Annotated in this window: 48 protein-coding genes and 1 pseudogene (1 of these 49 only partly in view); 16 read left to right on the top strand and 33 right to left on the bottom strand. The window is 66.2% G+C overall.

From position 1 onward, the window contains the following. The 3 genes from cysS to LQR33_RS09595 form a co-directional block, all read left to right on the top strand. Nucleotides 1-189: the final stretch of a cysteine--tRNA ligase gene (gene cysS / locus LQR33_RS09605; RefSeq protein ID WP_221668658.1), read on the top strand. The gene continues 1,185 nt to the left of window position 1, outside the view; only the last 189 of its 1,374 coding nucleotides appear in the window; its start codon lies off the left edge, out of view; the stop codon is at nt 187-189. A gap of 108 nt (nt 190-297) precedes the next feature. Next, nucleotides 298-513 carry a 50S ribosomal protein L31 gene (rpmE, locus tag LQR33_RS09600; protein ID WP_021478681.1) on the top strand — a complete coding sequence of 72 codons (216 nt, stop codon included), beginning with the start codon at nt 298-300 and terminating at the stop codon, nt 511-513. Between the two features lie 115 nt (nt 514-628). Then, nucleotides 629-2,287: an ArnT family glycosyltransferase gene (locus LQR33_RS09595; RefSeq protein WP_021478682.1), complete on the top strand. Its 1,659-nt coding sequence runs from the start codon at nt 629-631 to the stop codon at nt 2,285-2,287. A gap of 68 nt (nt 2,288-2,355) precedes the next feature. Here the strand turns inward: LQR33_RS09595 and LQR33_RS09590 are convergent, their stop codons facing one another. After that, the gene (locus LQR33_RS09590) at nt 2,356-3,270 is read right to left on the bottom strand and encodes a LysR family transcriptional regulator (protein WP_231468703.1); all 915 of its coding nucleotides are present in this window, start codon (nt 3,268-3,270) and stop codon (nt 2,356-2,358) included. 97 nt (nt 3,271-3,367) lie between these two features. On the opposite strand from LQR33_RS09590, the gene LQR33_RS09585 reads away from it, so the two are divergent. After that, nucleotides 3,368-4,336, top strand: a complete 969-nt coding sequence (locus tag LQR33_RS09585) for an NAD-dependent epimerase/dehydratase family protein (protein ID WP_231468702.1) — start codon at nt 3,368-3,370, stop codon at nt 4,334-4,336. 92 nt (nt 4,337-4,428) lie between these two features. Here the strand turns inward: LQR33_RS09585 and LQR33_RS09580 are convergent, their stop codons facing one another. From LQR33_RS09580 to LQR33_RS09530, 11 genes are all read right to left on the bottom strand, one after another. Continuing rightward, nucleotides 4,429-5,340: an HDOD domain-containing protein gene (locus tag LQR33_RS09580; protein ID WP_221668661.1), complete on the bottom strand. Its 912-nt coding sequence runs from the start codon at nt 5,338-5,340 to the stop codon at nt 4,429-4,431. A gap of 234 nt (nt 5,341-5,574) precedes the next feature. Next, nucleotides 5,575-7,536 carry an acetoacetate--CoA ligase gene (locus LQR33_RS09575; protein ID WP_166438444.1) on the bottom strand — a complete coding sequence of 654 codons (1,962 nt, stop codon included), beginning with the start codon at nt 7,534-7,536 and terminating at the stop codon, nt 5,575-5,577. A gap of 64 nt (nt 7,537-7,600) precedes the next feature. After that, nucleotides 7,601-8,494, bottom strand: a complete 894-nt coding sequence (locus LQR33_RS09570; protein ID WP_166438443.1) for a hydroxymethylglutaryl-CoA lyase — start codon at nt 8,492-8,494, stop codon at nt 7,601-7,603. Between the two features lie 9 nt (nt 8,495-8,503). Further along, entirely contained in the window at nt 8,504-9,013 is a 510-nt protein-coding gene (locus LQR33_RS09565) for a GyrI-like domain-containing protein (RefSeq protein ID WP_166438442.1), read from the bottom strand. A gap of 10 nt (nt 9,014-9,023) precedes the next feature. Further along, a complete protein-coding gene (locus LQR33_RS09560; protein WP_166438441.1) occupies nt 9,024-9,506 on the bottom strand; it encodes a tetratricopeptide repeat protein in 483 nt (160 codons plus the stop codon). A gap of 34 nt (nt 9,507-9,540) precedes the next feature. Beyond that, nucleotides 9,541-11,496, bottom strand: a complete 1,956-nt coding sequence (locus LQR33_RS09555; RefSeq protein ID WP_269326235.1) for an acetyl/propionyl/methylcrotonyl-CoA carboxylase subunit alpha — start codon at nt 11,494-11,496, stop codon at nt 9,541-9,543. 77 nt (nt 11,497-11,573) lie between these two features. Further along, nucleotides 11,574-12,362, bottom strand: coding sequence for an enoyl-CoA hydratase/isomerase family protein (locus tag LQR33_RS09550; protein ID WP_166438439.1), 789 nt, complete (start codon nt 12,360-12,362; stop codon nt 11,574-11,576). A 10-nt stretch (nt 12,363-12,372) separates the two neighbouring features. Beyond that, nucleotides 12,373-13,971, bottom strand: a complete 1,599-nt coding sequence (locus tag LQR33_RS09545; RefSeq protein WP_166438438.1) for a carboxyl transferase domain-containing protein — start codon at nt 13,969-13,971, stop codon at nt 12,373-12,375. Nucleotides 13,972-13,973: 2 nt separating this feature from the next. Further along, nucleotides 13,974-14,240, bottom strand: a complete 267-nt coding sequence (locus LQR33_RS09540; protein WP_076228020.1) for a hypothetical protein — start codon at nt 14,238-14,240, stop codon at nt 13,974-13,976. Between the two features lie 14 nt (nt 14,241-14,254). Next, nucleotides 14,255-14,599 carry a nuclear transport factor 2 family protein gene (locus LQR33_RS09535; protein ID WP_231468700.1) on the bottom strand — a complete coding sequence of 115 codons (345 nt, stop codon included), beginning with the start codon at nt 14,597-14,599 and terminating at the stop codon, nt 14,255-14,257. A 103-nt stretch (nt 14,600-14,702) separates the two neighbouring features. Then, the gene (locus tag LQR33_RS09530) at nt 14,703-15,872 is read right to left on the bottom strand and encodes an isovaleryl-CoA dehydrogenase (protein WP_166438436.1); all 1,170 of its coding nucleotides are present in this window, start codon (nt 15,870-15,872) and stop codon (nt 14,703-14,705) included. Nucleotides 15,873-16,080: 208 nt separating this feature from the next. Between LQR33_RS09530 and LQR33_RS09525 the strand changes: the two genes are divergently transcribed. Next, nucleotides 16,081-16,524 (top strand): YaiI/YqxD family protein, encoded by a 444-nt coding sequence (locus LQR33_RS09525; protein ID WP_166438435.1) that lies wholly within the window; start codon nt 16,081-16,083, stop codon nt 16,522-16,524. A gap of 391 nt (nt 16,525-16,915) precedes the next feature. On the opposite strand, the gene LQR33_RS09520 is transcribed toward LQR33_RS09525, so the two are convergent. The 4 genes from LQR33_RS09520 to LQR33_RS09505 form a co-directional block, all read right to left on the bottom strand. Then, nucleotides 16,916-18,139 carry an L-lactate MFS transporter gene (locus LQR33_RS09520; protein ID WP_231468699.1) on the bottom strand — a complete coding sequence of 408 codons (1,224 nt, stop codon included), beginning with the start codon at nt 18,137-18,139 and terminating at the stop codon, nt 16,916-16,918. Between the two features lie 106 nt (nt 18,140-18,245). Further along, entirely contained in the window at nt 18,246-18,992 is a 747-nt protein-coding gene (locus tag LQR33_RS09515; RefSeq protein ID WP_269326234.1) for a LytR/AlgR family response regulator transcription factor, read from the bottom strand. Further along, on the bottom strand, nt 18,986-20,659 hold the full coding sequence (locus LQR33_RS09510) for a sensor histidine kinase (RefSeq protein WP_231468697.1): 1,674 nt from the start codon (nt 20,657-20,659) through the stop codon (nt 18,986-18,988). Before LQR33_RS09510 ends, LQR33_RS09515 begins: the two co-directional genes overlap by 7 nt. A gap of 155 nt (nt 20,660-20,814) precedes the next feature. Continuing rightward, nucleotides 20,815-21,339, bottom strand: coding sequence for a carboxymuconolactone decarboxylase family protein (locus LQR33_RS09505; protein ID WP_231468695.1), 525 nt, complete (start codon nt 21,337-21,339; stop codon nt 20,815-20,817). A 118-nt stretch (nt 21,340-21,457) separates the two neighbouring features. Here LQR33_RS09505 and LQR33_RS09500 point away from each other — a divergent pair, with 118 nt between their 5' ends. Further along, nucleotides 21,458-22,357, top strand: a complete 900-nt coding sequence (locus LQR33_RS09500) for a LysR family transcriptional regulator (RefSeq protein ID WP_231179140.1) — start codon at nt 21,458-21,460, stop codon at nt 22,355-22,357. On the opposite strand, the gene LQR33_RS09495 is transcribed toward LQR33_RS09500, so the two are convergent. The 3 genes from LQR33_RS09495 to LQR33_RS09485 all read right to left on the bottom strand — a co-directional run bounded on the left by LQR33_RS09495 (nt 22,347) and on the right by LQR33_RS09485 (nt 25,593). Next, nucleotides 22,347-24,335 (bottom strand): pyridoxamine 5'-phosphate oxidase family protein, encoded by a 1,989-nt coding sequence (locus LQR33_RS09495; RefSeq protein ID WP_231468693.1) that lies wholly within the window; start codon nt 24,333-24,335, stop codon nt 22,347-22,349. The two genes, LQR33_RS09500 and LQR33_RS09495, sit on opposite strands and share 11 nt — an antisense overlap. Nucleotides 24,336-24,351: 16 nt before the next feature. After that, the gene (locus LQR33_RS09490) at nt 24,352-24,966 is read right to left on the bottom strand and encodes a glutathione S-transferase family protein (protein WP_166438430.1); all 615 of its coding nucleotides are present in this window, start codon (nt 24,964-24,966) and stop codon (nt 24,352-24,354) included. A gap of 114 nt (nt 24,967-25,080) precedes the next feature. Next, nucleotides 25,081-25,593: a MarR family winged helix-turn-helix transcriptional regulator gene (locus LQR33_RS09485; RefSeq protein ID WP_221664588.1), complete on the bottom strand. Its 513-nt coding sequence runs from the start codon at nt 25,591-25,593 to the stop codon at nt 25,081-25,083. 112 nt (nt 25,594-25,705) lie between these two features. Between LQR33_RS09485 and LQR33_RS09480 the strand changes: the two genes are divergently transcribed. Further along, on the top strand, nt 25,706-26,593 hold the full coding sequence (locus LQR33_RS09480) for an EamA family transporter (RefSeq protein WP_231179143.1): 888 nt from the start codon (nt 25,706-25,708) through the stop codon (nt 26,591-26,593). 3 nt (nt 26,594-26,596) lie between these two features. Here the strand turns inward: LQR33_RS09480 and LQR33_RS09475 are convergent, their stop codons facing one another. Genes LQR33_RS09475 through LQR33_RS09465 form a run of 3 tightly spaced genes read right to left on the bottom strand, consistent with a single transcriptional unit; the run spans nt 26,597 to nt 30,170 of the window. Next, nucleotides 26,597-28,180 carry an aldehyde dehydrogenase (NADP(+)) gene (locus tag LQR33_RS09475; protein ID WP_231468691.1) on the bottom strand — a complete coding sequence of 528 codons (1,584 nt, stop codon included), beginning with the start codon at nt 28,178-28,180 and terminating at the stop codon, nt 26,597-26,599. A gap of 57 nt (nt 28,181-28,237) precedes the next feature. Beyond that, nucleotides 28,238-29,185, bottom strand: a complete 948-nt coding sequence (locus tag LQR33_RS09470; RefSeq protein ID WP_231179769.1) for a dihydrodipicolinate synthase family protein — start codon at nt 29,183-29,185, stop codon at nt 28,238-28,240. Nucleotides 29,186-29,243: 58 nt separating this feature from the next. After that, nucleotides 29,244-30,170, bottom strand: coding sequence for a 4-hydroxyproline epimerase (locus tag LQR33_RS09465; protein WP_331275383.1), 927 nt, complete (start codon nt 30,168-30,170; stop codon nt 29,244-29,246). A gap of 302 nt (nt 30,171-30,472) precedes the next feature. On the opposite strand from LQR33_RS09465, the gene LQR33_RS09460 reads away from it, so the two are divergent. Together LQR33_RS09460 and LQR33_RS09455 are read left to right on the top strand one after the other, a co-directional pair. Then, nucleotides 30,473-31,276 carry an AraC family transcriptional regulator gene (locus tag LQR33_RS09460; RefSeq protein WP_231179775.1) on the top strand — a complete coding sequence of 268 codons (804 nt, stop codon included), beginning with the start codon at nt 30,473-30,475 and terminating at the stop codon, nt 31,274-31,276. A gap of 101 nt (nt 31,277-31,377) precedes the next feature. Then, entirely contained in the window at nt 31,378-31,770 is a 393-nt protein-coding gene (locus LQR33_RS09455; protein ID WP_231468689.1) for a hypothetical protein, read from the top strand. A 126-nt stretch (nt 31,771-31,896) separates the two neighbouring features. Here the strand turns inward: LQR33_RS09455 and LQR33_RS24315 are convergent. After that, nucleotides 31,897-32,025, bottom strand: a pseudogene (locus tag LQR33_RS24315) (hypothetical protein); the annotation flags it as partial. A gap of 299 nt (nt 32,026-32,324) precedes the next feature. Between LQR33_RS24315 and LQR33_RS09450 the strand changes: the two are divergent. Both LQR33_RS09450 and LQR33_RS09445 read left to right on the top strand, forming a co-directional pair. Further along, nucleotides 32,325-33,392 carry an acetylserotonin O-methyltransferase gene (locus tag LQR33_RS09450; protein ID WP_231468687.1) on the top strand — a complete coding sequence of 356 codons (1,068 nt, stop codon included), beginning with the start codon at nt 32,325-32,327 and terminating at the stop codon, nt 33,390-33,392. An 88-nt stretch (nt 33,393-33,480) separates the two neighbouring features. Next, complete coding sequence (locus LQR33_RS09445; protein WP_231468685.1) at nt 33,481-36,261, top strand: non-ribosomal peptide synthetase; 2,781 nt, start codon at nt 33,481-33,483, stop codon at nt 36,259-36,261. Nucleotides 36,262-36,512: 251 nt separating this feature from the next. Here the strand turns inward: LQR33_RS09445 and LQR33_RS09440 are convergent, their stop codons facing one another. Continuing rightward, on the bottom strand, nt 36,513-37,865 hold the full coding sequence (locus LQR33_RS09440) for a DUF3100 domain-containing protein (RefSeq protein WP_231468683.1): 1,353 nt from the start codon (nt 37,863-37,865) through the stop codon (nt 36,513-36,515). Between the two features lie 13 nt (nt 37,866-37,878). Next, on the bottom strand, nt 37,879-39,087 hold the full coding sequence (locus LQR33_RS09435) for a M20 aminoacylase family protein (RefSeq protein ID WP_231468681.1): 1,209 nt from the start codon (nt 39,085-39,087) through the stop codon (nt 37,879-37,881). A gap of 168 nt (nt 39,088-39,255) precedes the next feature. Between LQR33_RS09435 and LQR33_RS09430 the strand changes: the two genes are divergently transcribed. Then, on the top strand, nt 39,256-40,176 hold the full coding sequence (locus tag LQR33_RS09430; RefSeq protein WP_166441439.1) for a LysR family transcriptional regulator: 921 nt from the start codon (nt 39,256-39,258) through the stop codon (nt 40,174-40,176). Here the strand turns inward: LQR33_RS09430 and cynR are convergent. Further along, entirely contained in the window at nt 40,166-41,053 is an 888-nt protein-coding gene (cynR, locus tag LQR33_RS09425) for a transcriptional regulator CynR (RefSeq protein ID WP_231468679.1), read from the bottom strand. The two genes, LQR33_RS09430 and cynR, sit on opposite strands and share 11 nt — an antisense overlap. 109 nt (nt 41,054-41,162) lie before the next feature. On the opposite strand from cynR, the gene LQR33_RS09420 reads away from it, so the two are divergent. Then, on the top strand, nt 41,163-41,822 hold the full coding sequence (locus tag LQR33_RS09420; protein WP_166441437.1) for a carbonic anhydrase: 660 nt from the start codon (nt 41,163-41,165) through the stop codon (nt 41,820-41,822). Between the two features lie 84 nt (nt 41,823-41,906). Further along, on the top strand, nt 41,907-42,374 hold the full coding sequence (gene cynS, locus LQR33_RS09415) for a cyanase (RefSeq protein ID WP_104946800.1): 468 nt from the start codon (nt 41,907-41,909) through the stop codon (nt 42,372-42,374). A 65-nt stretch (nt 42,375-42,439) separates the two neighbouring features. On the opposite strand, the gene LQR33_RS09410 is transcribed toward cynS, so the two are convergent. From LQR33_RS09410 to LQR33_RS09380, 7 genes are all read right to left on the bottom strand, one after another. Continuing rightward, complete coding sequence (locus LQR33_RS09410; RefSeq protein WP_221667474.1) at nt 42,440-43,630, bottom strand: MFS transporter; 1,191 nt, start codon at nt 43,628-43,630, stop codon at nt 42,440-42,442. Between the two features lie 170 nt (nt 43,631-43,800). Continuing rightward, the gene (locus LQR33_RS09405) at nt 43,801-47,037 is read right to left on the bottom strand and encodes a transglycosylase domain-containing protein (RefSeq protein ID WP_166441435.1); all 3,237 of its coding nucleotides are present in this window, start codon (nt 47,035-47,037) and stop codon (nt 43,801-43,803) included. Between the two features lie 212 nt (nt 47,038-47,249). Continuing rightward, nucleotides 47,250-47,576 carry a hypothetical protein gene (locus tag LQR33_RS09400; RefSeq protein WP_221667475.1) on the bottom strand — a complete coding sequence of 109 codons (327 nt, stop codon included), beginning with the start codon at nt 47,574-47,576 and terminating at the stop codon, nt 47,250-47,252. 14 nt (nt 47,577-47,590) lie between these two features. Beyond that, on the bottom strand, nt 47,591-48,463 hold the full coding sequence (locus tag LQR33_RS09395) for a hypothetical protein (protein WP_231468677.1): 873 nt from the start codon (nt 48,461-48,463) through the stop codon (nt 47,591-47,593). 173 nt (nt 48,464-48,636) lie between these two features. After that, nucleotides 48,637-50,334, bottom strand: coding sequence for a putative 2-aminoethylphosphonate ABC transporter permease subunit (locus LQR33_RS09390; protein WP_231468675.1), 1,698 nt, complete (start codon nt 50,332-50,334; stop codon nt 48,637-48,639). Continuing rightward, nucleotides 50,328-51,428, bottom strand: coding sequence for a putative 2-aminoethylphosphonate ABC transporter ATP-binding protein (locus tag LQR33_RS09385; RefSeq protein WP_231468673.1), 1,101 nt, complete (start codon nt 51,426-51,428; stop codon nt 50,328-50,330). The genes LQR33_RS09390 and LQR33_RS09385 overlap by 7 nt, the downstream gene beginning before the upstream one ends. A 75-nt stretch (nt 51,429-51,503) precedes the next feature. Further along, nucleotides 51,504-52,526, bottom strand: coding sequence for a putative 2-aminoethylphosphonate ABC transporter substrate-binding protein (locus LQR33_RS09380; protein WP_231468671.1), 1,023 nt, complete (start codon nt 52,524-52,526; stop codon nt 51,504-51,506). 360 nt (nt 52,527-52,886) lie between these two features. Between LQR33_RS09380 and LQR33_RS09375 the strand changes: the two genes are divergently transcribed. Together LQR33_RS09375 and LQR33_RS09370 are read left to right on the top strand one after the other, a co-directional pair. Continuing rightward, nucleotides 52,887-54,491: a GGDEF domain-containing protein gene (locus tag LQR33_RS09375; RefSeq protein WP_231468669.1), complete on the top strand. Its 1,605-nt coding sequence runs from the start codon at nt 52,887-52,889 to the stop codon at nt 54,489-54,491. 77 nt (nt 54,492-54,568) lie between these two features. After that, nucleotides 54,569-56,203, top strand: a complete 1,635-nt coding sequence (locus LQR33_RS09370) for a methyl-accepting chemotaxis protein (protein WP_231468667.1) — start codon at nt 54,569-54,571, stop codon at nt 56,201-56,203. Nucleotides 56,204-56,328: the final 125 nt, after the last annotated feature.

The following is a 56,328-nucleotide window of genomic DNA, read 5'->3' as shown; positions in this document are numbered from 1 at the left end:
GCCTTCCTGCAAGGCGGCGTAGGCGAGGGCGAGCTGTCGGCGGAACAGGTGGAAGCGCTGATCCAGGCGCGCAAGGACGCGCGAGCCGCCAAGAATTGGGCCGAATCCGACCGCATCCGCGACGAGCTGATCGCCAAGGGCATCGCGCTGGAAGACGGCGCAGGCGGCACCACCTGGCGCCGCGCCTGATCCGGGTTTGGCCGCTGGCGCTTGTCAACGGCGGCCAAACGGCGGATAATGCCATGTTTCGCAAGCAGTACAGGCAAAACCCCTGTACCCGTTATGAAAGGTAGAGAGATGAAAACCGATATTCACCCGAACTACAAAGAACTGTCCGTTACCTGCTCCTGCGGCAGCCAGTTCGTGACCAAGTCCACCATGGGCAAAGACGCTTTCTCGATCGAAGTGTGCTCCAACTGCCACCCGTTCTACACCGGCAAGCAGAAGATCGTGGACACCGCTGGTCGCGTGGACAAGTTCAACCAGAAATTCGGCGGCTTCTTCAAGCGCTAAGCGCGTTGCCGTATCTGGACTTCGAAAAAGGCAGCCTGCGGCTGCCTTTTTTCATGCCTGCGCCGCATGCGTGGGATAATCATCAGATCCTTAGGAACAACAAGGTGGCAACGGGATGCTGACTTATTCCGCTCAGGCCAGCACGCTGGCCAAGCCGACTGAAAAACCCTGGGTGCTGCTGCTGCTGTGTTTCATCTGGCTGTGGCCCGGCATCCTCGGACACGATCCCTGGAAGCCGGACGAACCCTTCGTGCTGGCTATCGCGCAAGGCATGCTGGACAGCGGCAACTGGCTGCTGCCCATGCTCAATGGCGCGCCCTATCTAGACAATCCTCCCTTGTATTACTGGCTGGTCGCCGGCTGCATCAAGCTGTTCTCGCCCTGGCTGCTGCCCGCGCACGACGCCGCCCGGCTGGCGACGCCGCTGCTGATGTCGCTGTCGCTGCTGCTGGCCGGCATGGCGGGCCGCGACCTGATAGGCCGCCGCCACGGCCGCAGCGTGGTGATGATCCTGATAGGCTGCATCGGCCTGGTTGAGTCAGGCCATCAGCTGACCCCCATCGTCGCTAGTTTCGCCGGCCTTACCGCCGCGTTTTACGCGCTGTCGCTGACCCTGCGTTCGCCAGGCCTCGCCGGCGCGCTGTTGGGCGCTGCCAGCGTGATGACCTTTCTGGGCGGCAGCCTGGCGGACTTGTTGCTGATCTGGCTGGTGGCGGTGATGCTGCCGGCCTTCAGCGGCTGGAGACGCAAGAATTACGCGATCACGCTGCTGCTGGGATTGCTGCTGGCCCTGCCCGCCATCTTGGTGTGGCCGATGTTGCTGCAGCGTCTGTACCCGGCGGTGTACGCCGAGTGGTGGGGCAATTACGCGCTGGGCGGCTCCAGCGGTTTCCGCCATGTCAGGCTGTTCCATGACTTCGGCTATTACAGCCTGAACGTCTTGTGGTTCGCGTTCCCCGCGTGGCCGCTGGCGATGTGGACGCTGTACCGCAACCGTCAGCTGCAGTCACCCAAGCTGCAACTGCCGCTGCTGTTCACGCTGATGATCGCGGTGCTGCTGACGCTGTCCGATCGCGCCAGCATCACCGACGCGATGCCGCTGCTGCTGCCGCTGGCCGTGCTGGCCGCGGTGGAGCTGGACAATCTGCGCCGCGGCGCCGCCGCCTTCCTCAACTGGTTCGCGCTGATGACCTTCGGCCTGTTCGGCCTGCTGGTGTGGCTGGGCTGGGCGGCGATGAACTATGGCTGGCCGGAGGGCCTGGCCGGGCGCGCGCAGTATTTCAGCCCCTTTTACCATCCGCACGTGTCCTGGCTGCAGGCGGCCGGCGGCTTGATCGCCACCCTGGTGTGGCTGTGGGCGCTGACCCGACCGCACCTGCGGGGCCGCCAGGCGATCACCAACTGGGCGGCCGGCCTGACGCTGCTGTGGGGCCTGGGGATGACCTTGTGGCTGCCCTGGTTCGACGCCGCCAAGAGTTACCGGCCGGTGGTGGACAGCATGCTGCGCAAGCTGCCGGCCACCGCCACCTGCATCGCCACGGAAAACCGCAACAGCCTGGCCATGATCAGCTGGCGCTACTACGCCGGCATCGATCTGTTGTCCTTCCCCGCCGGGGAGACGCCGCCGTGCGACTACTGGCTGGTGGTGCGCAGCAGCGAGGAGGGCGTGGCCGAGCCTGGCTGGCAGGTGTTGTGGACGGGGAATCGCCCACGCGAGCAGAACATGACCTTCGCGCTGCTGCAGCGCCTGCCGCCGCCGAAATCGCCCAAATAAGCGCTGCCATTGAAATGAAAGCCGCTCCGGACGCATGCCGGGGCGGCTTTTTTCATGGAGGCTGGGCGCTATTCGGATTTTGGCCGATCAGGCGGGCGATGGCCGGCGTAGCGCTGCATGCCCTCCACCAGCGCGTCGAATACGGCCTTGCAGGCGCGATTGTGGCGCAGGTCCTCATGCATGGTGATCCAGGTGTCCAGGCGCAGCGCGTAATGCTCGGGCAGAATGCGCCGCAACCCGTCGCGCCGCGCCAGAGGCAACTGGCAGAAGCCGAGGCCGGCGCCGGCCCGCAACAGCGCCAGCTGGGCCAGGTCGCTGTCGCTGCGCAAGGCGAATCCTTCCCGCGCCATGCCGGGCATCCGCTTGGCGGCCTCCCGCTGGAAGGCGCTGGGTTGGTCGAAACCAATCAGGCTGTGCTTGTTCAGATCATCCACGGAAGCGGGCTCGCCATGCTCGGCCAGATACGCTGGCGCGGCGAACAAGCCAATCTCGATGACGCCCACCTGGCGGGCGATCAACTGCGCCTGTAGCGGCGCCAGCATGCGCACGGCGATGTCCGCCTCTCGTTGCAGCAGGTCCTGCGCGCGGTTGCTCAGCGCTAGTTCTATCGTGACCGCCGGATGGCTGCGGCGCAGCTCGGCCAGCATCGGCGGCAGCACCTCCACGCCCACCACCTCGCTGGAGGTGATCCTCACCACGCCGCGCGGCGCATCCCCCTGACTGGAGGCCATGCGCTCCAGCGCGGCCGCGTGGCTGGCCATCGCCTCCGCATGCGGGCGCAGCGCCCGAGCCGCGTCCGTCGGCAGCAGCCCGCCCTGGGAGCGGGTGAACAGCGGGATGCCCAGCGCGGCCTCCAGCGCGTCGATATGACGGCCGAGGGTGGGCTGGGCCTGGCCCAGCGCGCGCGCCGCCGCGGATAGCGATCCTTCCCGCAGCACGGCGAGGAAGGAGCGGTACAGCTGCCAGTCTATCGTGGTATCCATACGTAAATGTATGGAATGTATGCTGTTTTAGTCAATTCCGTATTGATCCGCGCCGCCATAAGATGACTCCACCAAATACAAACCAAGGAGCAAGATCATGACGACTCGACAAACGGCGCTGGTGGTGGGAGCGGCAGGCGGCATCGGCGGGGAGCTGGCCCGCCAGTTGCGCGACGCGGGGTGGGAAGTGCGCGGCCTGGTGCGCAGCCTGGAGCAGCCGGTCCAGACGCGCGATGGCATCGCCTGGATCCGGGGCGACGCGATGCGGCCGGACGATGTGGCGAAGGCGGCCGAGGGCTGCGCGGTGATCGTCCATGCGGTGAACCCTCCCGGCTATAAGCGCTGGGCCGAGCTGGTGCTGCCGATGCTGGACAGCACCATCGCCGCGGCGAAAAGCGAGGGCGCTACTGTTGTGCTGCCGGGCACGGTGTACAACTACGGGCCAGATGCCTTCCCCATTCTCAGGGAAGACTCGCCGCAACGCCCGCTGACGCGCAAGGGCGCCATCCGGGTGGAGATGGAGGCCCGCCTGCGCGCTTATGCGGCCGGTGGCGGCAGGGTGCTGATCGTGCGCGCCGGCGACTTTTTCGGCCCCAAGGCCGGCAACAACTGGTTCTCGCAAGGCCTGATCCAGCCCGGCAAGACCACCCGCCGCATCCAGAATCCGGCCATGCCCGGCATCGGCCACCAGTGGTCATACCTGCCGGACGTGGCGAGCAATATCGTAGAGCTCTTGGCGCGGCGCGAATCTCTGGAGCCGTTTGCCACTTTCCATCTGGGCGGCTATTGGGACGCGGACGGCACCCAGATAGCGCAGGCCATCCGCCGCGCGCTGCAAAAGCACGGCGTCAACGCCAAGGTGGATGCCTTTCCCTGGTGGCTGATCCAGCTGATCGCGCCGTTCAACGCCACGCTGCGGGAAGTGATGGAAATGCGTTACCTGTGGCGCAAGCCGGTGCGAATGGACAACGGCAAGCTGTTGGGGGCGCTGGGGCGGGAGCGGGTGACGCCGCTGGACGAGGCGGTGGAGGCGACGCTGAAGGGCTTGGGTTGTCTGCCGGATTAAACCGGAAAATAGGGCGGGGATTAATTGACGGGTCGGCGCGCGCTGAGGGGCTTGCGGTGCCATGTATTGGGCAGCGCATTGCCGCCGGCTTTTCATGCTCCTTGCTGGCCAGCGAGAATATGAGTCTTCTGCTCATCGGAAAGCGGCAGGACCGAGATCAGTTTTTCCTTGGCGACGCCTGGTATGTACTGGGAGATATTGTCGATGTCGAAAGGCAGGGCCGGGTTATCCGGATCCTGGGTCAGGTGGCGGGCGCAGTCGATGGCTATTTGCGCGATATGGGTGCGCGGCCGGTCGACGCCCCGGATCAGCTGGCTGATCATCTGCGGCAATTGCCAGATGTCGGCCAGCGCCAGCGTCAATTGCCGGAAGGTGAATCCGGCGGTGTTCAATTGGGCCAAGCCGGTTCGGTTGGCGCGTCCGGATTCGAATTCCGCGATGGCCGCGGTCGGCAATTCCGGCGCGAAATGCCAAAGCAGCAAATCACCAGTTTCGGAAAGCAGCGTGGCTAGGGAGATTTCCTCGGGCGAGGTGTCTGCACGGAAATTCGACCACGCCCGCGCGATGCTGGACGCCATGACGGCGGTGGAAACCGCCGCTTTCCAGCCGGGATGATCCACATTCACGACCGGGCTTCTGGAAATCAACGAATATAATTCATCGCTGCCTAGCTGGAGGATGGTGGCCAATTGGGTGGTGGTTTCCTTGCCAAGCCGCCTGGAGCGGTGCCGCTCGGCCTCTATCAGCAATTTGACGGCCAGATAGGGATCGTCGTGAACCATTTCCACCAGTTCTCGCGGCGAAAATTCAGGCGCCTCTTTCCCCTGGGATTTCAGCGACTGGAAAATATCCCGCGTCGCCGATAAAACGGGAATGTCCTTGTCTTTCAGGTAGGCCGCCCATTGTTCAACACCCCAGCCTTGCTGGTGCCGGCTCAACATTTTTCCGCTCCGTGAATCGTTGCGCTTCGTTTTGCTCGCGCGATCGGCGCATTCCGCCTGCATTCGCGGAATCCATCGCTGCCAGGCAAGCGCTTTAGCCTTCTATTCATAATAATTCAGTTCCAGGCTTCCAGCGCTTGAAAACATCCCGATATTGCCTCCGCCTGGCGCATTTGGCGGATTTTGGAATGAAGCCGTCGCGTTGGATGGATTTTGGCTGGGCCGTTGCGGATGGATCGGCCAAAAAAAAACGAGGGCGGCGGCCCTCGTTTGCTGAATCGCGCGCGGGGTGGGAGTTTATTCGCCCAGTTCGCTCAGGTTTTCGAACAGTTTCAGCGCTTCCGGATTGGCCAGCGCGCTGACATTGCTGACCGGACGGCCGTGGATCACATTCTTGACCGCCAGTTCGACGATCTTGCCGCTGACGGTGCGGGGGATGTCGGCCACCGCGACGATGCGGGCGGGCACGTGGCGGGGGCTGGCGCCGTTCTTGATCTGGGCTTTGATGCGGCCGGCCAGGTCTTCGTCAAGCTGCACGCCCTCGCGCAGCTTGACGAACAGCACCACGCGCTCGTCGTCCTGCCAGGCTTGGCCGACGGCCAGGCTCTCCAGCACTTCCGGGAACGCTTCCACCTGGCGGTAGATTTCGGCGGTGCCGATGCGCACGCCGCCCGGGTTGAGCACCGCGTCGGAACGGCCGTAGATGATCACGCCGTCGTGCTGGGTGACTTCGGCGTAATCGCCGTGGCACCAGATGTTGGGGAAGCGGCCGAAATAGGCCTGGCGGTATTTCTCGCCGTCCGGATCGTTCCAGAAGCCTATCGGCATCGACGGGAACGGCTTCAGGCAGACCAGCTCGCCTTTTTCGCGGTACAGCGGGCGTCCCAGTTCGTCGTAGATGTCCACTGCCATGCCCAGGCCGCGGCACTGCAGCTCGCCGCGGTAGACCGGCAGCGTCGGCGCGCCCAACGCGAAGCAGGAGACAATGTCGGTGCCGCCGGAGACGGAGGCGAGGTTGAGGTCGGACTTGATGTTCTCGTACACCCAGTCGTAGCTTTCCGCCACCAGCGGCGATCCGGTTGAGAGCAGGCTGCGCAATTTGGGCAGCTGCCAGTCGCGGGCGGGGACGAGGGGGGTTTTCCTCAGACTGTCGATGTACTTGGCCGAGGTGCCGAAGTGGGTGAAGCCGTGCTCGGCGGCGTAGTCCCACTGCGCGCGGCCGTCATCGGCGAACGGCGAGCCGTCGTACAGCATCAGCGCCGCGCCGGAGGCGAGGCCGCTCACCAGCCAGTTCCACATCATCCAGCCGCAGGTGGTGAAGTAGAACAGGTGGTCGCCCTGATGGACGTCGGCGTGCAGCTGGTGCTCCTTCAGGTGCTGCAGCAGCGTGCCGCCGGCGCCGTGGACGATGCACTTGGGCTTGCCGGTGGTGCCGCTGGAGTACAGGATGTACAGCGGATGGTTGAACGGCAGGCGCAGGTATTCCACCGGGCGGGCGTCAAAGCCGGACAGGAAGGCGTCCAGCGTCTGCGCGCGCGGCACGGCGGCGGCGAAGTCGGCGCCATCGCCCAGGTAGGGCACCACCACGAAGCGCTCCACGCTGGGCAGCTTCTCCGCCAGGTGGATCATCTTGGCGCGGATGTCCACCGCCTTGCCGTTGTACCAGTAGCCGTCCGGGCAGAACAGGATCCTGGGCTCGGTCTGGCCGAAACGGTCCAGCGCGCCGTCGGTGCCGAAGTCGGGCGAGCCGCTGGTCCACACCGCGCCCAGGCTGCTGGCGGCCAGCATCGCCGCCAGCGCGGCCGGCATATTGGGCATGAAGCCGGCGACGCGGTCGCCCGGCTGGATGCCGGCCGCGCGCATCGCCTGCTGCAGGCGGGAGACCAGCTGGTTCAGCTCATGCCAGCTCAGCTTCTGCTCGATCTTGTCTTCGCCGCGGAACACCACGGCCAGCGTGTCGTCGTCGCGGCGCAGCAGGTTTTCCGCGAAATTGAGCCGAGCCTCAGGGAAGAAGCGGGCAGCCAGCATGTCGTCGCCGTTCTCCAGCGCGACCGAGCCCTTGTCGCCGATCACGCCGCAGTAATCCCATACCAGCGACCAGAAGCGGCCGGGGTCTTCGACGCTGGCGCGCCACAGGCGGTGGTAGTCGGGCAGCTCCTTGCCCCAGACGGTTTCGGCCAGGCGGGCGAAGGCGGTGAGATGGCAGCCGGACAGCCGCTCGGCGGAGGGCGTCCAGATCGGGGTAACGCGTGCTTGCATGGTTTCTCCTGTGGCGGCCCGCCTGTTTCTTTTGCTTTGGGGGAGCGGACCCGCCGGTATGGTTTCAGCCCTGGCGGCCGAGCGCGTGCGCCAGTTTGGAGGCGGGGGGCTTGCCCAGCGCGTCGGCGATGAACCAGGCGACGTCCACCAGTTTAGTGAGATCGATGCCGGTGTGGTAGCCCTCGCCCGCCAGCAGGTAGGCCACGTCTTCTGTGGCGACGTTGCCGGACGCGCCGCGCGCGTACGGGCAGCCGCCCAATCCCGCCACCGAGGCGTCGAACACGCGCAGGCCGATGTCCAGCGCCGCTCGGATGTTGGCGACAGCCATGCCGTAGGTGTCGTGGAAATGGCCGGCCAGCTGCTTGGCCGGCACCGCGTCCAGCACGGCGTCCAGCATCTCGCGCACCGAGGCCGGGGTGCCCACGCCTATGGTGTCGCCCAGCGAGATCTCGTAGCAGCCCAGGTCGGCCAGCGCCCGGGACACCTCGGCCACTTTTTGCGGCGCGATCCGTCCCTCGTACGGACAGCCGACCACGCAGGACACGTAGCCGCGCACCCTGACGCCAGCGTCCAACGCGCGGCGGGCCACGCTTTCGAAGCGTTGCAGGCTTTCGGCGATGCTGGCGTTGATGTTTTTCTGGCTGAAGCTCTCGCTGGCGGCGCCGAACACGGCGATCTCGCGCGCGCCTGCCGCCAGCGCCGCGTCCAGCCCCTTGTCGTTGGGCACCAGCACCGGGTAGGCGATGGGGCCGGACGCGTCCAGCGCGGCCAGCACCTCGGCGCTGCCGGCCATCTGAGGCACCCATTTGGGCGAGACGAAGGCGCCGGCCTCGATCGCGGACAGGCCGGTTTCGGCCAGGCGGCGGATCAGTTCCAGCTTGATTTCGGCGCTCAGCGGCTGTTTCTCGTTCTGCAGCCCGTCGCGCGGGCCCACTTCCACTAGCTTGACGCTTTGCATGGCTTTCCTTCAGCGCTTGGGCTGGATGGGAATGTAGATGTCCATCTGCAGGCTGTCCTGGCCGGGCGCGCAGCGCCCGTCATAGCGTTCGAAGGATTCGCCTGGCGCATGTTCCCACTTGGCGGATGCGGGCAGCCAGGTCTGGTAGATGTGCTGCCAGGTGGCGACGATGGCGTCGCCGAAGCTGGCCGGGTCGGCCGCCGGCGGCGTGGTGAACACCGCGTACTTGGCGGGCCTCACGCTGCGGCGTTCGCTGTCCGGCGGCGGCGCGCCGTCCGCCGGACATTCCATCGCGATCAGGTAGCGGAAGCCGCCGGTTTGCGGATTGAAGTCGCAGGTGACGCCGTATTCCGGCGCGTGGGGCCTGCCCAGCGCGTCCAGCAGCGGCTGGCGCAGCCGCTTGGCGTAATCGTCCCAGAAGGCGGGGATCTGGCGCAGGTTGTCGCCATTCTCCAACTGGGTGGCGATGCTGTAGCCGGCCAGGGACAGGCCGGGATGATTGATGATGACGGGGTCCATGTCGGTCTCGTTACCAGGTGCGGTCAAGGTCTTCCGCGTAGAAGCGGATGGCGCGGCGGTAGGCGCGGATGCCGTGGTCGGCGCTGCCGTCGGCCAATAGCGTCAGCAGGCTTTGCGTGGCTTCCTTGTGCTGGCCGCTGTTGTACAGCGCCATCGCCAGGAAGGCGCGCAGCGCGTGGTGTTCCGGGAACAGCCGCAAGCCTTCCCGCAGCGCGGCTTCGGCTTGGTCGAAGCGGCCCAGCGCGCGATGGCTGCTGCCCAGGCCCAGCCAGGCGTCGGCCGCGGTATCGCCGCTCAGCCCCAGCTCCAGCGCCTGCTGGTAATGGGGGATGGCTTCCTCTTCCAGGCCCAGGCTGTCGTGGATGCAGGCGGCGAGGTAATGCAGGTCGGCATGCTGGGGCTGGTGCCGCAACAGCTCCAGCGCCTGGCTGCGCGCGGCTTCGTGCTCGCCGCGCTGGCGCAGTTGCTGGATGTTCTCCAGGGCGATGTGCATGTCCTTGCCTTTGGTGGTTAGTTAAATGACTTCGTCATTCTGCGGCAAAGTCTACCAGCTCGTCACCATCATTGACCTGCTCGCCGGCTGAGAAATAGAAATCCTGCACCACGCCGTCGCCCGGCGCGGTGATGGTGTGCTCCATCTTCATCGCCTCCAGAATCAGCAATGGCGAGCCCTTGGCCACCTTCTTGCCGATTTCCGCCAGCAACGCCACCACCCGGCCTGGCATCGGCGCCTTCAGATGGGTCTCGCCGTGCACGCCCAGCTCGGTGTAGGCATAGGGGTCGATAAAATCGACGCTGAGCCGCTCGCCGTTGTCGAACAGCGCGCGTTGCGCGCCGCGGCGGACGACGACGGCCTTGATTCTGACGCCGTCGAGCACGGCCTCCAGCTGGTTTCCTGAGAGGCTGGCGCTGGCGGCGAAGCTTTCCGAGCCGACGCGCACCGCGAAGCCGCCATCCTGATGGCGCAACTCCACGCTGTGGCTTTCCTCGCCATGCAGGAAGGCGAAGCGGCGGCTCAGTTGCCCGTTCAGCCGCCAGCCGGCGGGAGCGGGGTAGCAGGCTTGATCCGCCAAGGCTTCGGCCAGCGCCAGCAAGGCCAGTTGTCTGGCGGCGGGCGCGGCGGGGGGCGGCAGCAGTTCGTCGTGATGGCGGGCGATCAGGCCGGTGTCGACCTGGCCGCTGGAGAAGCTGGGATGGTTCACGATGCGGCGCAGGAAAGACACATTGCTGGACAGGCCGACTATCTGATACTGCGCCAGCGCGGCATCCATCTGTCTGAGCGCCGCCTCGCGGGTCTCGCCCCAGACGATCAGCTTGGCGATCATCGGATCGTAGAACGGCGAGATGGCATCGTCCTGCTCGACGCCGGTGTCGATGCGCACGCAGGCGGATTCGGCCGGCGTCGCCAGGTGAACCAGCGTGCCGGTGGACGGCAGGAAGCCTTTGTCCGGATCCTCGGCGTAGATGCGCGCCTCGATGGCGTGGCCGCTTATCTCCAACTGCTCCTGCTGCAGCGGCAGTTCACCGCCGGCGGCTACTGCCAGCTGCCAGGCCACCAGGTCCTGGCCGGTGATCATCTCGGTCACCGGGTGTTCCACTTGCAGCCGGGTGTTCATCTCCATGAAGTAGAACTTGCCCGTGTCCACGTCCATGATGAACTCGACGGTGCCGGCGCCGACATAGCCCACCGCGCGCGCGGCGGCCACGGCGGCTTCGCCCATCGCTTCGCGGGTGGCCTGCGGCAGATGCGGAGCCGGCGCTTCTTCCAGCACTTTCTGGTGGCGGCGCTGCACCGAGCAGTCGCGCTCGAACAGGTAGACGCAGCCGCCCTGCTTGTCGGCGAATACCTGGATTTCTACGTGGCGGGGCTTGGTCAGATATTTCTCGACCAATACCTTGTCGTCGCCGAAGCTGGCGTGCGCTTCGCGCTGGCAGGAGGCGAGGGCGGCGGAAAAGTCGCCGGCCTGCTCGACGATGCGCATGCCCTTGCCGCCGCCGCCGGCGCTGGCCTTGATCAAAACCGGGTAGCCGATGGCGTCGGCCTGTTTTTGCAGCAGCGCCGGGTCTTGCTCGTCGCCGTGGTAGCCGGGCACCAGCGGCACGCCGGCCTTCTCCATCAGCGCCTTGGCGGCGGATTTGCTGCCCATCGCGGCGATGGCCGAAGCCGGCGGGCCGATGAAGGCGATGCCGGCGGCTTCGCAGGCGGCGGCGAAGTCCTCGTTCTCGGACAGGAAGCCGTAGCCGGGGTGCACCGCCTGGGCGCCGCTCTGCAGGGCGATGGCCAGGATCAAATCGGCGCGCAGATAGGATTCGGCGGCCGGCGCCGGGCCGAGGCGGTAGGCCTCGTCGGCCAGCTTGACGAAGCGGGCGTCGGCGTCGGCGTCGGAGTAGACGGCGACGGTGGCGATGCCCAAGGCCTTGGCGGTCTTGATGACGCGGCAGGCGATTTCGCCGCGGTTGGCGATCAGTATCTTATTGAACATGGCAATCTTTCATGGTCTGCCAGTTGGGCGTTGTCTTGTTGCGGATGACCGGGCGGCGAAGCTGCCGTCTGTTCATCTCATTCCTGCCATTGCGGCGCCCGTTTCTCGAAGAACGACGCCAGTCCTTCGCGCGCCTCGTCGCCGGCGCGGATGGAGGCGATGCGGCCGGCGGTGCGCTCCAGCAACTGGTCGTCCCAGGGCGAGCCTTCGCGCAGTTCGGCCAGCAGCAGCTTGGCCTCGCGCAGCGCGCCGGGCGCGCCCTTGGCCAGTTCCTCGGCGATCTCGGCCACCCGTTCGTCCAGCAGCTCCTCGCTGACCAGCTCGTGGATCAGGCCCAGCTTCAGCGCGGTGCCGGCGGTGATGCGCTCGGCGGACAGGAAGTAGCGCCGCGCCTGGCGCGGGCCGATGGCGTCGGCGACATAGGGGCCGATGGTGGCCGGAATCAGGCCCAGCCGCACCTCGGTCAGCGCGAACTTGGCGGCGTCGGTGGCGATGGCGATGTCGCAGACCGCCGCCAGGCCGGTGCCGCCGGCCATCGCCGCGCCGTGGATGCGGGCGATCACCGGCTTGGCGCTGCGGTAGACGCTCTTCAGCATCGCCGCCAGTTTTTGCGCGTCGGCCAGGTTTTCAGCTTCGCTGTAGCCGGCGGCGCGGCGCATCCAGTCCAGGTCCGCGCCGGCGCAGAAGCTTTTGCCGCGGCCGGCCAGAACGATGACGCGCACGTCCTGCTTGCGGTTCAGCTGGCGCATCGCCTCGGTCAGCTCGGCGATCAGCACCTCGTTCAGCGCGTTGTGCAGCTCCGGCCGGTTCAGCCAGACGGTGGCCACCTTGCCGTTCTGTTCGATTTGCAGCGTGGTGTAGCTCATCATCCGCTCCTTACATCCGGAACACGCCGAAGCGCGTGGCTTCGACCGGGGCCGACAGCGCGGCCTCCAGCGCCAGCGCCAGCGCGTCGCGGGTTTGGGCCGGGTCGATCACGCCGTCGTCCCACAAGCGGGCGCTGGCGTAGTAGGGGTGGCCTTGTTCTTCGTACTGCTGGCGCACTGGGGCTTTCAGCGCTTCTTCTTGCTCTGGGGTGAAGGCGTCGCCCAGTTGTTCTTTCTTCACCTGGGCCAGCACGCCGGCGGCCTGTTCGCCGCCCATCACCGAGATGCGGCTGTTCGGCCACATCCACAAAAAGCGCGGCGAGTAGGCGCGGCCGCACATGCCGTAGTTGCCGGCGCCGAAGCTGCCGCCTATCAGCACGGTGAACTTGGGCACCTTGGCGCAAGCCACCGCCGTCACCAGCTTGGCTCCGTCCTTGGCGATGCCGCCGTTTTCGTATTTCTTGCCTACCATGAAGCCGGTGATGTTCTGCAGGAAGATCAGCGGAATGCCGCGTTGGCAGCATAGCTCGACGAAGTGCGCGCCTTTCAGCGCCGACTCGGAGAACAGAATGCCGTTGTTGGCGAGGATGCCGACGCGGTAGCCATTCAAACGGGCGAAGCCCGTCACCAGCGTGGTGCCGTAGTTCTGCTTGAACTCGTCGAAGTCGGAATCGTCTACCAGCCGGGCGATGATCTCGCGCACGTCGAACGGTTTTTTCGGATCGGCCGGGATCACGCCGTAGATTTCTTCTGCGGCGTAGCGCGGCGGCTTGGGCTCGGCGCGGTCCAGTTCACCCTGTTTTTTCCAGTTCAGGTCCGACACGATGCGGCGGGCGATGGACAGCGCGTGGGCATCGTTCTGGGCCAAGTGGTCGGCGACGCCGGAGATTTTTGTGTGTACATCGCCGCCGCCCAATTCTTCGGCGCTGACCACCTCGCCGGTGGCCGCGCGCACCAGCGGCGGGCCGCCGAGGAAGATGGTGCCTTGTTCCTTGACGATGACGGTTTCGTCGCTCATCGCCGGCACATAGGCGCCGCCGGCGGTGCAGCTGCCCATCACCACGGCGATCTGCGGGATGCCGGCGGCGGACAGATTGGCTTGGTTGTAGAAGATGCGGCCGAAGTGCTCCTTGTCCGGGAACACCTCGTCCTGCAGCGGCAGGAAGGCGCCGCCGGAATCCACCAGGTAGACGCAGGGCAGGTGGTTGTCGCGGGCGATTTCCTGCGCGCGCAAATGTTTTTTCACCGTCATCGGGTAATAGGTGCCGCCCTTGACGGTGGCGTCGTTGGCGATGATCAGGCAGTCGATGCCCGAAATGCGGCCGATGCCGGCGATCATCCCCGCGCCAGGCGCGTCGTCGCCATACATGCCGTAGGCGGCCAGCTGGGACAGTTCCAGGAACGGCGCGCCCGGGTCCAGCAGCAGGTCGATGCGCTCGCGCGGCAGCAGCTTGCCGCGCGCGGTGTGCTTGGCGCGGGCTTTCTCGCCGCCGCCCAAGGCCGCCTGGGCGACTTTCTGTTTCAGATCGTCCACCAGCGCGCGCATCTTGTCGGCGTTGGCGACGAAGTCAGCGGCGCGCGGCGACAGCTTGGATTCGAGGATGGGCATGGTTACAGATCCTCAATATCTAGGGATTGACCAATGGATTGAGCCTCGGAGGAGGTCATTTCGTCACTGTTGTAGATGCAATGTACGAAATTGGGCGCTCCCGCCTCGACGGAACGGGCGGTGACGGCTCGCGCTGAGAGGGCTTCTATGACTTCTTGGCCAGCTTGGCGTTGATGCGAGGTATTGGAAACAATGACTGCGATGCCATCGTTTTCCACCTCGTCTGCGAGCGCACTGATATTAAAGGGCGGATGGTGCAATTTTCTCATTGAGTTGTTCCAGTTCAGGCCTCATCCACAAACCACACCGAGGCGATCAATCCATCGGCGTTGACGTCGTAGATGGCGACGGCGCGAAAGCGGGTTTCGCCGTCCAGCGTCACGTCCTCGTGGTCGATGACGCGGCTGCCTTGCACGATGCGGTGCAGCAGCGCGGCGTGCAGCTTGGGCAGATGGAAGCGCTTGCTGGCGTAATGGTCGGCCAGCGCGGCGCGGCCGGATAGGCTCTGCGCCATCGATGGCAGGCGGTAGACCTTGACGTCCTCGGCGTAGCAGGCGGCGAAGGCGTCCAGGTTGCGGGCGTTGTAGGCGTCCAGCTGGGCCTGGACGATGCGTTCGGCGGCGTTCATGTTCTTGTTTCCTGAGCGTTGCCGGAAAGTAGTGTGGGGCGGCAGGAGAAAAGGCCTGAGGCAAGGCTGCGCAACGCGGCATCAGGCATTTTATCCGCCGCGCTCAGCGGGTTTCGGCCATCAATTCGCGGCCGATGAGCCAGCGGCGGATCTCGCTGGTGCCGGCGCCGATTTCGTACAGCTTGGCGTCGCGCAGCAGGCGGCCGGTCGCGTATTCGTTGATGTAGCCATTGCCGCCCAGGCACTGGATGGCGTCCAGCGCCAGCTGGGTGGCGTTCTCGGCGGCGTACAGGATGGCGCCGGCGGCGTCCTTGCGCGTCTGGCGGCCGGTCTCGCCTCGGTCCAGCGCCTGGCCGACGGCGTAGACGTAGGCGCGGCTGGCGGACAGCTTGACGTACATGTCGGCCAGCTTGCCCTGCATCAGCTGGAAGTCGCCTATCGGCTGGCCGAACTGGCTGCGGTCGTTCAGGTAGGGCACCACGATGTCCAGGCTGGCCTGCATGATGCCCAGGGGGCCGGCCGCCAGCACCGAGCGCTCGTAGTCCAGGCCGCTCATCAGCACTTTCACGCCGTTGCCTTCGCCGCCCAACACGTTTTCGTCCGGCACGAAACAGTTGTCGAAGAAGATGGGATAGGTGTTGGAGCCGCGCATGCCCAGCTTGTCCAGCTTGCTGCCGTGGCTGAAGCCGGCGAAGCTTTTTTCAATGATGAAGGCGGTGATGCCCTTGGGGCCGGCGTTGACGTCGGTCTTGGCGTAAACCACCAGCGTGTCGGCGTCGCCGCCGTTGGTGATCCACATCTTGCTGCCGTTGAGCAGATAGCCGCCGTCGGTCTTGTCAGCTTTCAGCTTCATGCTGACCACGTCGGAGCCGGCGTTGGGCTCGGACATCGCCAAGGCGCCTACGTGCTCGCCGGTGATCAGCTTGGGCAGGTAACGGCTGCGCTGGGCGTCGTTGCCGTTCTTGTAGATCTGGTTGACGCACAGATTGGAGTGCGCGCCGTAGGATAGGCCCACCGAGGCGCTGGCGCGGCTGATTTCTTCCATCGCGATCATGTGGGCGAGGTAGCCCATGTCCACGCCGCCGTACTGCTCGCTGACGGTGATGCCGAGCAAGCCCAGCTCGCCGAACTTGCGCCACAGGTCGGCCGGGAACAGATTGTCCTGGTCGATGGCGGCGGCGCGTGGCGCGATTTCGCGTTCGGCGAAGTCGCGCACCGATTCGCGCAGGAGGTCGTAAGTCTCGCCGAAGGCGAAGCGCAGGCTGCTGTACATGGAATTCTCCTCGTTGGCGTGCGGCGCGGCTCGGCGCCTGATGAACACATCATCGCTTACGTTTACGTAAGCGTCAATATGGCGCGATGACAGCGAGCTGAGGAGATGGGCGCTTGTACTCGCAAACGGCGGCTGCCGCGACGCTTTGGATACGGTTGTCGAGATTGACGGGTATCATGGCGGGCTATCGATAGAGAAAGAAACCGCCATGACGATCTGGGTAGACGCCGACGCCTGTCCCAAGGTGATAAGGGAAGTGCTATGCCGCGCGGCGCAGCGCACCGGCGTGGAGCTGGTGTTCGTCGCCAACCAGCTGCTGACGGTGCCGAAGGCGCCGAATATCCGCGCGCTGCAGGTGCCGAAGGGCTTCGATGTGGCCGACAACGAGATCGCCCGCCGCATAGCGCCGACCGACCTGTTGATCACCGGCGACATCCCGCTGGCGGCCGAAGTGTTGGCCAAGGGCGCGCAGGCGCTGAATTGGCGCGGCGACGCGTTTTCCAAGGAGACCATCGCGGCCCAGCTGACGATGCGGGATTTCATGGACAATCTGCGCGCGAGCGGGGTGCAGACCGAGGGGCCGCCGCCCTTGAGCCAGGGGGATCGGCAGGCTTTTGCCCGCCAGCTGGATATCTGGTTGGCGCGGCGGTAGGGCGGAAGTCCGGCTCAGGCCGGGCGTTCCCTTAAGCCATGGCCGCAGGGTGATGATGTCCTGGCACTAATTCCGCCTGGTAGGCGGGTCAGGGGGCTGCGCGGCCAGCCCCCGACACCCCCAGGCCGCCCCTGCAGCCCGTGAAACCCCGGTAAAAAAGCGCCTGGCCAGGAGCCGCCGAAACTAGCCGCGCGCTACCGTCACGCGGCGTCGAACAAGTCGGCGTCTTAAAACCTGGCCAGGCGCTTTTTTACCGGCGCGTGCTGAAGGGGATATGGTCGCATGGATGATCATGCGCCTGAATTGGAAAAGCCAACAAGCTGTCACTATCACATTGCATGAGAAAAGCCCCCGAGTCCGGGGGCTTGGTCTTACCTGGAAGACGAGAGGCTCAGGCCTTGCCCAAATGCGGCTCGGCATCGAAGTCTTCCCGCTTGGCCTGGGCCGCGCCCGGCTGGCGGATGGTCAGCGAGAACAGCAGGGCGACGATCAGCAGCGCCAGGATCAGGTGGAAGGTGGCGAGGAAGCCGCCGAACAGCGAGGCCACGATGGAGCCGACGATGCTGCCGATGCCGAAGCCCAGGTAGATCACGCCGTAGTTCTTGGTCAGGTTGTTCAGGCCGAAGAAATCGCTGACCAGAGATGGGTAGACGGTGATGGTGCCGCCGAAGCTGAAGGCGATGCAGGCGATGGCGGCGAAGAACAGGCCGGCGTTCAGCGGCGCGAACAGCAGGGTCAGCATGCCGGCCAGCGCGGCGATCTGGGCGATGGTGATCACGCGGATGCGCGGCATCTTGTCGGACAGCACGCCCAGCACCAGGCGGCCGGACAGATTGGCCACCGCGATCACAGCCACCGCGTTGGCGGCGGTGGCGGCCGACAGGTGGACGAAGCTCTCGCCGATATCCTTGGCCACGCCGATCACGTACAGGCCGCTCATGCACACGGTCAGGAACATCAGCGCCAGCATCCAGTACTGCGGTTGGCGCATCGCTTCGGCCAGCGAGTAGTCGCGGTTGCCGCCGGTTTGCGCAGCGGCCGGTTGCTTGGGTGCGTCGGTCATCAACAGCGCGCCGGCCACCACCATGGCCATGGCGATCAGGCCCCATAGCTGGAAGGTGGCTTCCAGGCTGAAATGCGACAGCAGCGCCAGGTTGATGAACTTGAAGCCCAGGCTGCCCAGGCCGTAGGCGCCGATGGCGCAGGCGGAGATCAAGCCCTTGCGCTCCGGGAACCATTTCACGCAATTGGACAGCGACATCAGGTAACCGGCGCCATCGGCGAAGCCCACCAGAAGGCCGGCGCACAGGTAGAGCATGATCAGGTTGTTGGCTTGCGAGGTCAGATAGAAGCCCAGGCCCAGCATCAGGCCGGAGGCGATGGCCACTTTGCGCACGCCGAAGCGTTCCTGCAGCTTGCCGGCCATCGACGAAGCCACCGCCAGCGCGAGGCTGAGCAGGCCGAAGGCGAAGGCCACCTGGCTGACCGGCTCGCCCAGCTTATGCGACAGCTGGGCGTTGAACAGGCTCCAGGTGTAGACGGAACCCAGCGCGAACTGGGTGAGGACGGTACCGGCCAGGGTACGGTAGCGGATGGCGTTGCTTGAGGCGGTCATGGCGCTGCTCGCTTAAAGTCATTACTGTTGGCATGACTATAAGCCCGCCCTTATAAAGGCGGCGCAGCCAGGGAATGAAATGCAGGCGGCGCGGAATGAACTGCAATCAGAGATGCATCAACTGCCTGAACGCCTTGATGTTGCTGCGGCTGACCGGGATTTCCGCCTTCAGATCGTACAGCTTGATGATGTAGGTGCTGTTCTGCCACGGCGCGATCTCGCGGATCTTGTGGATGTTGACGCAGAACGAGCGGTGGCAGCGGAAGAAGCTGTCGGCCGGCAGCCGCGACACGAACTCGCTGATGCTCATCGCCATCACATAGCGGTCGTGCGCAGTGTAGACCAGGGTGACCTTTTCATCGGCTTCGACGTAGTAGATGTCGTCGCAGGGCGTGACGATGATGCTGTCGCCCTTGGCTAGGTTGACGGTGCGGTTGGCCGGGGCGGCGTCGGCGGCCGGTGCGCTTACCGCGGTGATGGGCGGCGGGGCCTGCTCCAATGCCTCCAGCTTGCGCAGCAGGCCGATGATGCGGGTCTCGTTGTAAGGCTTGAGAATGTAGTCGAAGGCTTCCAGCTCGAAGGCGTCCACCGCGAACTCCTTGTAGGCGGTGACGAAGACGATGCGCGGCGGCCGCGTGGTCTTGTGCAGATTCTTGGCCAGCAGCAGGCCGTCTATCGACGGGATGTTGATGTCCAGGAACACCACGTCCACGTCGTTTTCCTGCAGGAATTTGAACGCTTCCAGCCCGTCCTCGACGCTGGCGGCGATCTCGATCTTGCTGTGCTCGCGGATCAGATAGGCGAGCTCCTCGCGCGCCAGGTATTCGTCCTCTACGATCAGCGCCTTCAGCATGCGGCGTCCTCCAGTGGCAGTTCGAAACTCACCTCGGTGCCCGGCTCCAGCCGGGTAAGCCGCAGGCCCTCGCCGTACAAGAGCTTGATGCGCTCGTTGACGTTGGACAGGCCGATGCTGCGGCTCTCCACCTTGCCCTCGGCGATGCCGTCCATCACTTCCTGGCTGATGCCGTAGCCGGTGTCGCGCACGGATACCCGGATGCGGTCGTCCAGCTTCTTCACCGCGATGCGCACCTCGCCCGCCTCCTTGCGCGGCTGGATGCCGTGCAATATCGCGTTTTCCACCAAGGGCTGCAGCAGCAGGCTGGGCACGCGGGCGTGGACTTCGTCGACATCGAATGCGACGGACAGCTTGCTGCCGAAGCGCGCCTGTTCGATGGCCACGTAGTCGCGCACCTGTTTCAGCTCCTCTTGGATGTCGATCAGCGTGTCGCCCAGCGACAGGTTGTAGCGCAGGTAGTCGGCCAGTTGGGCGATCAGCTGGCGCGCGTCGGCCGGCCGGATGCGGATCAGCGACGAGATCGCGTTCAGCGCGTTGAACAGGAAGTGCGGGTTGATCTTGCTCTGCAGCGCGGCGAACTCGGCTTTGCGCGCCATCTCCTGCAGCTGCTTGATGCGCGACGCCTCCATCTGGGTGGAGATCAGCTGCGACAGGCCGACGGCCAGTTCGCGCAGCGAGCCGGTGATGCCGCCGCTCTTGCGGAAGAAGATTTTCAGCGTGCCGGTGACGCGGCCGTTTTCGCGCAGCGGGATGATGATCACCGAGTGGAAGTCCGCCACCCGGTACTGGCGCAGGTCGTTCTCGATGATGATCTGGTCCTGTTCCACCGCGCGGCGGGTGATTTCGCCGATGGCGGAATGGGCGGCCGGTTCGTAATAGTCCTTGCCCAGGCCGACGTAGGCCTGCACGTCGCGGGTGTCGGTGATGGCCACCGCGTCGGCGCCGATGTGGTTGCGGATCACGGTGCACACCTCCACCAGCGCATCGCGGTCCACGTTCTGGAAATAGGGCAGGGTGCGGTTGGCGATGGTCAGCGCCAGCTTGGCCTGGCGGGCCGCCAGCAGCTCCTTCTCGTCATCCAGATCCTGCACCAGCTTGATGATCAGACCAATGCAGACCGTGCCGGTGATCATCGGGTAGGCGATGTGGCTGACGATGGCCTGGCCGACGGCCGGCTCGGTGAACCACAGGATCAGCGCCATGGTCAGGCTCTCGCAGGCCACGCCGGCGGCGATGCCGTACAGCCACAGCCGCTGGCGGCCGGCGCGGTAGTGAATGGCGGTGGCGAGCAGCCCGGCGCAGATGCTGGAGATCAGGCAGGGCAGCGAGGTGTAGCCGTGAATGTCTATCAGGTAGCGGTGCAGGCCGGAGACGATGCCGGCCGGTATGCCCACCCAGGGGCCGAACAATATGCCGCCGGCCAGGATGGCGATGGTGCGGACATTGACCAGCGAGCCGTCCACCGGGATGCCGGTATAAGTGCTGAACACGGCGAACAGGCAGAACAGCAGCGATACGCCGGCCAGCTCCGCCGGCGTATGGCGTTGCTGGCGCAGCAAATCCTGGAACGGCCGGACGCGGGTGAGGAAGAACAGCGCCATCAGCATCAGCGCGGCGCGCTCGAACACCGCCAGCAGCAACATATTCGGGTTGTTTTCTATCATCGGAAGCAGAGCCGCGGCGGCGGCTGGGAAATCGGTGAAACCGGAATGGTTGCCGCTATTTTAAGGCATGGGGACGAATGGGGCAGCGTGGCGGCCAATAAAAGACCATGGGCATGGAAGGGCCGGGAGCCCGCAGGCTCCCGGCGATGGCGGGCTTACGCGCGGGCCTGGACCAGCGGAAAGTCTACTGTGGTGGCGGCGGCGTTATTGACGTAGTTGGTCAAAATGTTCAACGCCACCGTCAGCACGATTTCCAGCGTTTCCGCTTCGTCGAAGCCGGCGCCGCGCAGCGCGGCCAGCTCCGCGTCATCCACACGGCCGCGCTGCTCAGCCACTTGCAGCGCGAAGCGCAGCGCGGCGGCCTGGCGAGCGTCGGCGCTGGAAAAATCGCGCGCGGCGGCGATTTCGTCATCGCCAAGCTTGGCCACATGTTTGGCCAGATAGCTGTGGGCGGACAGGCAGTAATCGCAGCCGTTGAATTCGGCCACGGCTAGAGCGATGCGCTCGCGCAGCCCGGCGCTCAGCTTGCCCTTGCCCAGCGCGCCGTTCAGCGACAGATAGCCTTCCAGCGCCGCCGGACTGCGGGCCAGCAGCTTCATCAGATTGGGCACCATGCCCAGTTGTTGCTGCACGGCGGCCAGCAGCGGCTGGCTGGCGGCGGGGATGGCGATGCGGTTCATGGCAAGTCTCCTGAAGTGGGGCGGAACGTTTCCGCCATGGAGAGCACTTTGCCAAATTCTTGATTGTGGAAGAATATCTGTTTTATTTAATTGATTGTTCCGTTAAGAGGAATAGTGAGTGGATCGTTTCCATTTGATGGGCGTTTTCGTCGCCGTGGCCGAGGAAGAGGGTTTCGCCGGCGCGGCGCGCAGGCTGAAGTTGTCGCCGCCGGCGGCGACGCGCGCGGTGGCGGCGCTGGAGGAAAATTTGGGCGTGCGCCTGCTTAACCGGACGACCCGTTACGTCAGGGTGACCGAGGCCGGCGCGCGTTATCTGGACGACGCGCGCCGCATCCTGGCGGCGGTGGCCGAGGCGGAGGAAGCTGCGGCCGGAGGCAACGCCGAGCCGCGCGGCCTGATCCGCCTGACCGCGCCGGTTTTGTTCGGCCGGCTGTACGTGATGCCGGCGGTACTGGACTTTTTGCGCCAGCACCCGCTGGTGGAGGTGTCGGCGCAGCTGCGCGACAACGTGGTGAACCTGATGGAGGAAGGGCTGGACGCGGCTGTGCGCATCGGCCATCTGCCCGATTCGTCGCTGCGGGCGGTCAGGGTGGGCGAGGTGAGGCGGCTGGTGTGCGCTTCGCCGGATTACTTGGCGCGGCATGGCGCGCCGGAAGCGCCGGAAGACTTGCTGCGGCATACGGTGATCGCGTCCACCGCCGCGTCGGCTTCGCTGGAGTGGAAGTTCGGCGCTGACGGAGAACGGCGGGTGAGGGTGCGGCCGCGGCTGACGGTCAGCGGCAACGACGTGGCGATAGACGCGGCGCAGGGCGGCTTCGGCCTGATCCGGGTGATGTCCTACCAGGTGGCGGAGGCGCTGGCGGCGGGCAAGCTGGAGCGGGTGCTGACAGCTTACGAGAGCGCGCCGCTGCCGATACACATCGTCCACGCCGAAAGCCGTTACGGCTCGACGCGGATGCGGCGCTTCATCGACTACCTGGCCGAGCGGCTGCGCGCCGACCCCCGGCTTACAGATTGATTTCCAGCTTGACCGCGCCCGCGGCCGGGTAGGCGCAGCACAGCAGGATCTCGCCGGGCCGGGTTGAATAGTCCGGCGGCTGCAGATAGGTGGCCTGGCCGGCAAGCAGCGCGGCGCGGCAGCTGCCGCAAGTGCCGCCGCGGCAGCTGAAGTCGGGGTTCAGGCCGCAGGATTCGGCTAGTTCCAGCAGGCTCTGGCCGGGCTGCCATTCGGCGTCGACGGCGGACGCGGAAAACCGGACCGGCACCGCGCCGTCGGCCGGCGGCGGCAGCGCATGCGCGGCATGGCCGGTGCGCTGCAGCCCGGCGGGGCCGAAAGCTTCTGCATGGATGCAGACATCCTCCACGCCGGCGGCGATCAGTTGCTCGTACAGCGCCTGCATGAAGCCGGCCGGGCCGCACAGGTAGAAATCGCCGGCCAGGTCCGCGCCGGACCGGAGCAACAGTCCGATGTCGGCGCGGCCGGCGTGCTGGTAGTCGACGCCCAGCCGGCGGCCGGTTTCCGGCTGGCTGGCGGCGGTGACGATGCGCAGCCGGCCGGCGGCCTTGGCCCGCAGGGCTTCCAGCTCCGCGTCGAACGCGCGCTCGGCCACCGCGCGGGTGGCGTAGACCAGCAGCGTCGGCGGCATCGCGGCGGGGTTTTCCGTCAGTTGATGCAGCATGGCGAGCAAGGGGGTGATGCCTATGCCGCCGGCCAGCAGCGTAATCGGGCGGTCGGCGCGCGCGAGCGTGAAGTCGCCGCGCGGCGGCAGCGCTTCGACGATGTCGCCGGGCGCCAGCTGGTGCAGCCGGGCGGACGCCTTGCCCTGGCGTTTGACGCTGATGCGGTAGCCACCGGTCTGCGATAGCGTGTAGTTGCGCATGCGCGCGCCGTCCACGCCCGCCACTTTCAGACTCAGGTGTTGGCCGGGGATAAAGTCCGGCGGCGCGGAGCCATCGGCGGGTTCCAGATAGATGGATCGGACGGTTTCGTTTTCGTCTTCCACATGGCGTACCCGCAACGGCAGCCACTGCCGCTCCGGCGCTTGCTGAGGCCAGGCGCCGGTGGCCAGCGCGAACGGCGAGTACTCGCGCAGCGTCCAGCGCAGGGCCAGCGCGTTGCGCCGGCGGACCACGCGTTCGACGCGGAAGGTCCACAGCCGCTCGGCGCCGGCGAACGGAGGCGGCGCGCCGTCATCCGGCACTTCGGCGCGGCCGGCCAGTTGCAGCGTGTCGCCGGTGGAAAAGTCGATGAACAGCAGGCAGGCGCGCGGCTGAAGCAGCAGATTGCCCAGGGTGTTGAAGTAGCCGTTGCCGGCGAAGTCGGGGATGGTCAGCGTGTCGCCGTCCACTTTGACGAAGCCGGGCTTGCCGCCGCGGTGCGACGCGTCGGCCTGCCAGCGGCCGTCGGCGCCGGCCCAGGCGCTGGCGATGAAGAAGGTGTCGGCGGCAGCGATGGCGGCGCGCGCGTCGTCATCCAGCTCGTGCATCCATTCCACCGAGCCAAGGATGCGCGGGCCCGGTTCGCGCGTGAATTCAAACTCGCGCAGCTGGATGTACTTGGGACAGTTGCCGAAGGAATGGCCGACGGCGACGGTGAAGCCATCGTCGTCCAGCGCCGCCACTTCGCCATTCATCCGGTTGCGGCGGCGGGTGTGCAGCTCTATGCCGAGCAGACCCACCGCCGCGCCGGCGCGCAGGCAATCGCGCAGCGGATCGGCCGGGCTCGGCTGAGTGTTGATCCGCAACAATCGCGGATCGGGCGAGTCGACGAAGCCGGGCCTGCCCTCGACGATGCCCGCCCACGGCCTGCCGGCTTCGTCCACCGCCGCCATCACCATGAAGGGCAGTTGGCGGAAGAAGTCGCGATGCTGTTCCGGCATGTGGTCGCGCACCACGCGCGGACCCGCGGCGGCCATCCTCTGCTGGCTGCCGGCGCGGCGCTGCATTTCCTGTTCGCCAGGGTGCCAGGGCGTGGCGGCGGGGCGGGCGTCGGACATCCGATGTTCCTGTCGCTTAAGCGTTGATGGCTGGCATGGGCAGGAAGCCGGGCAACGCCTCGACGCGGGCCAGCCAGGCGCGGACATGCGGGTAGGGCTCCAGCGGGATCTCGCCTTCCGGCGCGCGCGCGGTGTAGGTATACAGCGCGACGTCGGCGATGGTGGCGGTGTCGCCGGCCAGGAAGGGGCGCTCGGCCAGTTCCTCGTCCATCACCTGGAACAGCGCCTTGGCGCGGCTGGCGGCCAATTCATAGTCCAGCGGCACGCCGCGCCATTTGTGCAGCCGGGCCTGGGCGGCGCCGAACGCCAGCGGGCCGGCGGCGGCGGACAACCAGCGCTGCACACGCGCTTCGCCGAGGGGATCGGCCGGCAGCCAGTCGCCGTGGCCGTAGCGGCGCGCCAGGTAGACCAGGATGGCGTTGGAGTCGGGAATCGTTTCGTCGCCGTCGGCCAGCACCGGAATCTGGCCGAAGCGATTGAGCTTGAGGAAGTCCGGCCGCTTATGCTCGCCTTCGCGCAGATTGACCGGAATGGTTTCGTACTCCAGGCCCAGCAGCGACAGCATCAGCCGGACGCGGTGGCTGTGGCCGGACAGGGCGAAATCGTACAGTTTGAGGGCAGGGCGGGTCATGCGTTTCTCCTAGGGGCGAAAGCGGAATTCAGGCCTTCACTCTGCCTGAGGATGACGAAAACATAAACACCCATCGCAGGCAATGGATTATTCCATGATTCGAAATAAACCGGTTCAGCCGCGCGGCGTTTCCAGCGCCGCCAGCAATTCCGCCAGCCGCTTCTCCAGCGCGTCCACGCTGCGGGCCGGCAGCGCGGACAGTATCGCGTGCTCATTGGCGACGTGTCCTTCCAACGCGCGCTCCAGCAAGGCGAAACCTTCGCCGCTCAAGCGCACCAGCGTGCTGCGCGCGTCTTGATTGCTGGCTTCGCGCACGATCCAGCCTTTGCCCTCCAGCACCTTCAGCCTGTGGGTCATCGTGCCTGAGGTGACCATCAGCGACGAGAATAATTCGGTCGGCGCCAACTGGTAAGGCGCGCCGGCGCGGCGCAGCGTGGCCAGCACGTCGAATTCCCAGCCGCTGAGGCCGTATTCGGCGAACACGCCGTCCAGCCGTTGCGACAACAACGCGGCGCAGCGGCTGAGCCGGCCTATTACGCCCATCGGACTGACGTCCAGGTCCGGGCGCTCGCGCGCCCATTGTTTGAGTATGCGGTCCACCGCGTCGCCGGACATGGCATCGCTCATGCCGTCTCCTTGTCTTGATTTCAAGATTAATTTGCCTTGAATTTGAGATAAATGTTATCTTGAATTCAAGTTAATTGCGTCTGGATTATAAGCTCAATCGGAAGGATTGCCCATGTCTGCGAAAAATGAAACCGGCCACTGGCGCGATGTGTTGCTCACCGCGCTCACGCCGATGATCTGGGGCTCTACCTACATCGTCACCACCCAGCTGCTGCCGCCGGACCGGCCGTTCACCGCCGCCTTGCTGCGGGTGCTGCCGGCGGGTCTGTTATTGCTGTGGATGGGCGGCTGGCGGCCGCGCGGGGAGGAGTGGGGCAGGCTGCTGATTCTGTCCGCGCTCAATATCGGCGCGTTCCAGGCCCTGCTGTTTGTCGCCGCCTACCGCTTGCCGGGCGGCCTGGCGGCGGTGGTCGGCGCCTGCCAGCCCTTGTTGGTGATGGCGTTGGCCTGGCGGTTGGACAGCAGGCGGCCGGCGGCGCTGGCTTTGTGGGCCAGCCTGATCGGCGTGGCCGGCATGGCGGCGCTGCTGCTGTCGCCGGGTTCGCGCTGGGACGGCCTGGGCATGCTGGCGGCTTTCGGCGGCGCGGTATCGATGGCCTGCGGCACGTATCTGACCCGGCGCTGGCAGCTGCCCGCCCCGGTGACGGCGCTGACCGGATGGCAGTTGACCTTGGGCGGCCTGATGCTGCTGCCGCTGGCGATGGCCATCGATCCGCCGTTGCCCAGCCTGGGATGGACGCAGGTGGCCGGCTACGCCTACCTGGCGCTGTTCGGCGCTTTGCTGGCCTACCTGCTGTGGTTCCGCGGCATCGCGCGGCTGTCGCCGGTGGCGGTGTCGTCGCTGGGCCTGCTCAGCCCGCTGACCGCGGTGGTTTTGGGTTGGGCGCTGCTGGGACAGGCGTTGTCGGCGCAGTCGCTGCTGGGCATGGCGGTGGTGCTGGCCAGCGTGCTTGCCGTGCAGTGGAGCGGCGCCGCGCCGGCGAGGAGCGGGCGCGGCTGACGCTCAGCTCTGGCTCCAGGCGCTGTCCACCCGCCGCCATAGCCGCAGCGGATTGTCGTCGGCCACTTGCGGCGGCAGCAGCGCCGCCGGCAGGTTCTGGTAGCACACCGGGCGCAGGAAGCGGTCCATCGCGGCCAGGCCGACCGAGGTGGCGCGGCTGTCGGAGCTTGCCGGGAACGGCCCGCCGTGAACCATGGCCGGCGAGGTTTCCACCCAGTTAGGGAAGCCATTGGCCAGCACGCGGCCGGCGCGCGCTTCCAATAGCGGCAGCAGCTCGCGCGCCAGCGGCAGGTCGGCGTCGTCCATCTGCAGCGTGGCGGTCAGCTGGCCGTCCAGGCCGGCCACGATCGACAACAATTCATCTTGATCGCGGCAGGCGACGGTCAGCGCGCAAGGGCCGAAAATCTCCTCGGCCAGCTCCGGCCGCGCGGCGAAGCCGGCGGCGTCGACTTCGAACAGCGCCGCCTGCGCCGCGTAGGGGCCGCCGCCGGCTTGGCCGAATGCCCGCTCGGCGACGCCCGGAGTGCGGCGCAGCCGGTGCAGCGCGCTCTGGTAGGCGTCGTGGATGGCCGGCGTGAGCATGGTGTCCGCCGGCTTGGCCGCCGCCGCGTTTGCCGCGGCGCGGCGGAACCGCTCAAGATCTTCTCCCTCCACCGCCAGCAGCAGCGACGGGCAGGTGCAGAACTGGCCGGCGTTCAGCGTCAGCGCGTCCACCCAGGCCGCGGCCATGGCTTCCGCCCGCGCGGCGAGCGCATGCGGCAGCGCCAGCACCGGATTCAGGCTGCCCATCTCGGCGTACACCGGGATCGGCCGGGGGCGCAGCGCGGCGGCGCGCATCAGAGCTTCGCCGCCGCGGCGCGAGCCGGTGAAGGCCACGGCGGCGATGGCCGGGTGCTCGACCAATTGCCGGCCCAGCGCGTGGCCATCGGTGATCAGCAGCGAAAACACGCCGCCAGGCAGGCCGCAGTCGGCGACTGCCTGTCGGATGACCCGGCCGGTCAATTCCGATACCCCGGGATGGGCCGGATGCGCCTTGACCACCACCGGACAGCCGGCGGTCAGCGCGGAGGCGGTGTCGCCGCCGGCCACCGAGAACGCCAGTGGGAAGTTGCCGGCGCCGAATACCGCCACCGGCCCCAGAGCCACCTGGCGCTGGCGCAGATCGGCGCGTGGCAGCGGCTGGCGCTGCGGCATGGCGGGGTCCACCCGCGCGTCCAGCCACTCGCCGGCCCGCAGCGTGCGGGCGAACAGCCGCAGCTGGCCGCAAGTGCGGCCGCGCTCGCCATGCAAGCGGGCGCGCGGCAGGCTGGTCTCGACCATCGCGCGTTCTATCAGTCCGTCTCCCAGCGCTTCCATCTCGTCGGCGATGGTTTCGAGCAAGCGCGCCCGCGTTTCCGGCGCGGTTTCGCGGTAGGCGTCGAATGCCTCCCAGGCCAATGCGCAGGCCTGCTCCACCTGTTCGCGGTCCGCGCCGGCATAGCCCGGCTCCAGCGGCTGATCGGTGGATGGGTCCAGCGCCCGTATCATGTCGCGGCGGCCGGCCACACCCTGCCCGCCGATCAGCATCATGCCTGTCAGATTCATCATGTTTCCTGCGCAATAAGGGGCTGGCCGCGCCGCCAAGGACGCGGCGGGGATTGGATATCAGGCGACGTTCTGCTCGGCCGACCAATGGCGGTACCACTCGCGGAACAGCGCGTACTGGGTTTCGGCATAGCGGCGCTGGGCGACGCTCAGCGCGTCGGTCTCGTTGAAATGCAGCGCGTATTCGCGGTCGCCGTTCAGCACCATCAGGTGCTTGTAATACAGCACCAGGTCGCAGCCCTCGTCGAAGGAGGACAGCACGGCCAGCGCCGATTCCAGCTCCTGCGCGCGGCGGCGCGCCACGGCATCGCCCCTGGCCCCCGCCTTGCTCAGCGCCACCAGGTGCAGCACTTCGCGCGGCAGCGCGTTGCCGATGCCGGTGATGGCGCCGGTGGCGTTGCAATTGACGAAGCCGTGCACCACCTGGGTGTCCACCCCCACCATCAGCGTGACTTCGTCATCCTGGGAGGTGATGTGCTCGGCGGCGTAGCGCATGTCGGCGGCGCCGCCGAACTCCTTGAAGCCGATCAGATTGGGATAAGCGCGGCGCAGCTCGAAGAACAGGTCGGCGCGGGTGGCGAAGCCGTAATAGGGGCTGTTGTAGATCACGGCCGGCAGCTTGGGCGCGGCGGCCAGGATGGCCGAGAAATGCGCCTTTTGCGCGGCCGGCGACGCGCCGCGCGACAGCACGCGCGGGATCACCATCAGGCCATGCGCCCCCACCCTGGCGGCGTGGGCGGCATGGGAAACCGCCTCGCGGGTGTTGACGGCGCCGGTGCCCACGATGGTCGGCACGCCGGCGGCCGCCAGCCGCGCCACGCCCTCCTGGCGCTGGGCCTCGCTCAGCAGCGGCCAGTCGCCCATCGAGCCGCAGTACACCACCGCGCTCATGCCCAGGGACACCAGTTCCTTGCCCTTGGCCACCAGCGCGTCGAAATCCGGCTGGCGATCGGCGGTGCACGGGGTCATCAGCGCCGGAATGCAACCGGTGAAAATGTTATCGCTCATTGTTTTGCTCCTTGCGGCATTCATTCAGGTGGTAGAGGCGGATTGGAACGCGCGGGGTTCAGATGCCCCACGCGAAAGGGTCTTGTTCGTCGATCAGCAACGTGGCGCGCGCCGTGACATGGGCGCGGCCAGTGATGTAGGGGCGGATGAAGTCGCCTTCGCGCTGGTAATGGCCGATGAAGCGGCTGCCGGTGATTCCGGCCTGCAACCACTCTTCGCCTTCGGCCAGCTTGCCGTCGGCCGCCAGGCAGGCCAGCTTGGCGCTGGTGCCGGTGCCGCAGGGGGAACGGTCATAAGCCTTGCCCGGGCACATGACGAAGTTGCGGCTGTCGGCTTGCTCATCGTCGGCGAACAGCTCCACATGATCGATGCGCGCGCTGTCGGCGCCGGTGACGCCCTGCTCCTCCAGCGCCTGCATCGTGGCGCAGCTGAACGCGCTCAGCGCCTCGACATTGTCCAGCCGCACGCTCAGGCCATGCTCGGCGACCAGAAAGAACCAGTTGCCGCCCCAGGCGATGTCGCCGATCACCGTTCCATGGCCAGGCACCTCCACCGCCGCCTGCCTGCGGTAGCGATAGGCCGGCACATTGCGCAGCGTCACCGCGCCGTCCTCATGCAAGACGGCATCCACCGACCCCACCGGGGTATCGATCTTGTGGCTGCCCGGCGCGATCCGCCCCAGGTAATGCAAGGAGGCGATCAGGCCAATGGTGCCGTGGCCGCACATGCCGATGTAGCCAGTGTTGTTGAAGAAAATCACCCCGCAGGCGGCGTCGGGCGAAATCGGCTCGCAATACAGCGCGCCCACCAGCACATCGCTGCCGCGCGGCTCCAGCAGGCAAGCCCGGCGCCATTGGTCGTGCCGCTCGCGCAATTCATCGCGCTTGTCCGCCATGGAGGCCCCCGCCAGCGCGGGAAACCCGCTCAGCACCAGCCGGGTGGGTTCGCCCCCGGTGTGGGAATCGATGATCTCCACCTGTTTCATTCGCTTGTCCATTCTGACACTCCATCCAGTCCGGCCGACCGCGCCGTCGTCTCGCAGCCCATTGATTCCATTGAATCTCCGCGCCGCATCGGTATTCGATTCCACCCCGCTAGCATGGCTGCGTTGCCGCAAGGAATCTTGATGGTTATCATCAGTTGCGATGACGAAATCGGCATAGTTTGCGTTTCAAGGGGTTTTGGCGCGCGCGATGGGCCTCGGCGCAGAAACATTCGGAATGGAAGCGTGGCAATAGACGCCGTCGAGCAGGCGCGGCGATTGGCGCGTCAAGAAAGGCGGAAGGGATGACAAGCGCGGCCGTGGAAAAAATCGCCCGCTGGCGGGACGAAATCCGCCCGGCGACGATAGCCGAGCTGCTGGCGGGCATCGCCCCGCTATTGCCTGTGCTGGACCTGATCCCCAATGCGGCCATCTTCATCAAGGACAGGCAGGCGCGCTATCTCTGCGCCAACCAGACGCTGGTGCAGCGCTGCGGGCTGAAGGATTTGCGGCCGCTGCTGGGCAAGACCAGCGCGGAAGTGTTTCCAGCCCAGCTGGGGCCGGCGTATACGGCGCAGGATCTCAAGGTGCTGCAAGACGGCCTGGTGCTGGAAAGCCAGCTGGAGCTGCATCTGTTCAAGAACCGGGAGCCGGGTTGGTGCCTGACCTACAAATGGCCCTTGCGCGACCGGCAAGACCAAATCATCGGCCTGATCGGCATCTCGCTGGACCTGCAAGCAGCCAGCAAGACCCACCCGGCGTACAAACGCTTGGCGGCGGTGGATGAGTTCATCCGCCGCCACTTCAGCCAGCCGGTCACCATGGCGGAGCTCACCGGCATCGCCGGCATGTCCGCCGCCCAGTTGGAGCGCTACTGCAAAAAGGTGTTCCACCTGTCGCCGCGGCAGATGATACACAAGGCCAGGCTGGAGCACGCGCACCGGCTGCTGCATGAGAATATGGCAATCACGGAAGTGGCGCTGCGCTGCGGCTATGCCGACCACAGCGCCTTCAGCCGGCAGTTCAAGGCCCTGACCGGCCTGACGCCGCGCCAGTACCGCCAGCAGTTGGGCGGGAGCGATACCGAGCCAGCTTCGGATACCGAATGACCGGCCGCATTTGTTGCGGCAGCTAACCGGCGGTCCACGCAACCTCTGGCTGCGGCCTCGGTCATAATGCGATGAGCCACACTTTGAACACGGAGCGTTTGATGAAGTTTCTCCTGCCCGCCTCCGCCGCGCTGCTGGTTTCCGCCGCAGCCATGGCCGATGCGCCAAACAAGCCGGTCATCACCGGCAACATCCTGCGTCTGGATTCCGCCTGCGATTTCACCGAAAGCAGCCTGAACATCCAGCGCGACAGCCTCTCCCTGAGCGCCACGCTCAATAAGACTGCAGCCGCGCGCCTGCAGCAGGCCACCGGCGACTTCCTGAATCAAAGCATGGTAGTGGTGATCAACGACGTGCCCGTCAGCGCTCCGGTAGTCCGGACCGTGATCAACACCGGCAAGGTTCAATTCGCGCTGGGGCGCGACGCCGCCGACAAACTGTTGCCCACCCTGCTGGAAACCACCTGCTACCAGGAAAAGCCGCAGGCCAAGTAAGCCGGCCGCCGGGCCTTGCGCGTGGACAGCGGAATGCTGGTTTCGCTGGATGCGCATCCCGCCCCGGATGCGCCTGGCGGCCGGCTCCGGCTTCACCTTCGCCGTGTAGCCGACGATCACCCCGCTCTCTTCCAGCCTAGCGATGCGATGCTGCGCCGTCGCCCACCACACGCCCAGCTTCTCCGCCAACCCGGTGACGGAGATCGGCGCATCGACGCGCAGCAGCCGCCTCCGGCAATTGTGCCGCCAGATCATCATGTCAGCTGGGCGCATCCAAGAACGCTGCCGGCGCCCCTGACGCTCCTCCCCCCCCTTCCGACGCCCTGCCAAAACCGATAAAAACACTTATATATCAATACCTTATCAAAAGTACAGGTGTCATGAGCTCGAAGCCGGCAGATGATAATGGCTTGTAAACAATTCGTTAGACATCGTTTACAAATGTCGCTGCCATCTGCGCGCCGACCACTCATCACCGGTTCAAGCGCTTGCGTTTCCATTGCGAGAAGCACGTTCGCCGTCTAGCCGAAAGACACCGGTTCAGGAGGGAAATCATGTATCAAACAGCTGTTGCAGCCGGTTCGCCGGTCAACACCGTCCCAAGGTCCAACGATGCCGCCCAGGCGCAGCAGACAATGAGGCGGCTGGTGACCGGCGCCTGGCTATCCCAAGCCATCGTGGTGGCCGCCGAGCTGAGCCTAGCGGATCGCCTAGTCGAAAAAGAACAATCGGTCGACGAACTTGCCGCCGCCTGCGGCGCGCAGCCGGATGCCTTGTACCGCCTGCTGCAGACTCTGGGCTGCGCTGGCCTGTTCCACGAAAGCGAAGGCCGGCGGTTCCGCAACACCCCGCTCAGTGAAACCTTGCGCAGCGATATTCCCGGCTCCCTGCGCAGCCTGGTCCGGCAAATGGGCATCGACCCGATATGGCGCGCCTGGGGCCACATGCTCTACAGCGTCAAAACTGGCCGGAGCGCCTTCCATCACCTTACTGGCCAAACGCTGTTCGAATACATCGGAGAGCACCCTGACGCCGCCGAAATCGTCGACAGCGCCATGGTCAATCTGAGCGAACAGGAGGCGCCGGCGCTGGTTAGCGCCTACGACTTCTCCAACGCCGGGCTCATCGTCGATGTCGGCGGCGGCCGCGGCCAGCTGCTGGCCGAAATCCTCGCCGCCGCGCCGTCGGCGCGGGGCATTTTGCAAGAGCTGCCGCATGCGGCGGAGTCCGCGCGCCATTTGTTCGCCGCGCGCGGGCTAGCCGCGCGCGCCGAGGTGGTCACGTCCAACGCGCTGGAAGCTGTGGTGCCGGGCGCGGATCTCTACATCATGAAGCACATCGTCCATGACTGGGACGATGCGCATGCGCAGCGTTTCCTGTCCAACTGCGCCGCGGCGATGCGGCCCGACAGCAAGCTGCTGCTGGCGGAAATGATTCTGGCGCCGCCGAACGAGCCTCATTTCTCCAAGCTGCTGGACCTGCACATGCTGGTCAACTATCCCGGCGGGCGGGAACGCACGCTGGACGACTTCCACCGCCTGCATCGCTCCGCTGGCCTGCGCCCGACCCGCGTCCTTCCCACCGAAAGCCTCCTGAGCCTGATCGAAAGCGTCAGGCGCTAAGCCCTCCCCCCTCGCCCCGCCCAGCTTCCGTCCGCCATCGGCGCGCAAGCCGCCGCTTTCTTCGCTCATCACGTTAAGGACCAGAAACATGAATGCTTCGTTTGCCTCGTCTCCGCTCCCGGATGCGGAGCGCCTTTCAGCCCCCGCGACTCACATCGGCGAGTTGCTGGTCCGCGCCGCGGCGTCTCAACCCGAACACGGCCTGCGGCTGGTAGCGGATGATTGGAAAACCGCCAAGGAGATCCGCTATCCCGAACTGCTCAGCCTCGCGCTGCGCATCCTGGCGGGCCTGCAGGCCCGCGGACTTGGACCCGGCAGGCCGACTGCCTTGCTGCTGGAACAGGCTGAGGATTTCATCCCAGCCTTCTGGGCCTGCGCGCTGGGGGCTTATGTGCCCTGCCCCCTCGCCCCCATCCGGAACGATCCTGAGCGCTGGGAGAAACATTTGACCCACGTTGACCAGTTGCTCGGGCATCCGGCGCTGATAATCAAGGCGCCCGCCAATCTCCGAACCCACGGCCTGGACACGCTAGAGTTCGACCAACTGCTGCGCAGCCGCGCACTAGGCAAAGTCCAGGCGCCGGCGCCGGACGCGCCCGCGGTCCTGGTCCTGACCTCAGGCTCCACCGGCAACGCCAAGGCCGTCATCCTCAGCCACGCCAACCTGCTGTCCAGCCTGGCCGCCAAGACGGAAAGCCTGCGCCTGGCCCCGGAAGACATCGGCTTCAACTGGATATCGTTCGATCACGTCGCCGCGTTGATCGAAGCCGTGCTGCTGCCCACCCATGTCGGCATGATCCAGGCGCATGCGGCCGCCGAGCGCATCCTGAGCCACCCGCTCTCGTTCCTCCATCTGCTGAGCGCGCAGCGCGCCACCCTGACCTTCACGCCCAACTTCCTGTTCGGCGAGATCAATCGCGCGCTCGTCCAAGCCCATCCGCCCCCTCCGGCATTAGACCTGTCACGGTTGCGCCGCATCATTTCCGGCGGAGAAGCCGTGGTGGTGGAGACCGCCAGCCGGTTCTTGAGCCTGCTGGCGCCGCATGGCCTCGCCGCCACGGCGATATCGCCGGCTTTCGGCATGACCGAGACCTGCGCCGGATCGGTGTTTTCCCACGACTTCCCCGCCGCCGACGCCGGCTTCGAGCTCGCGGCGCTGGGCCGGCCGGTGCGCGGCATGCAACTGCGCATCGTCGACGAGGCGGACCAGCCGCTGCCCGACGGGCAGCCTGGAGAACTGCAATTGCGCGGCCCCATGGTCTTCCGCGGCTACTACCGCAACCCGGACGCGACACGCGCGGCCTTCTCGCGGGACGGCTGGTTCCGCAGTGGAGACATCGGCCAGTTGGCCGACGGCGAGCTGCGCCTGGTCGGCCGCAGCAAGGACAGCATCATCGTCAGCGGCGTCAATTACTTCAGCCAGGAACTGGAGCTCGCCATCTCGCAGCTGGACTGCGTGGACAAACTCTTCATCGCCGCCTTTCCCACCCGCCCGCCCGCCGCGGACACCGAGCAACTGGTGCTGGCCTTCTTCCCATCCTTTCCTATCGAAAACGGACTCCGGCTGCACCAGACGATGATCGCGATCCGCAACACCGCCCTGCTGCTGTGGGGCTTCCGCCCCTCGCTGGTATTGCCGCTGCCGAAAGAAGCCTTTCCCAAAACCAGCCTGGGCAAGATCCAGCGCGCGCTGCTGCGCCGACGGTTGGAGGAAGGCGCGCTGGACGCGCATATCCGCCATGCGAACGAGATAGCCACGCGCTATTTCGGCAAGCTCCAGCCTGCGGAGAGCGAAGCCGAACAGGCGGTCGCCGGCATTTTCGCCGACATGTTCAGCCTGCCCTGCGACGCAATCGGCGCCAACAGCAGCTTTTTCGATCTGGGCGGCACCTCGCTCGACATCTTGAAGCTCAAACACATGCTGGAACGGCGTTTCGATTGCGCGCCCCTGCCGGTGCTCGACATTCTGACCCACCCCATCGTACGGCGACTCGCGGCTAGGCTGGAGGCCGGCCGCGAAACCGGCGGCGCCGCCTACGCCCCCATCGTCACGCTGCAAAGCAGCGGAGCCAAGACGCCGTTGTTCTGCGTCCACCCCGGCGTCGGCGAGGTGCTTGTCTTCGTCAGCCTGGCGCAATACTTCGTCAACGAACGCCCATTCCATGCGCTGCGCGCGCGCGGCTTCAACGAAGGAGAAAGCCATTTCACCGATTTCAACGAGATGGTGGCCGCCTATGTCGCCGCCATCCGCGGGCGCCAAGCCCGCGGCCCCTATGCCATCGCCGGCTATTCCTACGGCGGGGCGGTCGCCTTCGAGATAGCCAAGACATTGGAAGCCGACGGCGAACGAGTGGACTTTGTCGGCATCTTCAATCTGCCGCCGCACATCCGTCATCGAATGAGCGAGTTCGATCCGGTCAAGGGCGCGGTCCACCTCGCCTTCTTCCTGTCGCTGATCGACCGCAGGCAGGCGGATGAGCTGCCCGACAAGCTGCGCGCCCTGCCGGACCAGGACTTCCGGCGCTGGCTGATAGACCACGCGCCGCCGGAACGGCTGGCCGAGCTGGACCTGGACCTGGAAAAATTCACGGCCTGGTCATTGCTCGCCCACTCGCTGACTTCGATGGGAAGCAGCTATGAGCCTAGCGGCAGCGTCCGCTCGCTGAGCGTGTTCTACGCCCACCCGCTTTATGGCAACAAAGCTGACTGGCTGAACGATGAGCTCAGGCGGTGGGACGATTTTTCACGCGAGCCCAATCATTACATCGAGGTGGACGGCGAGCACAATACCATGCTGGACACACGGCACGTGGCCGGCTTCCAAGCCGCGTTGAGGCAGGAGCTCGACTGCGTGCTGAATGGCCAATGAACTCGGAGGGCGACAACCGCCCTCCCTGCAGGACAAACGAACGGAAAGAAAAAAGGCCGCGCAAGGCGGCCGCAAAGGGGTAGATGGTTGAATGTCACGAACATGATCATTCCATTAATAACAATTTAGCACATAAGCATTCTTTAGCAAGCTTGCTTGACTTAATTTTTATTAAGAAAAGCTTGATTGTTCACAAAGCCATTACATTAAATTTGGCAATTTTACTGAATTTCATGCCGATCATTTGGCAATCAGTGTCCAAATTTCAACGAAAACAGAATATCGCTGACCAAGGCCGATCCCAGGAAAGTGCCGCTGAACACCAGGATGGCGATCACCAGCAGGCGCAGGCCGTCGCGCTTGAAGATGGCCGCTTCGCGCCGGGTCACGGCCAGGCCGGCGTAGGCCAGCACCAGCGTCGCGCAGGCCAGCACATCCACCTGGCTGAAGCACTGGTTGCGCCACTCGCCACCGGGCAGGCCCGGCAAGCTGGCCAGCACGCCCAGGATGGACAGCCAGATCAGCGTCGGGATCTTCAGCGGCAGCCAGCGGTTGAGCAAGCGGCTGACGAAACAGATGCCCAGCACCATCGCCACGCCCGGCAGCACCGCAGCCAGTTCCTTCTTGGGTCCGACCAGGTGGCTGAGCACGATGATGGCGCCGGCCATCAGCAGATTGGCGGCGAAAGCGCCCAGGCTCAGCTCGGGCTCTTCCGATTTCAGCAGCTCGGCGTCGGCGGCGTCCATGCGGATGGCGGCTTGCGGCCTGGGCGCGCGCAGGCGGCTCAGCAGCGCGTACAGCTTGTTGGCGAACGGCAGCGCCACATAGATGCCGAACAGCACGCCGGTGGTGGTGGTCAGCAGGTTGCTGGCCGCCGCCAGCGCCATCAGCGTGTCTTTCTGCTCCGGCAAGGCGGTGATCAACGTGCCGGCGCAGGCCGCCATCATGCTGCCGCTGCCAACGCCGCAGGCGATGGCCAGCGCCTTTTCGCTGAACAGGTTCCAGGAATGCACCACCGGCACGATCAGCGAAAAGAAAATGGTGCCGAACATGGTGCCGATCGCGTAGACGCTGAGCGCGCCCATGCCTTCCGGGCTGCGCAGGCCGTAACGTTCGGAGATCACCGCGATATTGGGTTCGCGGTCGATGGAAAACGTCGCCCCCACCGCCTCGCGGCCCATGCGGAACAGCAACACCGCCACCGGCATCGCCACCAGCGCGGTGGCGACATTGCCCAGCTCGTGGAAGATCAGCACCGGACCCGCCGCGACGATGGCCTGGAACTGCGGCCCCAGCAGCGTGGCCAGCTTGGCCACCAGCGGCAGCACCGCGACGATGATCACCTGGCTCAGGGTGGCGCTGACGTCGCGGCTCACCCAGCGGCCGGCCAGCGGATTGACAGCAGGGTTGCACATCATGCCCAGCACGAAGGCGTACAGCAGCGGCAGCAGGATGATGCTGCCCTTGCCCACCGAAAACTTCTGCACGTAAATCAGTTCGGCGACGATCACGATGCCTATCGCCATCAGGTGGGCCAAACGGTTGAATCCCGCGCCCGCGGCCACCCCGCCGCCCTGCAATTGTCCAACACCCGCATGCGCCATGCTTTTCTTCCCGTTATTGTTTTGCGGCCGCGGGGGCCAACGTGGTTTCCACCAGTTTGATCCAATACGCCGCGCCTATCGCCAGCGCCTGGTCGTTGAAATCGTAATGCGGGCTGTGCAGCCCCGCGCTGGGCGCCGGACCGTCCACGCCCAGCCAGGCATAACAGCCGGGACGCTCCTGCAGCATGAAGGCGAAGTCTTCGGACGCCATCGACGGCCGCATATTGGTGCGTACGTTCACCTCGCCCAGCAATTCAGCGGCGACGTCGGCCGCCCGCCAGGTTTCCGCCTCGGCGTTGATGGTGGCCGGATAGCGGTACCAGTAGTCGATCTCAGCCTCCACGCCCATCGCCAGCGCGATGTGGTCGACCAGCGCGCGCATCCGGCTCTCGATCACCGCCTGCACCGCCGGATTGACGTAGCGCACAGTGCCGCGCAGCAGCGCCTGCTCGGGGATGATGTTCCAGGTGGAACCCGCTTCCACCTGGGTGACAGACAGCACCGCGCAATCCAGCGGATCGACATTGCGGCTGACGATGCTCTGCAGCGCCGTCACCAGTTGGGCCTGGGCCGCGACCACGTCGCGGGTGCGCTCCGGCATCGCCGCGTGGCCGCCCTGGCCGCGCAGGCGGATCTCGAACAGATCGAAGGCCATCATCATCGGGCCCGGATGCATGGCCATTTGCCCCAGCGGCAGGCCGGGCCAATTGTGCATGCCGTAGATGCCGTCCACCGGGAAGCGCTCGAACAAGCCGTCTTCCAGCATCTCCTGGCCGCCGCCCTCGTTCTCTTCGGCCGGCTGGAAGATGAACTGGACGGTGCCGTCGAACGCGCGGCTCTCGGCCAGGTGCCTGGCGGCGCCCAGCAGCATCGCGCAGTGTCCGTCGTGGCCGCAGGCGTGCATGCGGCCGGCGTGTTGCGAACGGTAGGGCGCATCGCCCTCTTCATGCAGATGCAGCGCGTCCATGTCGGCGCGCAGGCCGATGGAGCGCTCGCCTCCGCCGGCGCGCAAGGTGCCTACCACGCCGGTGCGGCCGATGCCGGTCGCCACCTCCAGCCCGAAGCTGCGCAGCAAAGCGGCGATCTTGCCCGCGGTGCGGTGCTCGTCGAACGCGGTTTCCGGATGGCGGTGCAGATCCTGCCGCCATGCCGCCATATCCTGCACGGCGGCATCGGACAGCATCGCGAATCCGCCCAACCGGCCTTGCCTGTCTGCCTGCATACCCTTCTCCCGATTCGCGGCAGCCAGTCCAATGGACTGAATAACCATGCCACGTTAAGTACCTTGTCATTATGAGCGGCGATTGTAAGCAAATGACAAACAATTCTCCAACATCATAGAATGGTTTCTTTGTTGCCTTTAAGGCAACACGACTAATCAGGATGAAACATGGAGTTCAATGATCAGCGCGTCCGCTACTTCTTCGAAGCGGCCCGCCTGGGCGGGGTGCGCGCGGCCGCGGACCACATGGACATCGCCGCTTCCGCGGTCAGCCGGCAGATCCGCCAACTGGAGATGGAGCTGGGCGCCACGCTGTTCGAACGCCACCGCCGCGGCTTCCAGCCGACCGAAGCCGGCCGGCTGCTGCTGGACTATCACAGCAAGCAACTGAGCGAGCAGGAAGCGGTGATGACGGCGCTGCGCGAGTTGAAAGGCATACACCGCGGCCACGTGTCCGTGGTGACAGGCGGCGGCGTGATCAGCGATCTGATCGACGCCATCCATCCGTTTTCCCAGCGCTATCCGCAGATCACGGTGGGCATCGATATCCGCGGCACCAACGACATCGTGCGCACGGTGCTGGAAGACCGGGCGCATATCGGCATCGTGTTCTATACCGCGCCCAACCCTTTGTTGAGGGTGCACCGCAGTTCGGTTCAGCCACTGTACGCGGTGGCCGCCCCCGATCACCCGCTGGCGCGCGCGAAACGCCCCATCGGCCTGGAAGAGCTGGCGCGGCACAAGCTGGCGCTGCCGGACGTGAGCTTCGGCGTGCGGCAAATTCTGCGCGATGCGGAAAGGGCCGAACAATGCCAGCTGGAACCGGCCATCGTCACCAACTCCTACCGGGTGATGATTGAATACGCGCTGACCGGGCAGGCGGCGACGGTGCAGCCGCTCTTCGCAGTCCGGCGCGAGTTGGAAAACGGCCAGTTGCTGGCCATTCCGATCGAGCAGCGCAATCTGCAGCGGGCCGAGGTGCATCTGATCACCCATCAGGGCCGCAGGCAAAGCCCGGCCGCCGCCAGGCTGCTGGAAATGCTGTCCAGCTCCCTGCCCGCCTTCCGCGACGGCTCCGCTACGCCATAGCGTCCGCGCAGCTCCGCGCCAGTTCCGCGAAGGCGCGGGCGGCGGCGCTGCGATAGCCGTCGCGCTTGGTCAACAGCGCGGCCTGCCGCCCCGGCAAGGCCGGCTCCAATGCCAGCACCGCCAACCCAGGCTGGCTGGCGGCGACGGCCGCGGGCAGGATGCCGGCCAATCCGCCGTGGCGGATGATCTCAACCGCGGCGCCCATGCCGTTCACCTCGATCGCAGCCCTGGGCCGGATGCCCTGGCGGAGGCAATAGTCGTCGATATGGCGGCGCGTGATGAAATCCGCGCTCAGCAAAACCAGCGGCGTCGCCTCCAGTTCAGTCGCCGACAAGGCGTCCCTCCTGCCCGCCAGCGGGTGTCCCTCTCCCGCCACCAGCGCCAGGCGCTCGTCCAGCAAGGGCTCGGCCTCCACCTCCAGCGTGCCCGAGGGCGCGAAGCCAATGCCGATATCGAAAGCGTCGTCGGCCAGCCCGGCCTCCATCGCCTCTTGCGACATCTCGCGCACGATCAGCGCGATGCCGGGATGGCGTTGATGGAAGCGCGCCAGCAAGGGCCCCGCCAGCCAGGCGGCGAAGGTAGGGGTCATCGCCAGACGCAGCTGCCCGCGCTGCAATGAAGCCACGTCGTGCAAGGCGCGCCGGCCGGCATCCAGATCCCGCAGCGCGCGGCAGGCGTAAATCCGGTAGGCGTCGCCGGCATCGGTCAGCCGCAGTTGGCGGCTTCCACGGTCGAACAGCTCCGCGCCCAGCGCCTCTTCCAGCTGGCGTATCTGTTGCGACAACGTCGGCTGCGAGACATGCAGCGCCTCGGCCGCGCGGGTAAAGTTGAGATGTTCGGCTACCGCGAGGAAGTAGCGGATGTGTCGTAACAGCATGAGTCCAAACTATTGGTTATTCCTATGAAAATCATAATTTACCAGTCTTAGACCCAATAATAAAAGCGGCGCATCATCCGTTCATCGTTTCACCACACGGAGAACCGCCATGCAGGACATCATCGCCGGCACCCTCAAATTCCAGCGCGAGGCCTACCCGGAACGCGCCGAGCTGTTCCGCCGGCTGGCCGGCTCGCAATCCCCCGCCACGCTGTTCATCGCCTGCTCCGACAGCCGGGTGGTGCCGGAATTGCTGACTCAGCGCGAACCGGGGGAGCTGTTCGTCATCCGCAACGCCGGCAACATCGTGCCCGGCTACGGCCAGGAGCCGGGAGGCGTGTCCGCCTCGGTGGAATACGCGGTCGCCGCGCTGGGCGTGGCCGACATCGTGGTCTGCGGCCATTCCGACTGCGGCGCGATGACGGCCGTCGCCTGCGGCAAGGATCTGACGGGCATGCCCGCCGTCGCCGGCTGGCTGCGCCACGCCGACTGCGCCAAGGCGATCAGCGACGCCGGCGAGCACGCCGGCCACGACGCCAAAGTGAATGCCATGGCCCGCGAGAACGTCATCGCCCAGCTGGCCAATCTGCGCACCCATCCCTCGGTGGCGCTGGCGCTGAGGCAGGGCCGGCTGCGCCTGCACGGCTGGATGTACGACATCGCCAGCGGCGACATCCAGGCCCTGGATCCGGAGCAAGGCCGCTTCGTGCCGCTGCGGGATTGCCCGCAGACGGCGGCCATGCTGGAAGACGCCGTCCGCCAGCCCTGAACCGAAACCATCCCCCGCGCGGCGGCGCGCCCGGCCTTTCATGCCGTCCCCAGCCGCGCTCAACCCCAAGCAAGGAGAATCAATATGCAATCCCAATGCCAACAAGCCCCGCGCCAAGCCCTGACCGACGCCATCATCGCCGCCAAGGCGCGCAAGCGCCTGAGCTTCGAGGAGATAAACCAGGGCACCGGCCTCAGCATCGCCTACACCACCGCCGCGCTGCTGGGCCAGCACGCGCTGCCGGAAGCGGCCGCCCGCCTGGTGGCGGACCGTCTGGAACTGGACGACGACGCCGTCGCCTTGCTGCAGACCATCCCGCTGCGCGGCAGCATTCCGGGCGGCGTGCCGACCGATCCGACCATCTACCGCTTCTATGAAATGGTGCAGATCTACGGCACCACGCTGAAGGCGCTGGTGCATGAGCAATTCGGAGACGGCATCATCAGCGCGATCAACTTCAAGCTGGACATCAAGAAAGTGGAAGACCCGGACGGCGGCCAACGCGCGGTGATCACGCTGGACGGCAAGTACCTGCCGACCAAGCCGTTCTGATTGTCCCCGCGGGCGGACCGTCCGCAGCAGCCGCCGGCATCGCGCCGGCGGCTGAATCGGCGCCGCTAGCCGCGCGCGGGCTCCGGCGCGCGCTCGGCCAGCATCAGCGCCACCATGGCCATGCCCAGCATGGCCGCCACGGCCCCGGTCAGAAATACCGCGCCGTAGCCGAAGCTGTCGGCGAACAAGCCGGCCACCGGCCCCGTCAAGCCATAGGCCAGATCCTGGAAAGCCGCGAAGCCGCCCAGCGCGGACCCGCGCAGATGGGCGGGCACGCGCTTGATCACTTCCACGCCCATGCCCGGAAACACCATCGAGCAGCCGACGCCGGTCAGCAGCGCCCCCAGCAGGGCTGCGGCCGGCGTGGCCGCGCTCCAGATCAGCCACTGGCCGACGGCCTCCACCGCCAGCGAGGCCAGCGCCACCTTCGCGCCGCCGATGCGGTCGGGCAGATGGCCGCACAGCACGCGCACCAGCACGAAGCCGACGCCGAAACCGGTCAGGCCCAGGCTGCCCCAGGCCCAGCCGCGGCTGGAGAAATACAAGGCGAAGAAGGCACCCAAGCCGGCGAAGCCGACCCCTTGCAGAAAGACCGCCGCGCCCGGCTTGCCGATCCGCCCCAGAATGCGCAGGAAGGACTCCCGCTGGCCGGCATGCGGCGCGATGCGCGGAAACCGCCGGATCAGCAGCAACCCGGCCAGCGGTAATAACGCGCAGGCCAGCATCAACGGCTGGAAGCCCGCCTGCTGGAACAGCAGCAGCCCCAGAGGCCCGCCCGCGGCGAAAGCGCCGTACATGCCCATGCCCACCAGCGACATCACCTTGCCGGAGTGGGCCGGCCCCATCAGGCCTATGCTCCAGGCCGCCATGCCGACGATCGCCAGGCTCTCGCCCAGCCCCAGCAGCAAGCGCCCGGACAGCAGCACGCCCAAGGCCAGGGCCGGCTGGTCGGCCAGCCAGGACGAAGCCAGGCAAACCGCGCCGGCCAGCATGTACAGGTACAGCCCGCGCTGCATGCAGGCCTTGCCACCCTGCTGATCGCACAGGCGGCCGGCGTAGCCGCGGGTCAGGATGGTGGAAAAGAAGGTGATGCCCACTGCCAGCCCGCCCAGCGCGTTGCCGTAATGCAGTTGGTCGATCACATAGATGGAGGTGACCGGCAGCGACATCGCCACCGCCAGATAAGACAGGAACAACGCCGCCGTCTTGGCCAGCAGACGGCGGTAAGCTTGAGAAAATGACAGGACTTCGGGCATGAACAGCGGTCTCCGCGCAGATCCCGGCTTGCGCGGCGGTCGCTTCAAAAAGGCAACGCACCGCGCCACGGCCGGGTGGCTAGGGTGCGTTGCTTGACGTAAACGCTTACGGCCGCAGGCTTGCGCCTGACGGCGGATATAGTTCGCCTAACTTATCACTTGCGCCGCCGTCACGCAAGCCCGCGGCCTCCCCGCCTGGCCTCATCCTGGCTCGCCGGCGGACCCGGCTTCATTTCCGGCTGCTGCAGCAGTTGGCACATGCCGCCCATGCTGGGCACCAGGCACAAGGGCGTGCCCGGCGGCAGGCCGGCGTCCGGCGTTCCTTCCGCCACGCTGTCCGCGCCGCGGCTGGTTTCGAGCGGGGTGTAGTCCAGGCGCGGCAGCAAGGTCGGCGCCAGCACTTTCAGCACCTGCACCGGCAAGGCGCTGGTAAACCGGTAATCGGCCGCCTTGGGTCCGGCCACATAGGCGACGATGGTGCCGAAGTAATGGTCGCCGATATAGAACACGAAGGCGCCGGAGCGGCTGACCACCCGCGCCGAGGTCAAGCCGCCGCCGCGCGAGAAGGTCTTGAAGCGGTTGTCGCCGGTGCCGGTCTTGCCGCCTATCAGCGTGTGCTCGCCCTTCTTGCGGTCGAAAGAGCCGGCCACCCGGTGGGCGGTGCCCTTGTCCACCACTTCGGACAGCACCTGGCGCACCAGTTGCGGGATTTCCGGCGGCAGCACCCTCACCCCGCGCGTCGGCGCCTGCGCCAGCGAAGTCTCGTACGGCGTGGCCTCGGCGAAGCGCATCTTGTCGATGTAGACGGTGGGCAGGCGCACGCCGTCATTGGACAGGATGCCCATCAGCTCGGCCAGGGCCGCCGGCCGGTCGGCCGAAGCGCCCAGCGCGGTGGCGTAGGACGGCACCAGGGAGTCGAAGGGATAGCCCATCCGCTTCCACGCCGCGTGTATCTTGCGGAAAGCGTCGGTTTCCTGGATCTGGCGGATGCGGTTGTCCTGGCCGCCCTTGTGCTTGCTGTTGAACAGCCACTGGTACACTTCCTGGCGCTGGGCGGCGCTGGCCTGGACCATCTCGCTCCAGCCCGCGTCGGGATGCGCGTGCAGATAGGCGACCATCCACAGCTCCAGCGGATGGACGCCGGCCAGGTAGCCGCGGTCGGCCAGGTTGAAGCGGTCCGGTCCCAGCTCGTCGTACAGCTTGGCCAGCGTCGCGGGTTCCAGCTTGGCCGGCGGATTGGCGTGCTTGGCGATGAAGGCCGCCATCGCCTGCTGGTCTTCCGTCGGACGGATGCTGCGGAAGATCACCGCCAGCCGCTTGGGACTGCGCCGCGCCTTCTCCACCAGCAACGCGTCGATCTGGTTCACATCCTTGCCGCGGTACTTGTGGTAGAAGCCGGCCATGAAGGTCTTGCCTTCCTTGTCTGCGAAGCGCTGCAGGTATTCGCGCCGGCGCGGGTCTTCCTTGTCGCCCATCAGGGTGTCGTCGTAGCCGGCCGGATACATGTAATAGCGGACGATGTCGCGCATCACCCGGATGTAGACCAGGTTCACCGAGCGCTGGGTCGCCTCGCGCAGGCTCAGAATGCGGCCGTTGTCGTTCTTGTCGAAATTCTCGAAGGTGTGGCGGCCGCCGCCGGTGAAGAAGCTCTCTCCCGGGCTGGCGCTGTACTTGCGCTCCAGGGAAGCCGCCAGCATCGCCGGCAGGCTGCGGTCGTCGCTCTGGCGCAGATAGTCTATCGCCCAGCGCCGCAGCACCGACTCATGCTCGCCCGACTTGATCTTGCCCAGCGCCTCAGGGCTCAGGCCCGCGTATTGCCGGTGCAGATCGGCGATCACTTCCAGATAGGTGACCAGCGTGCGCAGCTTGGAGGTGGAGCCCAGGTCCAGCTTGGTGCCCTCGTTGATGTCGAAGGGCTGGTCGAAATTATCGGCCTGCACCCGCACCTTGTTGCCGAACGGCGTGCGCTCGATCAGCGTGAAGCTGTAGGTCACGCCCTCCGGCGAGCCCTGCTGCAGCAGGAATTTGTCGCCCAGGCCCACCGACTTCGCGTACTCGGGGTCGCGCAGCTTCATCAAGTGGTCGGTGACCGACTGCTGCAGCTGCGAATCCAGCGTGCTGTTGACCTCGAGATCGACATGGTCCAGATCGTACAGCCTGGGCATGCCCAGCATGCCGGCCAGTTTGATCCGCACCGCGTTGGCGCCCTTGCGCTCTACCAGCGACTTGACCGTCGGATTCACTTTTTCCTTCTGCTGCCGCAGCGACACCTTCAGCGCCGCGTCGCATAGCTCCTGCGAAATCACCTTGTCCCGCGCCATCAGCCTCAGATAGGAATTGGTCAGGTCTTCCAGCACCTTCATGTCGCCATTCAGGTAAGCGGACGGTCCGCGCTGGGAAATCATCAGGCTGAACGCCTCCTTGAACACGGTGGCCTGCTCGTCCACCGTCAGCGGAGAGTCGTTGTCCAGCGTGCGGTTCATCTCGTCGAAAGAGCGGCCATACCAGGCCCACATGCCGTCGCCGATGCCGGATATCTCGCCGAAACCGGCGCGCGCCGCCAGCGGCACCGTGTTCAGATACTCCACCACCAGCTGGCGGCGGAAAGCGGTGGTGTCCTCGCCGTTGTGGTAGGCGCGCACCGAGGCCGACAACATCTGGCGCAGCTTTTCCTTGGGCGAGCCGGTGCGGCCGCCGGGGGAATGGCGGAACTTCTCGATCTGGGTGGCCAGGGTGCTGGCGCCCGCCGAGTGGTAGCCGGGACGGAACAGGTGCAGGCTCTCGTCGGCCAGCGCCTTGCCGAAGCGCGACCATTCGATGGCCGGATTCTGCTGCGGATTGCCATCGTCCAGCAGGGTATGGTTTTCGATGTACAGCAGGCCGGCCACCAGCAGATGCGGCAGCGATTCGAAATTGCTGTATATCCGCTGCGGATACTGCGACTGGTAAATGGGCCTGCCGTAGCCGTCCCTGACCAGCAGCCCGGCCTGGTCCTTCTCGCGGAACGGCGGGAACAAACCCAGCGGCAGCAGCGGTCCGGTGACGCCGCGGTCGGTCAGCTTGATCAAATCGGGCGACTGCCTGGCCTGGGCGTCTATCGCGTAGCCGCGCTGCCCCAGCCGCTGCAGGAAGCGCGGCAGCTCGACATAGCCCATGCGCTGGTCGTAGGGACCGCCGGGAGAGGGAAAGCGCATTTCCTTGCTCGGCCCCTGCTCCACCGCGAAAGTGGCATGGCGGCCGGCGCGGCTGAAGAACATCGACTGAAAGTGGGATGTGTGGATTTCGTTCAGCAGCAGCGAGGCGCCCAGACCGAACAATGCGATGCCGAGGCCGGCCAACGCCCACCAAACGGAAGAAGACGGTTTGCCCTTGCCCAATCCGAGTTTGGCTTCCGAAGTGTCTATCATGATCAGTCGGCCCTCAGGGCCGCCCCCTTAGCAGGAACTGGAGAATGTCGCCGCCGCTCCGCCCCCCGGGCGGCATCCTCTCGGATATCGCTCGCCTGACAGGCTTTATCTCACTATCGGACAGCCTTACGGCTTTACAAGCCCGGGACAACTCTACTCACAATTCCCCTGCGCCGACGCTCACCTTCTGCGTCCCGCGCGCCCCCTTCGGCTCAGGCCAGCACGCCCGCCGCCAGCGCGGACGCCTGGCCGGCGAACTTCACCACTTTCGCCACAGCCTCGATCGAACGCTCGGTCTGATCCAGCGCCGCAGTCGCCGCATCGGCCTCCTGCGTCGCTGCGGTCAACGCGTTGACCGCGGCGGCGTACTGGGCGGTGGCATGGTCCAGATCCTTGGCGATGGCCGCCAAAGCCTGACCGGTAAGAGTCTCCTGCAGATCGGAGCATTGACGGCTGACGGCGCCCGAAGTGTCCACCATCAGGTTGTTCAGACGCGACGCCAAGCCGGTCAGCAGCTCCGCCAGATCATGACTATCCATGGTTTGCCTCCTCGTCAACTATTCGGCAGGTCGCGGTACAGCGCCCGCAGGCGGCGCGCCTCCGCGATGAAATCATGCAGGCGGTCAAGCGGCTTGCCGGGCTGATCCAGGCTCGCCCGCAATTGGCGATGCAATTCAGGGAAGTCCCGCACCGCCTTGTCGGTGGAGGCCAGCGCCTGCTCCAGCCTGTCATAGCCGGCCAGTTGCGCGGCTACCTGCTGGTCGAAACGGTAACGATCCCAGCTGTGGTAGGGCGGGCGCACGCCATCGCGGTTGACCAGCCCCAGATAACGCAAACGGATATTGAGCACATAGAGCTTCAAATCCTCGTCCACCCGCTCCATCATCTGCGCCAGCGCGTCCAGGCCGGGCTGGGCGCGGTCCATCACGCCGCGCAGCCCCTCCCGGCGTTGGGCCGCGAGCATGGCCTGGCCCAGCGCGTCCACCGCGACGGCGACGCCATTCGCCGCCTGAGTGTCCAGCGTCCCGGCCGGCAGGCCGCGCAGGCTGGCCGCCAGATCCTGCGACGCGCGGTCTATGTCCTCCATCTTGCCGCCGCCCGCCAGCTTGGCCAGCGCTTCCGAGTAGCAGCTGAGCGCGTCCAGCGTAGCCGTCACCCGGGACAGCGGCGCGCTCAGGTCGTAGCTTTCGCCCTGCGCGTTCACCAGCGGGAAGCCCTGCGCGCCGACCTTGCGGTCCGGATAGCCAAGCACCGCGCTGTCGCGCGCGTCGCTCTGCAATTGATCGAAGCTCGCCTGGGCGCCGCGGTTCACCTGGACGGCGGCGTCTCTCAAGGCGATGAATTTTCCGCTGTCCACGCTGCCGGCGCAGCCGGCGAGTAGCGCCAGAAGCAGCGCGGCGGGCAACAGGAATGAAGGAGTGGACATGGCGCGACCCCGCGATTGACGATGACGACCGGACCGCCTGGCGGGGCCGGCGATGACATGCCTTTCAGATATAGTCCGTCATCAAATCAAGGCAAAGCGATTGCAGGCCGCTTAAGTAATACGCCGTACTCCCCTCTTGCCAATGAACGCCGGCACCATGCCGGCGTGAACGGTCAGCGCGGACGCCACGGCTGGCCGCGCCCCACCAGCCGGCGCGACAACAGCGACGCCGCCAGCGAGGCCAGCGCCGAGCTGAGCACGATCAGCGTCGCCATCGCGGCGGCGGCGGCGGTGTCGCCGGCGTCGTCCATGGTCACGATGGCCACCGCCGCCAGGCTGCGCTCCGGCCCGGCGATGAACACCAGCGCCGACAGCGTGGTCATCGCCGACACGAACAGGAAGCGCGACACGTCCAGCAGCGCCGGCAGGCAAACCGGCAGCGTCACCCGGCGCAGCGTGATCCAGAACGGCACTTTCAGCGCGGCGGCCACCGCTTCGAATTCGCCGTCCATCTGCTTCAGCGCGGTGGCGATGGTCAGATGGGCGGTGGTGTAGAAGTGGGCGACCGTGCAGGCCGTCATCAGCGCCAGGCCGCCATACAAGCCGTTGAGCGGATTGTCGGGGTGGTTGAAGAAGAACACGTAGCCCAGGCCCAGCACCAGGCCAGGCACCGCCATCGGCAGCATCGCGAAGAATCGCAGCATGCCCCTCGCCAACGGCGCGGCCGGCAGCTTCTCGCAACAGTATGCGCCCAGGAAAACCAGCGTCGCGCCGATCAGCGCGGTGGCCGCGGCCATTTCCAGGCTGTTGAAATACGCGCCCCAGCCGCCGCCGTCCACTTGGTCGAAACGGTAGTGGGCCAGCGTCAGGCTCAGATCGTACGGCCAATACTTGATGAAGGAAGCCGCCACGCCGACGCCCATCAGCGCCAGCAACGGCATGGCCATGATCGCCAGCATGGTAAGCGCGGCCGCGTCCCGCGCCGGGGCCCGGGATGGCGCAAACGGCGTCGACAGCGCGGACAAGGCCGCGCGCTGGCGGTGCGACATCGCCCGCTCGATGAAGCAGGACAGCACGGCCGGCAGCAGCAGCATCAGACCCACCACCGCGCCGCGCGGAAAGTTCTGCTGCCCCACTACCTGCTTGAACGCCTCCACCGCCAACACATTGCAGTCGCCGCCCACCACCTTGGGCACGCCGAAATCGGTGAGCACCAGCGTGAACACCAGCAGCGCCGACGAGGCCAGGCCGTAGCGCGCGCCCGGCAGCGTGATGGTGGCGAAGCGCCGCCACGCGCCGGCGCCCATCGCCCGCGCCGCCTCGTACAGTCTGGCGTCGGCGACGGACAAGGACGTGGCAAGCAGCATGAGGGCATAGGGAAAGGCATAGAACGCCTCGCCGGCGACCATGCCCCAGAAGCCGTAAACCGATCCGCCGCCCAGCCAGCCTTTCAACAGGCCCTGGTTGCCAAACAGGTAAACCAGCGAGATGGCCGGCAGCAGCGACGGCGCCAATAACGGCAGCAACGCGATCTGGCGGAACATCCCCTTGCCCGGCGCCCGGCTGCGGCACAGCGCCCAGGCGAAAGCGAAAGCCGACGGCACCACCAGCGCCGACACCGTCAAGGCCAGCAGCAAGCTGTTGCCGGCCGCGCGCATCAGGCCGGGCGAAGCCAGCACCTCGGCGAAATTGCCGAGTCCGGCGAAATCGCCGTCCATGGTCAGCACCGATTTGCCGAGGATGAACAGCAGCGGCAGCCCCAGCGCCAGCGCCAGACATCCCAGCAGCGCCCAGGCCAGCGCGGCGCCGGCCAGGCGCTCGCCATCCACCCGCAGCGCGGCGGGAAGCCATCGTCGCGCCAGGCTCAGCATGCCGCTTCCCCCGGATAGGCGCGCAATTGCGCGGCGGGCAGCTCCACCGGCACGATCTCGCCCGGCACCAGCGGCTGGCGGTTCAGCATCGACGGGCATATTTCGGCGCGCAGGATCAGGCCGGGCATGCCTTCCGGACGCAAACGCAGCCGCGTCATTGCGCCGCCGAAGGACACATCCTCCACCCGCGCCAGCAGGGTATTGGCCGCCGGCGCCCAGCGCGGCTTGACGATGACGTCCTCAGGCCGGATGAACAGCGTCAACGCCTCGGCATCGGGCAGATCCCGCGCCAGGCTCAGCACGCAGCCACCGACCGCGGCCTCCCGGCCGCCTCGGCGCTCGGCCGGCAGCCAGTTGGCTTCGCCGACGAATTCGGCGACGAAGCGGCTGGCCGGGCTGCGGTAGATCTCGGCCGGCGTGCCCGTCTGCTCGATCCTCCCGGCATTCATCACCACCACCCGGTCGGCGATGGACAGGGCTTCTTCCTGATCGTGGGTGACCATCAGCGTGGTGACGCCCAGCCGCCGTTGCAGGCCCTTCAGCTCCTCGCGCAGCTTGTCGCGCACCCGCGCGTCCAGCGCCGACAACGGCTCGTCCAGCAGCAGCAGGCCGGGCGAGGTGGCCAGCGCGCGCGCCAGCGCCACCCGCTGCTGTTGGCCGCCGGACAGCTGGGACGGGTATTTGCCTTCCGAGCCCGGCAGGCCGACGATGTCCAGCAGCTCGCGCACGCGGCGGGCATGGCCGGCCTTGTCGCGGCGCGGCGTCAGGCCGTAGGCGATGTTGTCGGCCACGGTCAGATTGGGAAACAGCGCGTAGCTCTGGAACACGATGCCGTAGTCGCGCTTGGCCGGCGCCGCGCGGGTGATATCGCGGCCGGACAGGCGGATCGCGCCGGCATCCGGCTGGTCTAGCCCGGCGATCAGCCGCAGCAGCGTGGTCTTGCCGCAGCCGGATGGACCAAGCAGGCAGACGAACTCGCCCTTGCGGATGGAAAGCGAGGCTTGGTCCAAAGCGGTGAAGGCGCCGAAACGGCGGCTGAGCGCATGGACGGATAAATGCTCGGACAAGCCGGACAGGCTATCGACCGGTTTCATCGGGTGCTCCAGTAAGCTGGGATGATGCGCGGGGACAAGCCGCCCCCGGCGTGGGGGCGGCTGCCGGGCGGCCCCTTATTCTTTCGGCGCGGCCTTGCTTTCATAGCGGCGCGACCATTCCTTCAGGATGGCGTCGCGGTTCTTGGCGGCCCAGCCGAAGTTGTTCTTGGACAGCCGCTGCGAGTAGTCGACCGGGATATAGGGGTTCTGTTTGGCCACGCCCGGCATCGCCAGCACCGCGTAGTTCTGCTCGTACAGCTTCATCGCCGGCAGGCTCACCGAGAAGTCGGCCAGCTTCCTGGCGGCTTCCAGGTTCTTGGTGCCCTTGATGATGGCGGTGGCCTCCAGATCCCAGCCCAAGCCTTCCTTCGGATAGATCAGGTCGATCGGCGCGCCCTTCTCCTTCAACTGCGCGCCGCGATATTCAAACGAGATGCCGATCGGGTACTCGCCGGCGGCGGCCATCTTGCACGGTTTGGAGCCGGAATGGACGTACTGCGCCATATTGGCGTGCAGCTTGTCCATGTAGTCCCAGCCCTTCTTCTCGCCCAGGGTCTGCAGCCAGGCGGATACATCCAGATAGCCGGTGCCGGACGAAGCCGGATGCGGCATCACGATCTGGCCCTTGTAGACCGGCTTGGTCAAATCGGTCCAGCTTTCCGGCTTGGGCAGATTCTTTTTCGCCGCTTCCACGGTGTTGAAACAGATGGCGGCGGCCCATACGTCCATGCCGGTCCATTTCGGCGGCCTGGCCTTGTCGACGAACTGCGGGCTTAGTTTCTCCACGCCTTTGGGCGCGTAGCCCTGCAGCATGCCCTGCTGGTCCAGGATCATCAGGCTGGTGGCGGCCAGGCCCCACACGGCGTCGGCCTGGGGATGGTTTTTCTCCGACAGCAGCCGGGCGGTGATCACGCCGGTGGATTCGCGCACCCAGCGGATGTCGATGTCTGGATTGGCCTTCTCGAACGCGTCCTTGTAATCCTTCACCTGGTCCGCTTCCAGCGCGGTGTAGACGGTCAGCGTGGTCTTGGCCTGCGCCAGCGGGGACAGCAGCCCGGATACGGCCAGGGCGGCCGCGACAGCCATCTGCTTTTTCATCGACGATGCTCCTTGGGTTAGACGTATAGACAAATCTACTTACACATCGGACTGATTGAAACAAAACAGCGCAACGATAAGCGCCAGCGATGACAGGCTGGTGAACCCGGCATGAAGCTTGTCTTGCCGCGCTAGACCTATGCGGGCGGAAAGCCCCGCGGCTCTTATCTATAGTGAGGACTGGACACAGGCGACGACAGATGAATAAGACCCCGCAAAGCCATACGGCGCAGCAGATTTGCCGCTCTCAGAAAATGGCGCTTCGCTCCGCATCCTCGAGAAGGAGCGATGGTTGACCTTGCGCGAGAAAAGCGGCGGCCTGAGCCCGGGCGGAACGCGAGCGAACGGAGCGGAGCAGACATGAGGTCCAAACGCCTGTCGGACAGCATCATCATCCGCCTGTTGGCGCTGTCCCTGGCCATCATGATCTTCGGCGTGCTATCGCGTTACTACGCGCTGGGCTCCTTTCTGCGGCAGGATCTGGGCCAGGTCGTGTCCGAGCAGCAGCTGGCGCTGGCCGGCTACGTCGCCCACGACATCGACGACAAGATCAGGCAGCGCAAGGCTTTGCTGTCCCGCCTGGCCACCGCGCTGCCGCCTGAGCTGCTGGACCAACCTGACGCCCTGCGCGCCTGGCTGAAGGAGCGTTACCAGTACCAGCCGCTATTCTCCATCGGCTTGTTCGTGGTGAGGCCGGACGGCCGCGTGATCGCCGACTATCCGGAGGTGCCGCACCGGATGCAGGTCAACTACGGCGACCGCGACTATATCCGGCAATCCCTGCAAGGCCGGTTCTACATCGGCAAGGCGACAACCGGCCGCAGTTCGGGCGTGCCGGTTTTGCCGATGTCGGCGCCGGTGCAGGTCAGCGGCGAAGTGCCGGCGGTGCTGGTCGGCGTCACCGCCATCGCCGCGCCGGGTTTCCTTGATTTGCTGCAGCAATCCCGAATCGGCGACCATCGCGACAGCTTCCTGCTGATTTCCCCGCGCGACCATCAGATCATCACCGCCTCGCAAAGCGAGCTGACGCTGCAGCCGACGCCTGAGCCCGGGCGCGACCCGCTGCACGATCAGGCGATGGCCGGCTATCGCGGCGCGGCGGTGGCGGCCACACTGCAGGGAGAGGAGGAGGTCCGCGCCATCGTGCAGGTGCCCAGCACCGGCTGGCTGGTGGTGGCCAAGCTGCCCGGCCGGGACGCCTTCGCCACCGTGGCCCGTGTACAGAGCTTCACGCTGCGCCAGGCGTTGATCGCCTTCGTCGTGTTCTCGCTGCTGGCCTGCGGCGGCATGTACATCGTGCTGCGCCCGCTGTTCCGCGCCGCCCGCCACGCCGACCGCATGACGCGGGGCGAATTGCCGCTGGAGCCCTTGCCGATACACCGCAAAGACGAAGTCGGCTATCTGATCGCCTCCTTCAACCGCCTGCTGCGCAAGCTGGAAGACAAGCAGACGGAACTGGCCCAGATGGCCCACCACGACTCGCTGACCGGCCTGCCCAACCGTTTGCTGCTGTCCGACCGGCTGCACGTGGCGCTGGCCCAGGCCCAGCGCCGGGAAACCCGGCTGGCGCTGCTGTTCATGGACCTGGACAGTTTCAAGATGATCAACGACACCCTGGGCCACAAAGCAGGCGACAAGGTGCTGTGGCAGGCCGCGCAGCGCCTGTCCGGCACCGTGCGCCAGAGCGACACCCTGGCCCGGATAGGCGGGGATGAATTCGTGCTGCTGCTGAGCGATCTGGACGACAAGGCCGAAGACATCGCCCGCACCGTGGCCGGCAAATGCCTGGAAGCCTTCGACACGCCCTTCTTGGTCTCCGGCACCTCCTGCCAGTTGGGCATCTCCATCGGCATCGCCATCGGCGACGGCTACAGCAATCCGGACAGCCTGCTGCAGGCGGCAGACCAGGCGATGTACCGCGTCAAGAAGACCGGCAGCAGCGGCTGCCAAACCATACGCCTGTAGCCCGCAACGACCGATCGTCATATTTCCGACGTAGTCCCGACCAACCATTTCAGTTTCCCAATCCGCGAGAAATTCCGATGAGGCTACTGCAAACAATCAAGGTAGGTCCCCGACTCGCCGTCTCCTTCATGGTGCTGCTGGCTTTTTTGCTAGCGATTGCCGCCAGCGTATGGGGTGGGCTGGCCCGAATCGAACAGGCCACCCGCGTCATCGTCAGCGAGGATGCCAGCAAACAGCAGGCGGCGGCGGACCTGGACCGCTACTCGCAAAGCGCCGCCTTGCTGCTATTGCAGATTGTGTCCACCCCGGAGCAAGCGCAGCGCGTGCCGCTGTACGCGGCGATGGACGACGCCAACCGCAAGAGCAACGATGTGCTGCAAAGGCTGAAAGCGCTGCCATGGAGCGCGGAACAAACCGGCGCGCTGCAAAAGCTGGCCGATCTGCGCGCTGCCTACGTCAAGGCCTTCGGCAATACCGTGGATTTGGTCGAAGCCAACGACCCGGCGGCCCTGGCCAAGCAATACGGCAGCCAGACACGGCCTGCGCTGCAGGCGCTGCTCAGCGCCACCGCTGATCTGGCGGCAGTCCAACAAAGCCACATGAACGCGGAAATGGCCGATGTGCTGTCGCTGATGGGCGCCACCCGCGGCTTGCTGCTGGGGTGCTGCGTCGCGGCCGCGCTGGCTGGATTGCTGCTCGCCTGGGGCGTCACCCGCAGCATCACCGCGCCGCTGGAGCACAGCGTGGCGGTGCTGGGCGCGATGGCGCGCGGCGATCTGCGCAGCCGGGTCCATGCCACCGGCAAGGATGAGACGGCGCAGATGCTGCGGCGGATGGAAACCATGCAGAATGAACTGGCCGCCCTGGTGCGCGAACTGCGCGCCAGCGCCGACGTGGTGGCCGACACCGCCACCTCTACGCGCGGCAGCGCGGCGGAAGTGGCGGGCGGCGTGGAGCGGCAGCAGGCGGAAATCCACCAGATCAACGGCGTGGTGGGCGCCTTCTCCGCCAAGCTGGACCGCGCCGCCGCCACCGCCGGCCAGGCGCAGCAGCAAGCCCGCAACGCGGCGCTGCTGGCCGACCGCGGCCAAAGCCTGATCGAAACCGCCTCGCGCGAGATCGGACTGATCGCCGGCCAGATCCGCGGCAGCGCCGAATCGGTGGACGCGCTGCGCCAGCGCGCCAACTCCATGCACGACATGATCGAAGCCGTCACCGACATCGCCGAGCAGACCAATATGCTGGCGCTGAACGCGGCGATAGAAGCCGCCCGCGCCGGCGAAATGGGCCGCGGCTTCGCCGTGGTGGCGGACGAGGTGCGCAACCTGGCCGCCCGCACCGCCCAGGCCACCCGCGAGATCAACGGCGTGATCAGCGCGATGGACTCGCAGACATCGGACGCGATGAGCCGCATCGAACAGGGCCAGCGCGAAATGGCGCGCGGCGTCGCCCTGATAGGCGAGATAGTGGAGCCGCTGACCGAATTGAAGCGCGGCGCCACCGCCACCGTGGGCGAGCTGGACCGGCTGACGTCGGACATCGCGGAACAAGTGCGAGAGAGCCAAGCCATCGCCGGCAGCGTGTCGGAAATCGCCCGCTCAGCCGACGAAAGCCTCAAGGCCAGCCAGGACGCCCGGCACAGCAGCGGCCGGCTGCAGGAAGTGAGCGCCGCGCTGCAGGCGCAAATGCGGCGCTTCGCGGTGGACGGCTGATCAACGGCCAGCCAGCAGCGCCAGCAGCCTCTCCCCGGCCTCCGCCAGCTCGCCGTCGTTCCACAGCACCTCGCTGCCCGGCGGCGGCGCGAAGCCGCCGGCCTCGCGCAGGCGGCGGCCGATAT

The sequence above is a fragment of the Chromobacterium piscinae genome (assembly GCF_021129175.1).
In the GTDB taxonomy this organism is placed as follows: Bacteria; Pseudomonadota; Gammaproteobacteria; order Burkholderiales; family Chromobacteriaceae; genus Chromobacterium; species Chromobacterium piscinae.
Note: the sequence above shows the minus strand (reverse complement) of the source record. Positions and strands in the feature narration are given on the sequence as shown.

Coding starts and splice junctions, on each gene's coding strand:
- rpmE (WP_021478681.1), top strand. CDS start 298: ATGAAAACCGATATTCACCCGAACTACAAAGAACTGTCCGTTACCTGC.
- LQR33_RS09595 (WP_021478682.1), top strand. CDS start 629: ATGCTGACTTATTCCGCTCAGGCCAGCACGCTGGCCAAGCCGACTGAA.
- LQR33_RS09590 (WP_231468703.1), bottom strand. CDS start 3,270: ATGGATACCACGATAGACTGGCAGCTGTACCGCTCCTTCCTCGCCGTG.
- LQR33_RS09585 (WP_231468702.1), top strand. CDS start 3,368: ATGACGACTCGACAAACGGCGCTGGTGGTGGGAGCGGCAGGCGGCATC.
- LQR33_RS09580 (WP_221668661.1), bottom strand. CDS start 5,340: ATGCAGGCGGAATGCGCCGATCGCGCGAGCAAAACGAAGCGCAACGAT.
- LQR33_RS09575 (WP_166438444.1), bottom strand. CDS start 7,536: ATGCAAGCACGCGTTACCCCGATCTGGACGCCCTCCGCCGAGCGGCTG.
- LQR33_RS09570 (WP_166438443.1), bottom strand. CDS start 8,494: ATGCAAAGCGTCAAGCTAGTGGAAGTGGGCCCGCGCGACGGGCTGCAG.
- LQR33_RS09565 (WP_166438442.1), bottom strand. CDS start 9,013: ATGGACCCCGTCATCATCAATCATCCCGGCCTGTCCCTGGCCGGCTAC.
- LQR33_RS09560 (WP_166438441.1), bottom strand. CDS start 9,506: ATGCACATCGCCCTGGAGAACATCCAGCAACTGCGCCAGCGCGGCGAG.
- LQR33_RS09555 (WP_269326235.1), bottom strand. CDS start 11,496: ATGTTCAATAAGATACTGATCGCCAACCGCGGCGAAATCGCCTGCCGC.
- LQR33_RS09550 (WP_166438439.1), bottom strand. CDS start 12,362: ATGAGCTACACCACGCTGCAAATCGAACAGAACGGCAAGGTGGCCACC.
- LQR33_RS09545 (WP_166438438.1), bottom strand. CDS start 13,971: ATGCCCATCCTCGAATCCAAGCTGTCGCCGCGCGCCGCTGACTTCGTC.
- LQR33_RS09540 (WP_076228020.1), bottom strand. CDS start 14,240: ATGAGAAAATTGCACCATCCGCCCTTTAATATCAGTGCGCTCGCAGAC.
- LQR33_RS09535 (WP_231468700.1), bottom strand. CDS start 14,599: ATGAACGCCGCCGAACGCATCGTCCAGGCCCAGCTGGACGCCTACAAC.
- LQR33_RS09530 (WP_166438436.1), bottom strand. CDS start 15,872: ATGTACAGCAGCCTGCGCTTCGCCTTCGGCGAGACTTACGACCTCCTG.
- LQR33_RS09525 (WP_166438435.1), top strand. CDS start 16,081: ATGACGATCTGGGTAGACGCCGACGCCTGTCCCAAGGTGATAAGGGAA.
- LQR33_RS09520 (WP_231468699.1), bottom strand. CDS start 18,139: ATGACCGCCTCAAGCAACGCCATCCGCTACCGTACCCTGGCCGGTACC.
- LQR33_RS09515 (WP_269326234.1), bottom strand. CDS start 18,992: ATGCTGAAGGCGCTGATCGTAGAGGACGAATACCTGGCGCGCGAGGAG.
- LQR33_RS09510 (WP_231468697.1), bottom strand. CDS start 20,659: ATGATAGAAAACAACCCGAATATGTTGCTGCTGGCGGTGTTCGAGCGC.
- LQR33_RS09505 (WP_231468695.1), bottom strand. CDS start 21,339: ATGAACCGCATCGCCATCCCCGCCGCCAGCCAGCCGCTGCTGGCCGCC.
- LQR33_RS09495 (WP_231468693.1), bottom strand. CDS start 24,335: ATGTCCGACGCCCGCCCCGCCGCCACGCCCTGGCACCCTGGCGAACAG.
- LQR33_RS09490 (WP_166438430.1), bottom strand. CDS start 24,966: ATGACCCGCCCTGCCCTCAAACTGTACGATTTCGCCCTGTCCGGCCAC.
- LQR33_RS09485 (WP_221664588.1), bottom strand. CDS start 25,593: ATGAGCGATGCCATGTCCGGCGACGCGGTGGACCGCATACTCAAACAA.
- LQR33_RS09480 (WP_231179143.1), top strand. CDS start 25,706: ATGTCTGCGAAAAATGAAACCGGCCACTGGCGCGATGTGTTGCTCACC.
- LQR33_RS09475 (WP_231468691.1), bottom strand. CDS start 28,180: ATGATGAATCTGACAGGCATGATGCTGATCGGCGGGCAGGGTGTGGCC.
- LQR33_RS09470 (WP_231179769.1), bottom strand. CDS start 29,185: ATGAGCGATAACATTTTCACCGGTTGCATTCCGGCGCTGATGACCCCG.
- LQR33_RS09465 (WP_331275383.1), bottom strand. CDS start 30,170: ATGAAACAGGTGGAGATCATCGATTCCCACACCGGGGGCGAACCCACC.
- LQR33_RS09460 (WP_231179775.1), top strand. CDS start 30,473: ATGACAAGCGCGGCCGTGGAAAAAATCGCCCGCTGGCGGGACGAAATC.
- LQR33_RS09455 (WP_231468689.1), top strand. CDS start 31,378: ATGAAGTTTCTCCTGCCCGCCTCCGCCGCGCTGCTGGTTTCCGCCGCA.
- LQR33_RS09450 (WP_231468687.1), top strand. CDS start 32,325: ATGTATCAAACAGCTGTTGCAGCCGGTTCGCCGGTCAACACCGTCCCA.
- LQR33_RS09445 (WP_231468685.1), top strand. CDS start 33,481: ATGAATGCTTCGTTTGCCTCGTCTCCGCTCCCGGATGCGGAGCGCCTT.
- LQR33_RS09440 (WP_231468683.1), bottom strand. CDS start 37,865: ATGGCGCATGCGGGTGTTGGACAATTGCAGGGCGGCGGGGTGGCCGCG.
- LQR33_RS09435 (WP_231468681.1), bottom strand. CDS start 39,087: ATGCAGGCAGACAGGCAAGGCCGGTTGGGCGGATTCGCGATGCTGTCC.
- LQR33_RS09430 (WP_166441439.1), top strand. CDS start 39,256: ATGGAGTTCAATGATCAGCGCGTCCGCTACTTCTTCGAAGCGGCCCGC.
- cynR (WP_231468679.1), bottom strand. CDS start 41,053: ATGCTGTTACGACACATCCGCTACTTCCTCGCGGTAGCCGAACATCTC.
- LQR33_RS09420 (WP_166441437.1), top strand. CDS start 41,163: ATGCAGGACATCATCGCCGGCACCCTCAAATTCCAGCGCGAGGCCTAC.
- cynS (WP_104946800.1), top strand. CDS start 41,907: ATGCAATCCCAATGCCAACAAGCCCCGCGCCAAGCCCTGACCGACGCC.
- LQR33_RS09410 (WP_221667474.1), bottom strand. CDS start 43,630: ATGCCCGAAGTCCTGTCATTTTCTCAAGCTTACCGCCGTCTGCTGGCC.
- LQR33_RS09405 (WP_166441435.1), bottom strand. CDS start 47,037: ATGATAGACACTTCGGAAGCCAAACTCGGATTGGGCAAGGGCAAACCG.
- LQR33_RS09400 (WP_221667475.1), bottom strand. CDS start 47,576: ATGGATAGTCATGATCTGGCGGAGCTGCTGACCGGCTTGGCGTCGCGT.
- LQR33_RS09395 (WP_231468677.1), bottom strand. CDS start 48,463: ATGTCCACTCCTTCATTCCTGTTGCCCGCCGCGCTGCTTCTGGCGCTA.
- LQR33_RS09390 (WP_231468675.1), bottom strand. CDS start 50,334: ATGCTGAGCCTGGCGCGACGATGGCTTCCCGCCGCGCTGCGGGTGGAT.
- LQR33_RS09385 (WP_231468673.1), bottom strand. CDS start 51,428: ATGAAACCGGTCGATAGCCTGTCCGGCTTGTCCGAGCATTTATCCGTC.
- LQR33_RS09380 (WP_231468671.1), bottom strand. CDS start 52,526: ATGAAAAAGCAGATGGCTGTCGCGGCCGCCCTGGCCGTATCCGGGCTG.
- LQR33_RS09375 (WP_231468669.1), top strand. CDS start 52,887: ATGAGGTCCAAACGCCTGTCGGACAGCATCATCATCCGCCTGTTGGCG.
- LQR33_RS09370 (WP_231468667.1), top strand. CDS start 54,569: ATGAGGCTACTGCAAACAATCAAGGTAGGTCCCCGACTCGCCGTCTCC.